We start from the raw sequence: 57,671 nt of genomic DNA, 5'->3' as shown, positions 1-57,671 counted from the left end.
AAGATTTACGTCGTGCTCGTGCAGCAGCTGAAAACATGATCCCAACATCTACTGGTGCTGCTAAAGCTGTAGCATTAGTATTACCAGAACTTAAAGGTAAATTAAACGGCGGCGCTGTACGTGTTCCAACTGCTAACGTTTCTCTTGTTGACTTAGTTGTTGAACTTGACAAAGAAGTAACAGTTGAAGATGTAAACGCAGCATTCAAAGCAGCTTCTGAAGGCGAATTAAAAGGTATCCTTGGATACAGCGAAGAGCCATTAGTATCTATCGACTATAACGGATGTACAGCTTCTTCTACAATCGATGCATTATCTACAATGGTAATGGAAGGTAACATGGTTAAAGTACTTTCTTGGTACGATAACGAAACTGGTTACTCTAACCGCGTAGTAGACCTAGCTGCATACATGACTTCTAAAGGTCTTTAATTCTTAAGTATATAAGCAATCAATGACAAAACGAGGGAGAGGGTTTGTTCCCTCTCTCTCTTCTTTCGTTTTAGAAGCAAATGTGTTAAGCTTTTGAATGGGTTTTGTCAATCCTAACTAGTAGTCGGAGGGAAATCCAATGAACAAAAAATCAATTCGTGACGTAGATTTAAAAGGTAAGCGTGTATTTTGCCGCGTTGATTTCAACGTACCTATGAAAGAAGGCAAAATTACAGATGAAACTCGTATCCGTGCAGCTCTTCCTACAATTCAATATTTAATAGAGCAAGGTGCGAAAGTAATTTTAGCAAGTCATTTAGGCCGTCCAAAAGGTCAAGCAGTAGAAGAATTACGTCTTACTCCAGTAGCAGCACGTTTAGGCGAGCTTCTTGGTAAAGATGTTAAAAAAGCGGACGAAGCATTCGGACCAGTTGCACAAGAAATGGTTGCAGCAATGAACGAAGGCGACGTATTAGTTCTTGAAAACGTACGTTTCTATGCGGGCGAAGAAAAGAACGATGCAGAACTTGCGAAAGAATTTGCAGCTCTTGCTGATATCTTCGTAAACGATGCATTCGGTGCAGCTCACCGTGCTCACGCTTCTACAGCAGGAATCGCAGACTACCTACCAGCAGTATCTGGTTTATTAATGGAAAAAGAGTTAGATGTATTAGGTAAAGCACTTTCTAACCCAGAACGTCCATTCACAGCTATCATCGGTGGTGCGAAAGTAAAAGATAAAATCGGTGTAATTCGTCATCTATTAGACAAAGTAGATAACTTAATCATCGGTGGCGGACTTGCTTACACATTCGTTAAAGCTTTAGGTCATGAAATTGGTCTATCTCTATGTGAAAACGACAAAATTGAACTAGCTAAAGAATTTATGCAACTTGCAAAAGAAAAAGGCGTAAACTTCTACATGCCAGTTGATGTTGTAATCACAGAGGAATTCTCTGAAACTGCAACAACTCAAATCGTTGGTATCGACTCTATCCCTTCTACATGGGAAGGCGTGGACATCGGTCCTAAAACACGTGAAATTTATGCAGATGTAATTAAAAACTCTAAGCTTGTTGTATGGAATGGACCAATGGGTGTATTCGAAATGACTCCATTCGCAGAAGGTACAAAAGCAGTAGGGCAAGCATTAGCAGATGCAGAAGATACATACTCTGTTATCGGCGGTGGTGACTCTGCAGCAGCTGTTGAAAAATTCGGTATGGCTGATAAAATGAGCCACATTTCTACTGGCGGCGGTGCGTCATTAGAATTCATGGAAGGTAAAGAACTTCCAGGTGTAGTTTGTCTTAACGACAAATAAGTAGCAGCCAAAGAAAAAGGACGGTGCAAAGCATGCGTAAACCAATTATCGCAGGTAACTGGAAAATGAATAAAACTCTATCTGAAGCAGTTAGCTTCGTAGAGGAAGTTAAAGGTCAAATCCCAGCAGCTTCAGCTGTTGATGCAGTAGTTTGCTCTCCAGCTCTATTCTTAGAGCGCTTAGTAGCGAATACTGAAGGAACTGACTTACAAGTAGGTGCACAAAACATGCACTTCGAAAAAAATGGTGCATTCACTGGTGAAATTAGCCCAGTAGCACTTAGCGACTTAAAAGTAGGCTACATAGTACTTGGCCACTCTGAGCGTCGTGAAATGTTTGCTGAAACAGACGAGTCAGTAAACAAAAAGACTCTTGCAGCATTTGAACATGGTTTAACACCAATCGTTTGTTGTGGTGAGACTTTAGAAGAGCGCGAAAGCGGAAAAACATTTGATCTAGTAGCAGGTCAAGTGACAAAAGCACTTGCAGGTTTAACAGAAGAGCAAGTTAAAGCAACTGTTATCGCTTATGAGCCAATCTGGGCTATCGGTACAGGTAAATCTTCTTCTTCTGCAGATGCAAATGAAGTATGTGCGCACATCCGTAAAGTTGTTGCAGAAGCTGTTTCTCCAGAAGCTGCAGAAGCTGTTCGTATTCAATACGGCGGTAGCGTAAAACCAGAAAACATTAAAGAGTATATGGCACAATCTGACATCGACGGCGCTTTAGTTGGCGGTGCTAGCTTAGAGCCTGCTTCGTTCTTAGGTCTTCTGGGGGCGGTAAAATGAGAAAGCCAACAGCTTTAATCATTCTTGATGGTTTCGGACTACGTGAAGAAACTTACGGGAATGCTGTAGCACAAGCTAAGAAACCTAATTTTGATGGTTACTGGAACAAATTCCCTCACACAACGCTTACAGCTTGTGGTGAGGAAGTAGGTCTTCCAGCAGGTCAAATGGGTAACTCTGAGGTTGGTCACTTAAATATCGGCGCAGGCCGCATAGTATATCAAAGCTTAACACGCGTAAACGTTGCAATTCGTGAAGGTGAGTTCGATCAGAACGAAACTTTCCAAAATGCAATTAAAAGCGTGAAAGAAAAAGGTACTGCTCTTCATTTATTCGGTTTACTTTCTGATGGTGGTGTGCACAGTCACATGAACCATATGTTTGCTCTTCTTCGCTTAGCAGCAAAAGAAGGTGTGGAGAAAGTTTATATCCATGCATTCTTAGACGGCCGCGATGTTGGACCACAAACAGCAAAAGGTTATATCGATGCAACAAATGCAGTAATTAAAGAAACAGGAGTAGGACAATTCGCGACTATCTCTGGTCGTTATTACTCCATGGACCGTGACAAGCGTTGGGATCGCGTAGAAAAATGTTACCGTGCTATGGTGAATGGTGAAGGCCCTACTTATAAATCGGCAGAAGAGTGTGTAGAAGACTCTTATGCAAATGGTATCTATGATGAATTCGTATTGCCGTCTGTAATTGTTAACGAAGATGACACGCCAGTTGCAACAATCAATGATGATGATGCAGTTATCTTCTATAACTTCCGTCCAGACCGTGCAATTCAAATTGCTCGTGTATTTACAAACGAAGACTTCCGTGAGTTCGATCGTGGTGAAAAAGTACCTCACATTCCTGAATTCGTTTGTATGACACATTTCAGTGAAACTGTAGATGGTTACGTGGCATTTAAGCCAATGAACCTTGATAACACATTAGGTGAAGTTGTTGCGCAAGCGGGATTAAAGCAACTTCGCATCGCGGAAACTGAAAAGTATCCGCACGTTACATTCTTCTTTAGCGGTGGTCGTGAGGCTGAATTCCCAGGAGAAGAGCGTATTTTAATTAACTCACCGAAGGTTGCAACGTATGACTTGAAACCTGAAATGAGCATTTATGAAGTAACGGACGCTTTAGTAAATGAAATCGAAAATGATAAACATGATGTTATCATTCTTAACTTTGCAAACTGTGATATGGTTGGCCATTCTGGGATGATGGAACCAACAATTAAAGCAGTAGAAGCAACTGACGAATGTTTAGGAAAAGTTGTAGAAGCGATTCTTGCAAAAGATGGTGTAGCACTTATTACTGCTGACCATGGTAATGCCGATCAGGAGTTAACTGCTGAAGGTGGCCCAATGACAGCTCATACAACTAACCCGGTTCCTTTCATCGTTACAAAAAATGATGTAGAGCTTCGTGAAGGTGGTATTTTAGGAGATATTGCCCCAACAATGCTTACACTTTTAAATGTGGAACAACCGAAAGAAATGACAGGTAAAACAATTATTAAATAATTTGCTTATATAAAAAGGAGAGAATTTATTATGTCAACAATTATTGATGTTTATGCTCGCGAAGTCCTTGACTCTCGTGGTAACCCAACTGTAGAAGTAGAAGTTTACACAGAAAGCGGCGCATTCGGACGCGCTATCGTACCAAGTGGTGCATCTACTGGTGAGCACGAAGCAGTAGAATTACGTGACGGTGACAAATCTCGTTACCTTGGTAAAGGTGTTCTTAACGCAGTAAACAACGTTAACGAAGCAATCGCTCCAGAAATCGTTGGTTTCGACGTAACTGACCAAGCTGGTATCGACCGTGCTATGATCGAATTAGATGGCACTCCAAACAAAGGTAAACTAGGCGCTAACGCTATCCTTGGTGTATCTATGGCAGTAGCTCACGCAGCAGCTGACTTCGTAGGTCTTCCATTATACCGTTACCTTGGTGGATTCAATGCAAAACAATTACCAACTCCAATGATGAACATCATCAACGGTGGTTCTCACGCTGATAACAACGTTGACTTCCAAGAGTTCATGATCTTACCAGTTGGTGCTCCAACATTCAAAGAATCAATCCGTATGGGTGCTGAAGTATTCCATGCACTTAAAGCTGTATTACATGACAAAGGTCTTAACACTGCAGTAGGTGACGAAGGTGGATTCGCTCCAAACCTTGGTTCTAACCGTGAAGCATTAGAAGTAATCATCGAAGCTATCGAAAAAGCTGGTTACAAAGCTGGCGAGAACGTATTCTTAGGAATGGACGTTGCTTCTTCTGAGTTCTACAACAAAGAAACTGGTAAATATGACCTTGCAGGCGAAGGCCGTACTGGCTTAACTTCTGCAGAAATGGTTGATTTCTACGAAGAGCTTTGCAAAGACTTCCCAATCATCTCTATTGAAGATGGTTTAGACGAAAACGACTGGGATGGTCACAAATTATTAACTGAGCGTATCGGTGATAAAGTACAATTAGTTGGTGACGATTTATTCGTAACTAACACTCAAAAACTTGCTGAAGGTATCGAAAAAGGTATCTCTAACTCAATCTTAATTAAAGTTAACCAAATCGGTACTTTAACTGAGACTTTCGAAGCAATCGAAATGGCTAAACGTGCTGGTTACACAGCAGTTGTATCTCACCGTTCTGGTGAAACTGAAGATGCTACAATCGCTGACATCGCAGTTGCAACTAACGCTGGCCAAATCAAAACTGGTTCTATGAGCCGTACTGACCGTATTGCTAAGTACAACCAATTATTACGTATCGAAGACGAGCTAGGCGAAATCGCTGTTTACGCTGGTTTACAATCTTTCTACAATATCAAACGATAATTGTAGAAAATAACGACAGACCGTGAGAAATCACGGTCTGTTTTTTTTTGCTAAAATTGTTCGTCCGTCATAAGTGACATGAAGTATTTAAAGAAGAGATTGTAATCAAAATCGATAGCAATTTGCTGTGAGGGCCGATTGACGAATGGGCTTGATCCTACTAAAGAGCGGAAATCACCGATGCTTACTCCTTGAGCGTAAGATTCGGTCATGACGGTAATTGGTGATTTGTAGTAGGTAAACATAGAATTATCAAGTAAAGCTAATATCGGTAGCGTGTCATGAAAAGGGCAGCCTTTTAATTGTGGTAAAATTTTTTCGTAATATCCATAGTAGTAATGATCGAATAGAGGTTTGACGAGAGAAGCCTTTCCTTTCGCCTCAATATATTCAGCCATGTCAGGTGTAACGATGGAATACTGCGTTACATTTAACGGGTATATGTACATGTTGGATGCGGATTGTAATACAATGTTAGCCGCGATTGGATCACCATAAAAATTGGCTTCTGATACGGGAGTTACATTACCTGGGTGCAAAAAGGAACCACCCATTACATAATAAGATTTAATTTGCTGCATTAAGTTTTTATATAAAATAAATAAAATAGCTAGGGAAGTGAGTCGCCCTAAACTTACAATGATTAGTTCGTCTTTATACTGCTCGATAAGAGGGATAACTTCAAAGAAATTCTCCATTTCTCCGTTTTGTAACTTTTCATTTGGGATGATTGGTCCTAATCCTTTTTTACCGTGAACATCGGTAAAAAAAGCAGGTGGACATCCATTGAGAGGACGTTCTGAACCACCAAATATTTTTATATCTCTATTTTTTGATTTTTGTTTAAGAAAATGAGCATTTTGTACGGCCATTTCTTTTGGAACATTGCCGTAATCAGCGACAATCCCAACGATGTCAATTTCATCGATAAAGAATGCGAGGAGGAGAGCTATCGTATCGTCGATTCCAGGGTCACAAAAAATGAGAACTTTTTTAGACATATGTTCACCACCTATCTTTATATATATGTGTGCTAGAGAGAAGGCAGAATGAAAATGGAGGAAGGGTTTTATCCCGGATTAACTGCCCGTAAAAGCCCGATTGGTGAAGGCTAATAATCAGAGGGGGGTGGACACCCCCCTCTGATTAAAGTTTCATTTTATTTTATCGAAATAATAATGATCAAAATTCAGAAAATATAAACTTTATATATTAGGTCAAGGTTTTTGACGTAAATTATATTCGAAAACGCAGTCATATCAAGGGTGTAAGCGTATAATATAGTGGATTTTCGTTGTCGATTTGATAAATTGCAGGTTTTTACAATTTATACTATGATAAGGATATTAACAGAAGATCGTATAAACATGAGGGATGATGAACATGAAACTTACAAAGATTCTTGTCCAAATTGCTGCTCTTTATGTATTTTATATGGTTGGAAATTGGGTGCAAGAAATGTTGAATATTCCGATTCCGGGAAGTTTGATTGGTATGTTCCTCCTACTTGTTTTACTTAGCCTAAAAGTACTTCCAGTGAAATGGTTTGATTTAGGAGCAGAAACACTCGTTGCTATTATGCCGTTTTTATTAATTCCGCCAACGCTTGGCTTAATGAATTACGGTGCTTTTTTTATGAGTAAAGGAATTTCTCTTTTCATTACAGTTGTAGCGAGTACGTTTTTAATTATTATTGTCGCAGGACATACAGGACAATATCTTGCGAATAGAAAGGAAAAAGAGACACAATGAGCCAAATATTAATCGGAATCGGTTGGGTTCTTTTTACGGTGCTATTATATCAATTATCTAAAAAAATCTACGGATTATTTCCAACGCCATTTACCATTCCAATGCTTGTTGCGACAGGATTAATGGCTTTCTTATTTATAGTGCTTGATATACCATATCAAAATTATATGGAAAGTGGTGGTGGCTGGATTGCGAAGCTACTCGGACCAGGTGTTGTAGCATTTGCAATCCCACTTTATAAACAACGTCATGTTCTGCAAAAATATGTTGTACCAATTGCTGGTGGTGTATTAGTAGGTACAACAGTTGCTATTGCAAGTGATTTTGCTATTGCCTCACTTATGGGAACAGATAAAAGCTTAATTTTATCTTCTTTACCAAAATCAGTGACAATGCCAGTTGCGATGAGTGTATCTGAACAAGTTGGTGGTGTCCCGTCCTTAACAGCAGCCTTCGTCGTTATCGCAGGTATTACTGGAACAATTACAGGACCAATTTTATTAAAATGGAGCCGAGTTACAAACTCAGTTGGTAAAGGTATTGGCTTTGGATGTGCTTCTCATATTATGGGTGTTATGAGAGCGATGAAGAATAATGAGCATGAAGGTGTTATTGGATCGGTAACAATGACATTAACAGCAATTTTGACATGTTTGCTCGGACCGTTATTCGCAATGGTGTTTATGTAATAGAAGAAAAGCGAGAGCGACACTATAGGCTCTCGCTTTTCTATAGGATTTATGCTAACATTTAAACTAACTGAATCTTTGTAGGAGGTACGCCAAGTGCATACGTTATTATCAGTTTTACTTATTATTGTATCGATTTTAATGATTGTTATGGTACTTATGCAGTCTAGTAATAGCTCAGGCCTTTCAGGCGCTATTTCAGGTGGTGCAGAGCAATTGTTTGGTAAGCAAAAGGCACGTGGAATTGAAGCGGTATTAAACCGTATTACAGTTGTTTTAGCTGTATTATTCTTCGTACTAACAATTGGTGTTACGTACTTAAATTTATAGAGTTAAAAAGAAGAAGCGTTAGCTGATTTGTGCTAATGGTTCTTCTTTTTTAATTTGTTATTCGAAAAAAGTTTCTAATTAGATTATAGAATTATAAATATGGTACACTAAGAATAGAAAGAATACGACTAGATTACAGAAGAGAAAGAGGAGAAATACATGATGAAATTAGCATCTCCAAAACCATTTACATTTGAAGGCGGAGACCGCGCTGTTTTATTATTACATGGATTTACAGGGAACTCAGCTGATGTACGTATGCTTGGACGTTTTTTAGAGAAGAAAGGCTATACTTGTCATGCACCAATTTATAAAGGACACGGTGTACCACCAGAAGAGCTTGTTCATACAGGTCCTGAAGACTGGTGGAAAGATGTAATGAATGCCTATCAGCATTTAAAAGATCAAGGTTACGAGAAAATAGCTGCGGTTGGATTATCATTAGGCGGAGTATTCTCATTAAAACTTGCTTATACATTACCGATTTTAGGTGTTGTACCAATGTGTGCACCGATGTACATTAAAAGTGAAGAAATTATGTACCAAGGTATATTGGCATATGCCCGCGAATATAAAAAGCGTGAGCAAAAATCACCAGAACGAATTGAGCAGGAAATGTTTGAATTTAAACAGACACCGATGAATACATTAAAAGCATTACAAGAGTTGATTCGTGATGTACGCAATAATGTTGATATGATTTATGCTCCAACATTTGTTGTGCAAGCACGCCATGATGAAATGATTAATACGGATAGTGCTAACATTATTTATAATGGTGTAGAATCTACGTTAAAAGACATTAAATGGTATGAAGACTCTACGCATGTCATTACACTTGATAAAGAACGTGATGTGCTACATGAGGATGTATATAACTTCTTGGAGCAACTAGATTGGTAAGATCTAGTTGCCTCTTTTTTTCATAAGGGAATTTATTAGCCCGATTGGTGTGGGCTAATAATCAGTGGAGATGGACAAAGCCCCTACTAATTAAAGTTTCACTTTATGAAAACTGTAAAAAATCATTGGGAGATGATTAAAGTTTCACTTTATACATCCCCCATCTTTCGGATACACTAAATAATATAAGGTTTTAAAGGAGGTATTTCTGCTTGGAAGAAATCATACAAGAAAATATTGATAAGTTGTTATTATTTATGAGAGAAGAAGCGTATAAACCGTTAACGATACAAGAATTAGAAGCGGCATTTGGAATCGAAGGCTCTGAGGGCTTTAAAGATTTCGTAAAGGCACTTGTAATGATGGAGGAAAAGGGGCTTGTTATCCGCACGCGTAGCAATCGCTACGGTCTTCCGGAAAAAATGAACTTAGTGCGCGGTAAATTAATTGGGCACGCACGTGGTTTTGCGTTCGTTGTTCCAGAAGAGAAGAAAACTGGAGATGATGACCTTTTCATTCCACCCACAGAATTAAATGGCGCACTTCATGGTGATACAGTATTAGCACGTGTTAGCGCACAATCAAGTGGATCACGCCCAGAAGGTACAATTGTTCGTATTTTAGAGCGTGGAACGAAAGAATTAGTTGGTACATATACAGAATCGAAGAACTTTGGGTTTGTTATACCTGATAATAAGCGTTGGACAAGTGATATTTTCATCTTGAAAAGCGCATCAATGGGCGCTGTAGAAGGCCATAAAGTAGTTGTGAAAATTACGAGTTATCCAGAGAATCGTTTAAGTGCGGAAGGTGAAGTTATTCAAATTCTAGGTCATAAAAATGACCCAGGGGTAGATATTTTATCTGTTATTCATAAACATCATTTACCTTTAGCGTTCCCTGAAGAGGTGATGGAGCATGCAAACAGTGTACCAGAAACGATTTCAGAAGAAGATATAAAAGATCGCCGTGACCTGCGTGATCAAATGATTGTTACAATTGACGGTGCAGATGCAAAAGACTTAGATGACGCTGTTACAGTAACGAAGCTTGAGAACGGTAACTATAAGCTCGGTGTTCATATTGCGGATGTAAGTCATTACGTTCAAGAAGGTTCTCCAATTGATGTTGAAGCAGCAGAGAGAGCGACGAGTGTATATCTTGTAGACCGTGTAATTCCGATGATTCCGCATCGTTTATCAAACGGTATTTGTTCATTAAATCCGAAAGTGGACCGTCTAACACTATCTTGTGAAATGGAAATCAACAATCTAGGTGATGTTGTAAAACACGAGATTTTCCAAAGTGTAATTAAAACGACAGAGCGTATGACATATGCTGACGTAAGAAGCATTTTAGAAGATGAAGACGAAGCGCTAATTGAACGCTACGAGCCGCTAGTGCTAATGTTTAAAGAAATGGGGCAGTTAGCACAAATTTTACGTGAAAAACGTATGCGCCGTGGTGCGATTGACTTTGACTTTAAAGAGGCAAAAGTACTAGTAGATGAAGAAGGAAAACCGACTGATGTTGTAATGCGTGATCGTTCTGTATCAGAGAAGTTAATTGAAGAGTTTATGCTTGTTGCGAACGAAACAGTAGCGGAGCATTTCCACTGGATGAACGTACCGTTTATGTACCGTGTCCATGAAGATCCGAAAGAAGATAAGCTTGAGCGTTTCTTCGAGTTTGTAACAAACTTCGGATATGCGGTAAAAGGACGTGCGAACGAAATACACCCTCGTGCATTGCAACAAATTCTTGAAATGGTTCAAGGGCAGCCGGAAGAAATAGTAATTTCAACAGTTATGCTTCGTTCTATGAAGCAAGCACGTTATGATTCGGAGAGCTTAGGACATTTCGGTTTATCAACTGAGTTCTACACGCATTTCACATCACCAATTCGTCGTTACCCAGATACGATTGTTCATAGGTTGATTCGTGAATACGTCATTAATGGTAAAGTAGACAACGAAACGCAAGCGAAATGGCGTGAAAACTTACCTGAGATTGCAGAGCACTCTTCTAATATGGAACGTCGTGCTGTTGAAGCAGAGCGTGAAACAGATGAAATGAAAAAAGCAGAGTATATGGTTGATAAGATTGGCGAAGAGTATGACGGTATGATTAGCTCTGTAACAAACTTCGGTTTATTCGTAGAGCTTCCAAATACAATTGAAGGTCTTGTACACGTTAGCTATTTAACAGATGATTACTATCGTTATGACGAGAAGCATTTTGCGATGATTGGAGAACGTACAGGTAACGTATTCCGCATCGGTGACGAAATTACAATTCGTGTTATTAACGTAAATAAAGACGAGCGCGCAATCGACTTTGAAATCGTTGGCATGAAAGGTACACCTCGTCGTAAATTCAAAGATCGTCCAGTTGTTATTGAGCAACCAAAAGGTGGCAGAAAGAAACGCGGTAGTCGTAGCGAGCGCAGTAATGAGCGCGGCGGTGAACGTGGCACGGGTAGAAAATTTGACCGTGATGGCAAAGGAAAAGGCAAAGGAAGAGGATCAGCATCAGGGGCTGCATCAGGATCAGCATCCGCTAGTCAGCCAGGGAAAAAAGATGGTAATGGCAAGAAGAAAAAAGGATTCTTCGAAAATGTACCAGGATTCAAGAAGAAAAAGAAAAAGCGTAAGTAAGAAAAGGGTGGCTTCGCTTCACATTCTGAGCGAGCCACTTTCGCTTTTTGTGTAATCCAGCTACAGTGGCTAGAATCTATTGGTCATTTCACTCCCTCGGACGAAGCAAAAAGCGCTTCTCTGTCAGGAGTTCCAATGTCCAAAGATTCTGAGCGAGCCACTTTCGCTTTTTGTTGGAATCCAGCTACAGTGGCTAGAATGTTCGGTGGCTTCGCTTCTTCCCAGGAGGCAAAGAACGCCTCAAGGTCAGAAGCTCCATCCACCTCACATTCTGAGCGAGCCACTTTCGCTTTTTAATAACATTTGTTACAATGGTAAAAATAGAGGAGGGACGTTATATGCCAAAAGGTACAGGTAAGGTTATTGCGCAAAATAAAAAAGCATTTCATGATTATTTTATCGAAGAAACATACGAAGCAGGGCTTGTCCTTCAAGGAACGGAAATTAAGTCGATTCGCGCTGGACGCGTGAACTTGAAAGATGCGTTTGCACGTATACATAATGGTGAAGTATGGGTTCATAATATGCATATTAATACATATGAACAAGGGAATCGTTTCAATCACGATCCACTTCGTACGAGAAAATTACTTCTTCATAAAAAAGAAATTGATAAGCTGGCAGGTTATGCAAAAGAAACAGGTTATGCATTAATTCCAGTTAGAATCTATTTGAAAAATGGATTTGCGAAAATGGCACTTGGTTTAGCAAAAGGTAAGAAGCAATATGATAAACGTCACGATTTAAAAGAGAAAGAAGCTAAACGTGAAATTGCACGCGTGTTTCGTGATCGTCAAAAGATGTAATACAGATATTTACATTTGTAAAACGGCACGCGTATGTTATAATAACTTATGTAAGATTGTTGCACATTGAAAAACAGCTCTTAGTAGCTATCACGATATTTCTTCGTATGCTCCATTTTTATCATGGGGACGTTACGGATTCGACAGGGATAGTTCGAGCTTAGGTTGCGAGTCGAGGGGATCGGCCTCGTTAAAACGTCAAAGCCTATAATTGGCAAACAAAACAATCTTTCTTTAGCTGCTTAATTGCACTAAAGGTTCCTCCCTCCATCGTCCATGTGGTAGGGTAAGGGACTCAAACTAAGTGGACTACGCCGGAGTTCGCCGTCTGAGGGCGAAGGAAGAGAACAATCAGACTAGCAACTTGGAAGCCTGTCGATAGGCCGAAGAGTTCGCGAAATGCTAATATATCGACTACACTCGTAGAAGCTTAAGTGCCGATATTTTTGGACGTGGGTTCGACTCCCACCGTCTCCACCAATACATATTTGGTGGTTTTTTTATTTTGTATGATATGAACCATAAGTTTGCCGCTCCGGCAAGCTTATGGTTCTTTTTGTTTGCGGCAAACTTATGCTTTCAGGATTTGAAGAATATTTTTAATGTCGCTTTTAAATAAAGTCACGGTGCTTATAAAAAAGATGCGATGTTTTGTCCCTTTGGATCTGTTTATCTAAAGGGATGTTTTTATAGTGAAAAGAAAATCTGAACTGAAAGGCGGATTAAGGAACTGTTGGGCGGTAATAAAGTTACTCCACTAAAGGGCCATTTAATGGAGCAAGTTTGTGGAACTAACGAAACATCATAAAGAAAATTGTGGGATTTTCAAAGGCAATAGGTACATAAAAAGAGAACATATTTATTAATGTTATTTGAATGACTGAAAGGAGAGAGTAGAATGAAAGATAAATTATTGAGGGTTGGAACTATTTATATTCCTGTTACCAATATAGAGCTTTCTTCAGAATGGTATGTAAACAAATTAGGTTCAGAGCTAAGTTATAAAGACGAAGACAAGGCTATTCTTAACTTCGCAAACCAAAGTTTTTTTCTGGTTAAATCCCAAATAAATCAAAGCTTAAATTTTTACGATTTTTGTGGTGAAGAGCGCTTCTCTTTAACATTTGAAGTTAATGGTTTAAATGCACTTGAATCAATCCATAATGATTTTATAAAAAAAGAAATAAAAGTTGGAGAGATCGAGAACAGAGGACACACTGGAAAGAACTTTGTTTTTTATGATTTAGATGGTAATAAATTTGATATTTGGAGTGAATTAAGTCCCATCTTCAAAGAAAAATATTTAATATCGCAATAAGAGAGTTTGATTATTCAATAAACAGTGGATTCTCAGGAATAAATATGGTGCCAACTAAATTAAATCATTATTCCGCAATCGGGCCATATTGTGGAACTGTTAAGGAAAAGCGAGTAATTGCGTGCGTTGTACAAGGGGGTGTTGGGGTGAATGTAATTGCGTGGTTGATCGTTGCTTGTGAAATAGGGTTTTGGGTTGTTATAACTTTAGGTCTGCTCACACGATATATCCTTAAGAAAAATAAATTAGGATTGTTTTTCCTAGCTTTAACACCTGTTATTGATTTAATTTTATTAGTTGTTACGGGTGTCGACTTGTATCGTGGTGCGACTGCTACCCAAGTGCATGCAATAGCTGCTGTTTATATTGGAATCTCAATCGCATTCGGTAGGAGTATGATTGAGTGGGCTGATATACGCTTTCAATATTATGTGATGAAACAAGGAGCGAAACCAGTTAAAAGATTTGGCATTGATTATGCGAAACACTACTTTAAAAGCTGGGGACAACATGTGCTTGCTTTTCTAATAGGTGCCGGAATTTTATTTGTCTTAATCTATTTAATTAACGATTCTTCTCGAACAGAAGTGTTGGCTGGCTTTCTAAAAGTATGGACACTTGTGTTGGGTATCGATCTTTTGATTGCCATAAGCAATTTTATTTGGCCGAAAAGGGAAAAAGGGTAACAATTTAATAATATCGCAATTGGGCGCGATTGTGGAGTAAACACAGGTAGAAAAATGATTAAACTTTTTATAAAAAATTATTCACTAGCAACAAATAACCCAAGCATTTTGATCAAACTTTTTTCAAAATGTTTGGGTTTCTTCTGTTGAAAAATCAATTTTTGTAGCATGCTTTTGATCAAACTTTATTACAAACCAACAGCATTCACGGCAAGCTTATGGGTTAATAATTTATCCACGGCAAAGATATGCTTCCTTTAGCGGCAACTTTATGGGTAAAGTCACATTTTGTATGATATGAACCATAACTTTGCCAGGTTGGCGAGGTTATGGTTCTTTTTGTTTGTGGCAAAGTTATGGTTCTAAAAATAGAGTGTATTTAATTCTTCGGTTCTTTCAATTCCATTCTCAATGCATCTTGTGTGTTATCCCTTAACGATCACAATTTTATCTAAAATAAACAACAACAAAATCACTTCTACACAAGTATTTATAAGTAGAAAAATAGAAAGAATACCGTTTTTTCATTTTGTGGTTTTATAAAATGCTTAAGTTGATGGGGAAGGGGCGGCACTCCTGAGACAGATGATGATAAGCAGGTAGATACTATAGCTGATCCTTAATGATTAAATAACATTTATTTAAATCTTCATATGTTTTGTGTTTTCATCCATATCTATTGTAAGATTATATAGAGTTCTCCTAATAAGCTGTTATAGTGGGGTTTTTTAGGAATTTAATATTTATAAATCTTAAATTATTTTTTTCAGGATAATTTTTTATTTAACTAAGTTATATTGAAGTAGAGGTGAACCATCGGTGAAGCAGGTGTTGGTAATTAAGAATGAACGGTCTTTAGCAAAGAAAATCGTAAGCGGTCTAACGCAAGAAGGCTATTTCATTTTAAAACTTCACAATGAAAACCAAGGTTTAAATATAATATATGAACAAGATTGGGATATTATCGTATTGGATTGGGATTCATTAAGTATATCGGGACCAGAAATTTGTAGACAAATACGATTAGTTAAAACGACACCGATAATTATTGTGACCGACAATATTTCTAGCAAGGATTGCGTAGCAGGGTTACAAGCAGGAGCAGATGATTATATAAGAAAACCATTTGCGAAAGAAGAATTAGTAGCAAGGGTTCAAGCTATTTTAAGGAGAAGTGACTGTATCCAGCAAAATGAGACAAACTTTTTTCAGTTTAAAGATCTCTTTGTTGATGCATCTAGCCATATTGTGAAAAAAGGTGGTAAAAATCTCTCGCTTACGAAGCGCGAGTATGATTTACTTGTATTTTTAATTAAGAATAAAAATACAATATTGAGCCGTGAAATGCTTTTGAATCAGGTTTGGGGATATAACGTAGTAGTCAATCCAAATGTAGTAGACTTATATATTGGGTATGTAAGAAAAAAGTTAAAGTGCGAGAAGAAAGACAGATATATTGAAACGATACATGGCAGAGGCTATTCAATGGTTGAATGATAAAAGTAGGATAATAGATAAGGTACGGTTTGTCATAATAGCAAAAACGAGTAAAACTATTTCATACAGTTTTACTCGTTTTTTTCTATTAAACCTGATAATCAAATAGTTTCTGTGAAATATTAAAAGACGGAAACTATAAAAAGAAGATTGCTACCAGGCAATAGATTATGAAAAAATTAGCTATTAATGGGCATTTTTTTTGCAATAGAAATCATGGTTTATAAGGTGCCCAATCTATTGATTAGTATGTGTGGAGGATGACTCTGGTGCGCATTAGATGAGACTGTATCTAATTTATGTTTAATTTTATTAACTCACACCATTCACAAGATTTTCACATAATTAATGACTATACTTATTAACAGGATATTCAAATGAAAATGATTATCAATAGCAATTTAGATGCATAAAGGTTACTATCTAATTTAATCTATGGGCGTTATCATTTTCGAACTAAATTACATTATAAGGAGTATACGTATGAAAAAAACTATGCTTTTAAAATTAGTAAGTATTCTAGCAATTTTCACTTTAATGTTAGTAGCTTGCTCAGATTCAAGTAAGGAAACTTCGAAAGCTAATAAAGGTGATAGTAGTGATAAGCCAAAAACGGTTGAAATCACTGATGCACATGGAACTGTTAAAGTCCCTGTAAATCCAAAGAATGTAGTTGCTTTAGATAATAGAACTTTTGAAACTTTAGCTGATTGGGGAATTAAATTAGCGGCTGCTCCAAAGGATGTAATGCCTGCAGATTCAGCATATGTAAAGGATAGTAAAGTTCAAAATATTGGAAATCACCGCGAACCAAATCTTGAAATTATTGCAGCGGCAAACCCTGAACTTGTAATCGTTGGTCAAAGATTTGCTGGCCATTACGAAGAGATCAAAAAATTAGTGCCAAATGCAGCTGTTATTGATCTTAATGTTGATGTTTCTGAGAAAGCTACTAAGCCTGGAGAAAACTTAGTAAAAGGACTTAAAGATTCTACAATTTCTTTAGGAAAAATCTTTGATAAAGATAAAGAAGCTAAAAAATTAGTAACTGATTTTGATAAATCTATTGAAAATGTAAAATCTGCTTATAATGGAAAAGATAAAGTTATGAGTGTTATCGTTACTGGTGGGAATATTGGTTTTGCTGCTCCTCACTCTGGTCGCGTTTGGGGACCAATGTATGAGATTTTCGGTTGGACTCCAGCGCTAGAAGTGTCTAATTCTACTGCAGGTCATAAAGGTGATGACGTTTCTGTTGAAGCGATTGCACAAACAAATCCTGATTGGCTTTTCGTATTAGATCGTGATGCTGCAACATCTGATGCTGCTACTTCAGCTCCTGCTCAGGATGTTATTTCTAAATCACCTGCTCTTCAAAACACAACTGCTGTTTCTAAAAAACAAATTGTTTATGCACCAGCAGATACTTACACAAATGAATCAATTGAGACTTATATAGAGTTGTTTGGAAATATTGCAAAAACTTTAGCTAAGTAGTGTAAAGGAGTACGAAACAGTGTCAAAAAATATGATTTCTAGGGTTGAGAATATTTCTCAACCCCAGTTTTATAATCACAATAAAATATGGACAAAATCTTTTATAATAGCGATTATGATTGTTATAATTTTAGGGATTATATCATTGTTTACTGGAGTTTATGATATACGTGGACAAGAGGACGGAATGGAGATGTTTTTCATAACTCGTGTTCCGAGAACAGTAGCATTAATGCTTACTGGAGCTGCAATGGCGATGGCAGGGCTCGTAATGCAACTCATTACACAGAATCGCTTTGTTGAACCTACTACAACGGGGACTATTGAATGGTCAGGCTTAGGCCTGCTTTTTGTATATTTATTATTTCCTGCCCCGACTTTAGTTCAAAGAATGACTGGTGCAATCATTTTTTCTTTTATAGGAACTATGATTTTCTTTCTATTTTTAAGAAGAGTTAAACTTCGTTCGTCTTTAATTGTCCCGATTATCGGATTGATGCTTGGAGCAGTTATTTCTGCAGTGTCTACTTTTTTGGGACTCCTTTTTCAAATGACGCAAAGTATTGAAACTTGGTTTGTAGGTTCATTTGCTAACATTCAGGTGGGAAGATATGAATATTTATGGCTGATTGTTATCATTACTTTGCTTATTTTTATGTATGCTAATAGATTGACTTTAGCTGGACTAGGAGAAGATGTCGCAACAAGCCTTGGAGTTAATTACAATAGAATTGTTCTTTTTGGGACTGGTCTTATCTCTGTTGCTGTTGGAATTGTTGCAGCTGTTATTGGAAACTTACCTTTCTTGGGATTAATTGTGCCAAATATTGTTTCAATGTTTAGAGGTGATGATCTTAGGAGTAATTTACCTTGGGTATGTGTGATCGGAATGGGGACAATAACTGCCTGTGACATCATTTCTCGAACAATTATAAAGCCGTTTGAAGTACCTGTTTCTTTAATACTTGCAACAGTGGGAGCAGTCGTGTTTATTACTATTTTATTGAGACAAAGAAAACCAAGGAGGCTACGATGATCACATTAGAATATAGAAATAAAGAAAATGTCGAAATCGATTCTAGCCTTCATAATGAAAGTAGATCAGCTAGTGCTTTTCGTTCTAAGAAGGAAGCAAGACGTTATTGGATTTTACTGATAACATTGATTGCTTTAGGCCTCCTTTCTTCATATGGACTTTTAGTTTATAACAATCCAGTTCCGATAGATTCACCTTCTTTTATCCCAGTTGTTAAGAGAAGGATAGTAGCTATTGTTGCTATGATTATTGCTGCAGTTTGTCATAGTTTGTCGACAGTTGCTTTCCAATCTATTACGAATAATAAAATTATTACTCCTTCGCTTTTAGGTTTCGAATCACTTTATTCAGCAATTCAAACGAGTACAATATTCTTCTTTGGTGCTAGTGCATTGATAAATTTTAGTGGAATTGGATCATTTTTATTTCAAGTTGTTGTTATGGTCTTCATGAGTTTGATACTTTATGGATGGTTACTTTCCGGTAAATACGGGAATTTACAACTTATGCTTTTAGTTGGAATTATTATTGGTACCGGGCTAAATTCTGTGTCAACTTTCATGAGAAAACTACTTGCGCCTTCAGAGTTTGATATTTTACAAGCAAGGTTATTTGGTTCTGTTAATCATGCAGATCCTGCATATTTTCCTATTGTAATTCCTATGGTCATAATTGTAGCAGTATTAATTTTGGCTCATTCTAAGAATTTGAATGTTTTGTCACTAGGAAAGGATGTTGCTACTTCTTTTGGGGTTAAATACCAACCTAGTGTAATTTATACGCTTGTATTAGTAGCTATTTTAATGTCCATCTCAACAGCTCTAATTGGGCCACTTACTTTCTACGGCTTTTTAGTAGCAACTTTGAGTTATCAGGCGGCGTCAACTTATGATCATAGATATATTTTTCCAATGGCTTTTGCTATAGGATTTTTAATAATGACGAGTGCATACTTTTTAATGTATCATGTATTCCATGCTCAAGGTGTAGTTTCAGTTATTATTGAATTATTTGGTGGGATCATATTCTTAACTATAGTTTTAAGGAAGAGGGCTTTATGATAAAAATTGATAATGTTAAAAAGTTCTATACTGATAAGGTAAAAATAGGACCTTTAGATATTGAAATACCAAAAGCGGGCTTTACTTCTTTAATTGGACCAAATGGCGCTGGAAAGTCAACGACACTTTTGATGATTGGCAGACTTTTAGATATGGATGAAGGTCAAATTCAGGTAGCGAATATGGATGTTTCTGAATCTAAATCAAAAGACTTAGCAAAAGTTTTGACTATATTGCGACAAGAAAATCATTTTGTAACTAGGCTTACTGTTAGACAATTAGTTGGATTTGGGCGCTTTCCTTATTCAAAGGGAAGATTAACTAAAGAGGATGAAGTTATCATTTCTAAATATATCGATTTTTTAGATTTAACTAATTTAGAGAATAGATATTTAGATGAGCTTTCTGGTGGTCAAAGACAAAGGGCATATGTAGCGATGGTATTGTGCCAAGAGACTGAATATGTACTTTTGGATGAGCCTCTGAACAACCTTGATGTTGCTCGTTCTGTTCAAATGATGGAGCATTTGAGACGTGCAGCTAATGAATTCGGAAGAACAATTCTGACTGTTATGCATGATATAAATTTTGCGGCTAAATATTCTGACAAAATTTGTGCTATGAAAGATGGACAAATTGCTGCTTTTGGAACAGTAGAAGAAGTTATGGACCCAGAAATTTTGACAGATATTTTTGAAACAAAAATAGAAATTATCAATGGTCCTTATGGTCCAATCGCTGTTTATTAGTTACAAAATGTAAAAAATGATTATGCAAAAAAAACTAATAGAAATCAAATTATATATTGTAGCTTGCGTAAATTATGCCAGCTACTCTAGTTGAAGTTGCTGTCTGTATTTTATAGGCAGCAGCTTTTTTTAATGCGATTGCCCATGATAACTCTTAATGTTTCTGGCTGCTTGTAACAGTCCTACAGGTATTTCATTACTTCCAGTTCTGCGACGCTTCCAACAATAAACTTGTAAATTACTCATAAAATGCAAAGGAATGCTTCACCTTTTCAAGTATCTACCAAATGAAAAATTTATCTCTGTATAACTTTTTATAAGAATTCAGCTTGTTTTTTTGTATGCAATATTGCATATAAGAGTGTATTGATAAAAGTGTAAGGGGTCACTATAATGAGGGCATAAAGATACATCACATTTTCGTAGCAATAAAAAAGGAGGAAATAATATGGAAATCGCAATGGCAGTTTTGAAATTTGTAGGTGGCGTAATCCCGTTAATTCAAGAACTTTTAAAAGCATTTATGTAGGTTTATTAGTTAGCTATCATTTATCAATCATTATCATATCTTACTAAAAAAGAACGGGGTGATTTTTCTGAATATTAAGAAAAACACTAAAAGAAGAAAGTTCCTTGCGTGTCTATTAGTTAGTCTATGCACTATTAATTATTCATCTATTTCCTTCGCAGAAACACAAGCAGGTAATACAACTGATGTAACCAAAAATGCTAGTGGCATTGATACTGGTATAGCAAATCTTAAATATAATAATCAAGAGGTTTTAGCTGTAAATGGTGATAAAGTAGAGAGTTTTGTTCCGAAAGAAAGTATCAATTCAAATGGTAAATTTGTAGTAGTGGAACGCGAGAAAAAATCACTTACAACTTCACCAGTCGATATTTCGATTATTGATTCTGTGGCGAATCGTACGTATCCAGGAGCGGTACAACTTGCAAATAAAGCTTTTGCAGACAATCAACCTAGTTTATTAGTGGCTAAGAGAAAGCCTTTGAATATTAGTATAGACTTACCTGGCATGAGAAAAGAAAATACAATTACTGTCCAAAATCCGACATATGGTAATGTGGCTGGAGCAGTAGATGATTTAGTATCTACTTGGAATGAAAAGTATTCTAAAACACATACGTTACCCGCAAGAATGCAGTATACAGAATCTATGGTTTATAGTAAATCACAAATCGCAAGTGCCCTTAACGTTAACGCCAAATATCTTGATAACAGTCTAAACATTGATTTTAATGCGGTTGCAAATGGAGAGAAAAAAGTGATGGTAGCGGCATATAAGCAAATATTTTATACCGTAAGTGCTGAACTATCTAACAATCCATCCGATCTTTTTGATAATAGTGTTACTTTTGGTGAGTTAACTCGTAAAGGTGTAAGTAATTCGGCTCCACCTGTTATGGTCTCAAATGTAGCTTATGGTAGAACTGTTTATGTAAAATTAGAAACAACATCTAAGAGCAAAGATGTACAAGCTGCTTTTAAAGCCTTACTTAAGAATAACAGCGTGGAAACGAGTGGACAGTACAAAGATATTTTTGAAGAAAGTACTTTTACTGCTGTAGTATTAGGCGGAGATGCGAAAGAGCATAACAAGGTTGTTACTAAAGATTTCAATGAAATCCGAAATATCATTAAAGATAATGCTGAATTAAGTCTTAAAAATCCTGCATACCCAATTTCATATACAAGTACTTTTTTAAAAGATAATGCAACTGCTGCTGTTCATAACAATACAGATTATATCGAGACGACAACTACAGAATATTCAAGTGCTAAAATGATACTGGATCATTACGGTGCTTACGTTGCGCAATTTGATGTATCTTGGGATGAATTCACATTTGATCAAAATGGTAAAGAAGTACTAACACATAAAACATGGGATGGTAGCGGCAAAGACAAAACGGCTCATTACTCTACAGTTATCCCTCTTCCACCAAATTCAAAAAATATAAAAATCGTAGCAAGAGAATGTACTGGTCTTGCATGGGAATGGTGGAGAACAATTATTAATGAACAAAATGTTCCATTAACAAATGAAATAAAAGTTTCAATTGGAGGAACAACATTATACCCAACTGCTAATATTAGTCATTAGGTATAAAAAGGCGCCCTGTAAGCAGGGCGCTTTTTTACTTAGTCACAAATTTTACTCCTTCCAAAACTGTTCCAATAGAATGACAAGCATAGTACCCACAAGTAATCCATTACTTAAAACATATTGTAAGGAAGAAGGAATTCCGCTAAATGCACTTTCTGGAAGAAACATTATTCCCAAACTGATTAATAATGAAATTCCTAATATAGTTAATCGGCGTTGATTTAATTCTTCACGTAAAATGGATTGAAATGAAATGCCTATTACTTGGACAAATGTTGCTAAAAGTGCGGCATTAGCAATAGGACCTGGTAGCAAGGATATAAAGTTTACAATTGAAGGAATAAAAGAAATTCCTACTAATATAAGACTTGCTATAAGGAACGACTTCATTTTTCTTTGTCCTGTTAGTTGAATAAATCCTGCTGATGCAGGTAATGGTACAATTCCAATTGTAGAGAACAACGACGAGATAATATGTGATATACCTCCGGCCCACACACCACGGTTCAATGTTTGCTTTTCATTTTCTTTAGATAACGGAGCCACTTGTTTTACAGCTGAAACAGCAGCAATCGTATTTGCAACTAAAAGAAATGTAAATAAAGTTGCAGTTAGAGTCATTCCAATATCGAATCTAGGCATGCCCCAAGCGAATATCTCTGGTAACTTAACTAACGGTGTGTGTGAAGGCATATGAGATGATTTTCCTAATACAGCATACAAAAGCCAACCAAATGAAATGCCAAGTAACACAGCGTAACTTTTCATCCATCCTTTCCCTTTAATTGATAAGAAGGTAATCATGGCAAAAACAAAGAGTGCAATAGTAGCTGTTGTATAATCAGGATGAGTTGCGGCCCCTTGTAATCCCATCATTCCTTTTAGTAACACACCACTAAGCTGAAGGGCTAAGATTAAAAGAAAAGTTCCTGTAACTAAAGGGGTGAATAAACGCAAGGTTCGATGTACAAGCCCTGTTATACCAAGCGTGAAGAGTAATATACCTGCAATAATTAACCCGCCTTCTAAAAGTTGCAACACGTCTTTTGCGCTTTGGCCCTGATGCATAGCTACTTGTCCCAGTATGACAAATATACTTACCCATGAACCGGCTGGACCATCCGCTATGGGATAGCGATGCCCAAACCATGCTTGTATAAATGAACTTACTCCCACGACTAAAAAAGTTCGCTGCATTAACGTTGAAATATCTTCTATTGATAAATGGAATATGCCACCAATAATGATAGGCAATGCAATTGCATTTGCTAATAGAAACACAAACCACTGTAGAATACTAAAGCTTGTATTAAAGTGTTTTTTATTCATATTAGTCTCCTTTGCCGAAAAAGAATCTCATAGTAAAAATCCACGCTTTCTATATAGTTAGATTAAAAAGGATGGATTTTGTAAATCTATAAAATTATTTTAGTTATATAGATAGATTTTTAATTAATTACCATGTACGGAACGGTAAGAATTTCCCGTTAAGTGTAATAACGATACGAGGATCGCCACCTTTTGGATCTTCTTGTGTATCCACACCTAGATTGAAGTTAATTGCACTCATTACACCTTCGCCAGCTTTTTCTAAGATTAATTCTCTAAGAGTTGGTGCGTATTGTAACATCATTTCATATAATCGATATAAGATTGGGTCAGTAGGAGGCATTTGCATTACTTGACCTCGAAGTGGAACTACTGTTAATGCCTGAACTACTTCTTCATCTAATTCTAATAGTTTACCAATTTTTTCTGCTTCCGGACGTGTCATTGTAGCTTGTCCTAATAATGCTGTTACAACCCAAGTCTCAGAGTTTTCACTTACTTTTGAAATTTCTTCCCATGTTAAACCTTTTGCGATTTTTGCTTCCATAATTTTTTGCGTAGCTTCTTGTCTATTCATATCTAATAACTTCCCTTCATTTAAGTAATAATTAATGTTCCATACCATTTAATTTTTTATATCCATCAACTACTAAATCTAATTTGCCTGTGTGAGGATCAATAACTAGACCATGTACAGGAACATCTTTTGGAATAAGTGGATGATTTCTTACTAAATCAACATTAGCTTGAGTTGAACCGTTGACATCATCGAATCCAAATAACCATTTTTCAAGGTCAACACCAGCATATTCAATTGCTGATAAAATTTCTGGTGAAGCTACTCCGCGATCTAATATTTTTTGAAGTGTTCCTTTTGGATTAGTTTGGCTTGCACCACATCTATGGTGTCCGATAAGAAATATTTCATCTGCATTTAGATCATATACTGATGCTACAACACTTTGCATAACACTATCGAAAGGAGAAGCAATTTTACCACCTGCATTTCTGATAACTTTTGCATCACCATCGTGTATATCTAAAGCTTTTGGAAGTAGCTCAATTAAACGAGCATCCATGCAAGAAACAACAACCATACGTTTTTTAGGTATTTTTGTCGCTTCACAAGGAGCGTATTCCTTATTTTCTACAAATTGTTCATTGAACGATAGGATTTCTTGTAATAACATATTTGTAACCTCCTTTAAATCTAGATGTATTTTTTTGTTGCGTCCTCTATGTTATAAGTGAATATAACTGATAAATAATGTGATGTAAGAGGATAAACTAAGTATAGTGAATTGTATCGATAAGCAGAATAAGCTGGCGAAACACTTTCTGGCTTTCTACTTTCACGGTGAAAGGATTGGTTTATATCATTGATCAAATAGATTTTGAGATACTAAAATTATTAGGAGAAAACTCAAGAATACAATGGAAAGAACTTGGTCAGAAAATACATATGACGGGGCAGGCTGTAGGAAATCGAATTCGAAGGTTAGAGGATTTAGGGATTATTGAGCAATACACAATCGCAATAAACCGAATCAAATTAGGACAAGTAGTGACTGCATTTGTTACTTTGTTTGTAACAACAGCTAACCATCAAGAGTTTATGAATTTCTTTCAAGGAGAAGAAGGGATTTCTGAAGTACACCGTATAAGTGGTGAGGGGTGTTATTTATTAAAAACACATTTCACTTCTAATGAAGAATTGGATAACTTTCTAGGACGACTATTAAAGTATGGGAATTACCGTGTTAACCTATCAATAGGGAAGCTAAAATAAACTTTCTGCAAGTTTATGGTTCTTTTTGCTAGTGGCTAAGACATAGTTCAACAAATAAAAGGAGTATCTCTTATTAAATAAGAGATACTCCTTTTATTTGTTTTTAATAATTATTGATTATTTTACATCTGATTTTTCTTTTTTCATTATTTGCTTTTGGCTAGTGAAGGGAACTTTTTTAACATCAAAACCCCTGCGCTGTATGCAACAGGGATTCTATTATTACTTATCTGACGGTATGATCCTATTTCATTTTATAGCTTATTTAGAAGAATCATGTACAGGTTTTGATTTAGTGTCCTCAGGCATTTCAAAGGTTTGATTATGGTTAGATTTCACATCTTCGTTAGGAATTGCTGGCACTGCGTCTTCAGGTGAATTGTGGATTGGCGAAGAAGTTGTTGTTCCATCTACACTTGTTGTAACTGACATTGGTTGATTTTGATCAATTTTTGTACCTTTGTCCATCTTTTTTGCGGATTCTTTTTCACTTTTATTTGTTTGTCTCCATTCTATTTTTTTATTCGATTCTAGTTTGTTCGTTTTCATATCTTCTGTATCTACTGCACCACCCGCTAATAATCCTGTACTTAAAAGTGTTCCTGCTAATAATGTTTTAAACATTTTCCATTACCTCCTTGTTTAAGATTACATTTAGCATAAAACAAGTATCTGGAGTTTATTTGGAGTTCATCTAGATTTTATGTAAGTTTTGCATGTAGGGGCACCATACGAAAAAAGAAAATTGTGCGTTTGGACAAAAAGTAGCCGATTCCCTGTATGTTAAGGAACCGGCTACTTTCTATACTACCTTTTTATGTTTATGAAATTAAAAATGATAGAGTAGAAATCATGTATGAAATAAATGTAAGTAACACAAGGAAGAATATAAGCAGGGTATTGGATACACATCGTTCTATTCTTTTTTTCATTTAAATTTACTTTATTTTTTCAATTTGGTAGGATCAATTTGAAGTTGACCTTTCCAAGAACCAGATAATTTTCCAATCCTGCTTATATTTACATCTAATGTAAGTGGTTGTTTGAAAGAATCTTTCCCTTCAGGACCTTCGATAAATGTAATGACACCTTCTGGTCTATCCTTAAAACGAATACCTATATGCTTTAATTCTTCACCGGATGCTTTTAGTTCTAATGGTCCACCACTTGCTCCTTGAATAAATGCTAATTGTCCGAAGTACCCATTTTCCTTATACTCTGGGTTTTTTTCTTGTTGACCATTTACTTTGCCATCATCTTTAAGTTGTAACCCCGTTGTATCAAATTCAAACGGTACTACATTTCCATTTTCTTTTTCAATTTTGTAATGAACGGATATACGTGCATCCGCTACATATAATTCTTTCAGATGTACTGTAACACCTTGATCTGTAATCTTTTCATCAAGAGGAATAAATTGCCCTTTTGTAACGTCTCTTCCTTCATCAATAATCGTATCATTTGAAATTGCATTGGAAAAATAAGAGGCAACATCTGTAGCTGCCACTCGAACTTGTGGAATCATGGCTGTTGAAAAAAGCCCTGCTACCGCTACTGCTATATACATGAAACGTTTTGATTTTTTATTCATATTTGTAAATAATCCCTTCTTCTGTTCAGGTTTTTGATTGATATAAGAAACATCTTCTAATTTTGCGCGATTTTCAAATGCTTTCCACGCTTGGTCTACATCAATTTTGAGTTCCTTTGATGAATGTACTATTTCTTCCTCTAACATGACATTTTCCCATTGATTTAATTTGCTAATTTCTAGTAATAAGTCTTGGCATGCGTTACACGTATCTAAATGTTTTGTGAATTCTTTTCTTGTCTCATAAGGTAATTCCCCATCCATATATGCTTGAATAAATCCCACATCATAACAATTCATTTATTACGCCTCCTCTAACTGTTTATAAATCTTACGAAACTTTTGTTTGGCTCGGACTAATAATGTTCCAATAGAAGATATGTCAATTTGAAGCACTTCTGCAATTTCCTTATATTGAAAGTCAGAAAACCTCATTAATAAAATGGTTCGATCCCGTTCATCCATGTTACTGAGTACCATTTGTACCTTTGTAATTTCTTCTTGTCTAATCCAGTCATCATCTAATGATGAAATATGTTGTACTTCATGATATTGTATGGTTTTATCTACTCTCGCCTGATGTCGTTTTTCAGATCGTAGATATTTATACGCTACATAAGTAGAAGATTTTATTAGCCATCCAGGTAAGTGTTCAATTCTCTTCCAATCGTTGCGATATAGCTGTAAAAAGACTTCTTGGGCTAATTCTTCAGCGATAGTCTGATTTTTGACAATCCATACGATCTGTTTCACAACGTAAACATAGTTTTGTTTAAACAAATCTTCAAATGTCACATCCGAAAAAGGCCTGTCTTCCTTTTTTATTTTTAACATGTCAGTTAAAACCTCACTCTCATTTGATGCCTGTATTATAGAGAACCCGGAATAACGAGTTTTGTGACAGTAATTTTTTATTTTTTTATTATGTACGAAAAAAATATTCATCTGTTAAGGTGAAAAAAGGATGGCAGTGTTCGAGTTGTAATAGTGTTTCTAACTATGCACATAAGTGTATTTTACAAGATTAAACACGTCTTATTGAAAAGGCGATTAATAATAGTGAGTTGGAAGAGCTTCTGAATGTGCAATTAAGCTCAATCGTGAAAAGGTTACTTCAAGTATTGGAAGTTCAATATACCGGTGAGAGTAAAGGGAGGAAGTATGATTTAACTTCTTTCCAATGATAATTTTGCTATAATAAATACGTACGTATACGAAGGGGAGTTTAAAGAGAAAATGAAATCATTTAATATCGATCATTATATAGCTAGCGTGTTACAGTGGATATTAAATATAGCTCTAATTATATTGTCCATTGTTTTATCTATCTTTTTAATTAATGAGACAATCACGTTTATTCAATACATATTTTCGGCGAAGAAGTATACATCTTATAAATTAGTTGAAAGTATCATTGTCTACTTCTTATACTTTGAGTTCATCGCATTAATCATTAAGTATTTTAAATCGAATTATCATTTTCCGTTACGCTATTTTATTTATATCGGAATTACGGCTTTAATTCGATTGATTATTGTATCTCATGAGGAACCGATGGAGACGTTATTATATGCAGGATCCATTCTTGTTTTAGTCATTGCTTTATACATATCAAATATGAGAGATTTGAGAAAAGAGTAGTAGTGCAGACATCAGTTTGCACTACTTTTTCATCTTGACCTTCAAGTTACTTGAAAGTTTACAATGTAAATAGGGCGTTTGAAATCGAAAAAAATTGAGAAATTAAGTGAAGAGGTTATTTTACTTGGAGGTTATAGAAATGAGTCAGGAATTAAAGTTACGTCCTTTAGAACGGGAAGATTTAAAGTTTGTACACGAACTTAATAATAACGCACATATTATGTCTTATTGGTTTGAAGAGCCGTATGAGGCATTTGTAGAACTACAGGATTTATATGATAAACATATACATGATCAAAGTGAACGCCGTTTTATCCTGGAGAAAGATAATGAGATGGTTGGATTAGTCGAGTTAGTGGAAATCGATTATATTCATCGAAGAACTGAATTCCAAATTATTATTGATCCGAATTATCAAGGACATGGTTATGCAGCGGAAGCGACGCGTTTAGCGATGGATTACGCTTTTTCTGTATTAAATATGCATAAACTTTATTTAGTTGTTGATAAAGAGAATGAAAAGGCTGTACATGTTTATAAAAAGGTTGGATTTATCGTGGAGGGTGAGTTACAAGACGAGTTTTTCGTTGATGGTAACTATCATAATGCGATAAGAATGTGTATGTTCCAGAAGCAATATTTTGAAAATAAGTAGTTGAATTATTTGGAAGTAATCTTGACGCTTCATAAAACCGTATGCTAAAATCCCTTTTAAGTATTAAGGAAGGTGCAGAACATGCTTTATATAAAATTTGTAAAACTCATTAGAAAACTTTGCTCCGCACAAATGTATACGGTGAAGCGTTGTACGGAGCTTAATCAAGGGGTATAAATCCCCGGTATTCATCGGCTGAATAACTTTTCTAAAAAAGTATAGTTTATCTATGCTTATTTGGTTTTGGTTTTTAGCTGATGTATAAAATAGATTAAGGGGCCATAGACAATGCTTTGTCTATGGCCCTTTGTGTATATTATTCCGATGAGTTTTTACAATAAATTGGAGTAGTATAGGAAAAAACCACGAAGCAGAGGGCTAGTGTCGAATGACGCTATCTCTCTGCTTTTTTTAATTTCAGGAAAAGAGGAATACGAATGAGTTTACTTAAAGTTGAAAGTTTATCACATAGTTTTATAGATAAAGTCTTATATGAAAATGCTTCTTTTGATTTGCATAAAGGAGAACATATGGGGATTGTTGGACAGAATGGTGCGGGGAAAAGTACGTTAATGAAAATATTGATTGAAGAAATAATTCCTGATAAGGGAGACATAAAGTGGCAGCCTAATATTCAAATTGGGCATCTTGATCAATATGCAGAAATTGATGGAATTTATACCATTTCACAATATTTAAAGAGAGCTTTTCATGATTTGTTTGAAATGGAAGTTAGAATGAACAAATTGTATGAAGAAAGTGCTATGACAGGTGATCCTGACAAATTGTTAAAAGCGGCCGCATATCAAGAACAACTTGAGGCTTGTGATTTTTATTCGGTAGATAGCACAATTAATAAAACTGCAGTTGGCTTAGGTATTGATGCTATTGGCATGAATCGTATAATCGCTGAACTAAGCGGGGGACAACGTGCAAAAGTAATTTTAGCGAAGCTTTTATTAGAAGAGCCTAATATTTTATTACTAGATGAACCGACGAACTTCCTTGATAAAGAGCATGTGGAGTGGCTTGCTAATTATTTAATGAATTTTGAAGGGGCTTTTATTGTAGTGTCACATGATTTTGATTTTCTGGAAAAAGTGACTTCTTGCATCTGTGATGTAGAGTTTGGAACGGTGAAGAAGTATTACGGAAAATACTCAGATTTTGTAAGACAAAAGGAGCATTTGCGAAAAGATTATATTCGCCAATATCATGCACAACAAAAGAAAATTGAAAAAACGGAAGAGTATATTCGTAGAAATATTGCTGGAGTGAATTCAAAAATAGCGCAAGGACGTAGAAAGCAGTTGCAACGTATGGAAAGAATTGCGCCACCAAGTTTTACTCATAAACCATCTATTCATTTTCGTGAGCTTTCAATTTCAGCACAGACGGTTTTGACAGTAAATGACCTTGAGGTTGGATATGAGTTTGCTTTATTACCAAAGTTGAATTTCTCGGTAGTAGGAGGACAAAAATTTGTTATTACAGGATTTAATGGAGTAGGGAAATCCACCTTATTAAAAACAATCGTTGGAAATATTTCTAGTATTTCTGGAGAATTTCACTTCTCAGAGCAAATAAAAATTGGATATTATGAACAAGATTTAAATTGGAGCAATGATTCTTTAACGCCGCTTCAAATTATTTCAGAACAGTTTCCTAAACTGAATATGAAGGAAATACGTCATCATTTAGCTGCGTGTTGTGTGAAGGATACTCATGTTTCGCAAGAAATTCATACGTTAAGTGGTGGTGAACAATCGAAGGTGAAACTGTGCGGATTATTATTATCACCGTGTAATTTTTTAATCTTAGATGAGCCGACGAATCATTTAGATGCAGAAGCGAAAGAATCTTTGCAAAAGGCATTAATTCAGTTTAAGGGTAGCATCATACTCGTATCTCACGAAGCACGTCTGTATCATGATTGGGCAGATAGTATTTTCAACATAGAGAGCGGTTTAATTGAGGAGAGTAAAAAAGATGATAAATGATAATGATTGGAAAGTGAAAATAATAATGTTTTTGACCGCTCAAACGATTTCGTTGTTCGGTTCATCTCTCGTACAGTACGCGATCATATGGTATATCACCCTTACAACATCATCAGGAGTGATGTTGACCATTTCAACTGTTTGCGGTTTTCTACCACAAATTGCGATATCTTTATTTGCTGGTGTGTGGATTGATCGTTATGACCGTAAAAAGATGATTATGTTATCGGATGGGATTATAGCGATTGCTACGTTAGTTTTGGCAATTTTATTTTTAACAGGATATAAAAGTATTTGGATGTTTTTTATAGTATTACTCATTCGCTCAGCTGGTACAGGGGTACAAACACCGGCTGTGAATGCGTTAATCCCACAAATTGTTCCGAAAGATTATCTTATGAAAGTAAATGGGATAAATAGCAGTATTACATCTATAATTATGTTTCTTTCTCCAGCAGTAAGTGCTGCAATTCTTTCTATTGCCAGCATTGAAACGACATTTTTTATTGATGTTATTACGGCTATAATCGGAATTAGTATTATGTTTATCATTCAAGTTGAAGGACATGTGAATGTAGAGAGTAAGCAAAAATCTAATCTACAAGGGATAAAAGAGGAATTTGCTTATTTAAAAGAAAATGTATTTATTAAAAGGCTACTCGTTTTATTAATCATTGTCATGATTTTAATAAGTCCAGCTGCCTTTTTAACACCTTTAATGGTAACTCGTTCCTTCGGAGCAGAAATGTGGAGACTTACTGCTAGTGAGATGACCTTTAGTGCTGGTGCAGCGGCGGGTGGAGTACTAATTGCAGCGTGGGGTGGCTTCCGTAACCGCATGCAGACAACAGCACTAGCTTGTGCATTGTATGGACTGCTTATGGTTGGACTCGGGAGTGCACCAATATTTATTATGTATTTAACATTTAATTTTTTAATTGGCATAACAATGCCCTGCTTTAATACACCAGTTAACGTGCTATTGCAGGAGAAAGTAGAGCCTTCTATGCATGGGCGGATGTTTAGCCTTGTACAAATTGCAAATTCATGTGCTTTGCCTTTGGGGATGATTATATTTGGTCCTTTGGCTGATGCGTTTAGTGTAGAAATTTTGTTAATTTATGCGGGGATATTCGTACTATTGTGCGCAATTTATGTTGTATTAAGTAGGAGATTTGAAGTGTAAATATTCATGATTTAAAAGGTTTGTGTGGCAATTTAAGATGCTTCGTAGACCTTTTTTATTTCACTCAAGTCAACAATTATTTATTGTTAAACGATAAATAATTGTTGACTTGTAATGTAGTTGAATTTATTATGATGGTAGTAAGAATAGTGAAAAGGAATACAGAAAATTAATTATGAAATTGAAGGAGAATATATTATGAAAAACAAATATTTATTAGCGGCTAGTCCGATGTTTTTAGGAGTGTTATGTATAATTATGTTTAATATAATTGGTTCGGAAGTGAAGCCGGATGGAACTTTAGTGGAACCATTTTTCTTAATTCCATTAGCTTATTTATTTGTTTTTACTGGAATTATTGCGATTTTGTTCATGGCTATTTTCTCGATGCTTCAAAAAAAGAAAGCATGCTAAAGTGAAAAGACCGTATATTTACGGTCTTTTCGCTTTAGTATGGAGTAGGAAGCGGGGATCCTGGTGGTCTCCACCAAGATTCAACGGTTTTCCAAGCGGTGTTATAATCGTAACCTCTTCCAAGTAAGTAGCCGATAGCGACAGCTTCGGTTAATGCGTGTTGATAGCCGAGATGAGCAGCTTCACGTAATCCGTGAGAAACAGCAGGACCAATTATAGCGATTGTTTGGTGTTTTAGTGGATTTTGGGGATGCCAATGTTGATCTCGATAATAGTTATCTTGAGTAAAAGGCTGTTGTTCGTAGAAACTCATATTCTCACTCCTTTTCATATATTTGTGGGCATTTATATACTCTATGAAGGTGTTTGATGTATGGGTTGGGCTAAAAACATGTTTTATGTAAATTTAAAACACTTGCATTGTATGTGAACATAACATGTAAAAGGAATTCATTCTGTATAAAAAGTGAGCTGAAAAATGATGAACCATCATTTTTACACTGGAAGACAAGTAGGTCCGGCTATTACACTGGCCAGGGCACAGGGGACAATTCAGGCAGTGCATCAGGCTATTCAGATGCAACAACAAGCACAGGTAGAGCAAATGATGCAGAGTCAGTATATACCGTATACACAGCCTCCGATGCAAATCGTACATTATAATGTGTATCCAGCTGGTTTATTTTCAATTCCGTATGGCGGGGCATACTTTTTATGAAAGAAAGCGACTGATAAGAGTCGCTTTCTTTTTTATATTCCGCCTAACTTCATCCCAAGGAATGCGAATGTGATACCGATTATATAAGTAGTGCTTAAATATAGGAGTAGTACGCGATAGTTTTTACGGTTGAAAAGCTGAATGGATTCTAATTTAAACGTTGAGAATGTAGTAAAGGCACCCATGAATCCAGTACCTAATAATAGTTGCCAACTTGTAGTTATCCCTTTGCCAATTATATATCCGAGTAAAAATGCACCAGTTATATTAATGAGGAATGTAGCAATTGGAAAGGAAGTTTTATTTCTTTTTTTAAACCAATTGCTAATTGCAAATCGTGTAATGGCACCGAAAAACCCTCCTGTTGCGACTAATAAAGCTCCCATCATGAGTAATCACCTTCCGTAAGATGTTTCTTAATTAAGAAATCACCAAGTGTATAGCCAAGTCCAGACATAATGAGGCCGCCAAGTATGCTACATGCTACATATAAGAAGGCCACGCTCCATTCAGAATGATTGATTAATTGCACAGTTTCTACACTGAATGTTGAAAACGTCGTAAAGGAACCGATGAAACCAGTTCCGATGCCTGTGATAACCTCCGAAGGTAAGATGTTTAGCCGAGCAATATACGTAGTCAGCCAAGCTAATAAGAAACAGCCGATTAAGTTAATGAATAATGTAGCTAATGGAAATGAATGATGCCAAAATACATGAATAGTAAGACCTAAATAATAACGGGAAAGAGCTCCTAATATACCGGCTATGCCAACGATAATATAAATCAAATTCCTCACCTCTTTAAATAGCTTGCTCAAAAAAATAGACTCCTACCAGTAGTTATACTGGTAGGAGTCATTAGCTAAGCAGCAGTTATGGCGAACTCCATCGCCTATAATTATTACATATAGTGTACTAAAAATTGCGTTTGATTTCCAGTGGAGAAGTTGGTGTATTTTGTATTTCTCTAATAGTTTAAGATAGGGAATTCTTGCTTATAAACTAAATATAGTGATATAAGGTTTTCAGTGTGATAAAATGTTTCGTAGGTCTGTCATTTTTTTATTTAACTGAAAATAAAGAAAAGTTAAATCGTATGTTTTAGAAAAGGAGTCGTTTGTTTGAAAAAATTATTAAAAATAGTACTTATATGTATTTTAGTAGGGGTGGGAGTTGTAGGTGGATTTTTAGCGTATATGACACTCACAAAAGAACAGCCAGCGAATGTTTTAGAGGTAAAGGTTGAAAATAATAAAGAGCGTGTATTACAACAAGGAAATGAATTTAAAGTTACAACATTTAATATTGGATATGCTGGACTAGATAAGGATCAAGACTTCTTTATGGATGGGGGAAAAGGGTCTGGTTCAAGTAGTAAAGAACAAACGGAAACTAACTTAAAGAATATGCTTTCGTTTTTACAAAATGAGAATAGTGATTTTGCACTATTACAAGAAACAGATATAAAATCAATGCGATCATTTGATGTAAATGGGCATGAATTTTTGAAAAAAGGATTACCTGATTATGCTTCGTCATTCGGAAAGAACTACGATACGAAATGGGTTCCGGTGCCAATAACAAATCCGATGGGATATGCTGAAGCTGGATTAAGTACATTTTCTAAATATACGGTTCAAACAGCGAAGAGATTTCAGCTTCCTGGAATGGAGCCGTGGCCAAAGCGTTTATTTGATTTAGACCGAGCGATTGTTGAACATAAAATACCTGTTAATAATGGGAAATTTGTTAGACTCGTAAATTTACATTTGTCTGCTTATGATGAAGGCGGGAAAATTAGAAAACAGCAAGTAGAATATTTAAAAAAATATATGAACAAGCATTATGAAAATGGTGATTATGTCATAATGGGCGGAGACTGGAATCAATTACTTTCTAACGTTCAGTTAAGCGATCCTAAGTTTGTGAAAGAGCGTCCTGAGTGGTTAGTAGAATTACCGAAGGACTTTACTGATGGTGGCTTTAAGTGGGCTGTAGATCCGTCTGTTATGACTGTGAGAGATGATGTAAAGAAATACGTGGAAGGTGAAAACTTTGTCACGATTATTGATGGCTTTATCGTTTCACCGAATGTTGAAATTGTAAATGTACAAGGGAAAGATTTGAAGTTTGAAAATAGCGATCATAACCCAGTGAGTGCGGTATTCAAGCTGAAGTAATCGATACGTATGAGTAGAAGGTGGGGCTTCATATATGGAGTGGTTAAAGAGAACTTGTTTTTCTAACCTCGAGAAGGAATCGCAGAAAAATCATTTATTGCTATTTATCACGATTTGTAGTTTCTTCCTTGGGATAATCGCGATTGGGTATTACGGATATATTTTTACAGAGAGAGCAATAGCATTTTGGATGTGTGGTATTTCTATCGTAGTATTTGGAACGCTGCTTACTTTTATAGAAAGTATGGAAGCAATGTATAAATACATCATGACATTTATGTTACTTATTATGTCTTTCATTATGGTACAAGCTTTTAATGAAAGCCCAGCTGTATTTCAAATGATCTATTTTACATTAGCGGTTTCACTTATTTATTTGAGTGAACGTCTTATTTTAATCCTTGGCGGGGTAGCAGTTGTTGTTACATTTATACTTTGTAGTTATTGGCCAAATCAATTTTTTGCTTATACAGCGTCATCTGAAGCTGCAAATTTCGCAAGCTTGTTAGCGATTGTAACGATCGCAATGTGGGGTGTCACAAAGATTGGTTCTAATCTATTGGCTCGTTTAAGTGATGAGAAGCAAGCAGTGATGAAGAAAGCTCAGGAGTTAGAAGAAACGCAAAGGCTTATTGAGGAAACTGTTGTGAAGTTAGATAGTAATTTCAATCATTTAAGGCAGAATATGAACACGTCGATGGAGTCGATGAGTGAAATTAATTTTGCTTTTGAAGAAGTAGCAGTTGGCACCCAATCACAATCAGAGATGATGTCACGTTCAGTAGAAGTATTGAATGATATGGAGGGAAATATTAACAAAATCATCTCTCAAGTAAGGAATGCTTCGATTCGCGTTGATAAAAGTTTGGAAATCTCAAAGGGTAGTGTAAACACTTTAAGAAATTTTGAAGCTAACATGAGAAGTTTAAATGATGTTGTTTCACAATCAGGAACTATATTTAGAGAATTGATGACACAATCGAAACAAATTAATGAAATTGTAGATGTAATAACGAATATTTCAAGTCAGACGAGTTTGCTAGCTTTAAATGCAAATATTGAAGCTGCAAGGGCAGGAGAACATGGAAAAGGTTTTGCTATTGTAGCGAATGAAGTGTTAAAGCTTGCTGAAGAATCGAATCATTCTGCGGGGAGAATTCAAGGGATTTTGAAGGAGTTTAGTAATCAAGCAAGTAAAGTAGAAGTGCAGGTAGGGAAGTCAGAAAGAGTACAAGAAGAGTGTAACGAAATGTTAGCAAGTGTTTTAACGAATGTAACGGATTTAGGGAAGTTTATTGATACGATTAATGATGTAATGAGGGAGATTGTTGATCATCAAGAAAGTTTCCAAGCAAAAACGACGAATATCGTAAAGGATGTTACACATGCTTCTAACGTAATTCAGCAAACTTCTGCAGCTACGGAAGAAGTGTTAGCAAGTATTGAAGAAGAAAAGAATCGAAATGATACGTCGGTGAAGACGCTACATACTGTTAGCGAGCAAGTGAAGTTGCTAGAAGATATTTTAGAAAAATAATATCAATGAAAAAGAGCACAAATGATGTGCTCTTTTTCATTTGAACGAATACTTGATAGGAATTTAATTGCTTTTCTCCGCGTTTTCTGCCAAGCTTAAGGAGAAAAATACTTCAAAGAAAGAAATATATAGGTGAAGCATATGATTGAAGTTAAGACTTCTGAACTTAGTGATGGAGAATTTAATAGAGGTGTATTTGCAACTCGTGATATTAAAAAGGGTGAGTTGATACACTCAGCACCCGTTATCTCTTATCCGAATGAACAGCATGAACACATTGAGAAAACGTTACTTGCTGATTACGCATTTGAGTATGGGGTAAATCATACGGCATTCCTTTTAGGATACGGCATGTTATTTAATCATTCATATAAGCCGAATGCAACGTATGATATTGTCTTTGAGAATCATACGTTTAACTTCTTTGCTTACAAAGATATAAAAGCTGGAGAAGAGATTCTAATCAATTATAATGGTGAAGTTGATGACGAAGAGCTATTATGGTTTGATAAGGAAAAAGAAGAGAACGAAAAATAATTTAAAGAGTATAGAAAGGGCGCATTCTGTGGGATGTGCTCTTTTTTTAATGATGAAAATAAAGTAAAGATTACAAAAAATACCACTTTTCTTTCGTATGGTATAGTAAGATACTGAAGGGTATTGCTTTGAAAAACCTATATATTTTACAAATTGTTGTCTATATGGTTACATGTCAAGTTTAGTAGCCCATTTGGGTTGCTTTATTATGCGATATATATTTTAATATGAGTGGAACCTCTTATAATTTAAGAGGTTTATAGGTGTGTTTTATGTACACTTTATCTACCACTTGTGCTTTTTATTTGTAGCGCATTGTTATGTGGGGATATTATGGGCCCGTGGACAGCGGGATAAAAAGATTATAGAAATAGAGGAATCGTAAAATGAATATGCAAGAGGCTTATAAATATTTAAGTACAGTATTGCCTGAAGGTCATGTGAAGCAAGATGAAATGTTAAAAAATCATACGCATATTAAAGTGGGCGGGAAAGCGGATGTGTTCGTTGCTCCTACGAATTATGATGAAATTCAAGAAGTTATAAAGTATGCGAATCAACACAATATTCCAGTTACGTTTTTAGGAAACGGATCTAATGTTATTATTAAAGACGGTGGTCTTCGCGGGATTACAGTAAGTTTAATTCATATTACAGGTGTTACTGTAACAGGGACAACGATTGTTGCGGGGTGTGGTGCAGCAATTATTGATGTGTCACGAATTGCATTGGATCACTGCCTAACAGGACTTGAATTTGCTTGTGGTATCCCAGGTTCAGTTGGTGGAGCGTTATATATGAATGCAGGTGCATATGGTGGTGAAGTGGCGTTTGTATTAACAGAAGCTGTCGTAATGACAGGTGATGGAGATTTACGTACTTTAACGACAGATGAGTTTGAATTTGGATATCGTAAGAGTGTGTTTTCTAATAATCATTACATTATTCTTGAGGCAAAATTTGAGCTTCAAGAAGGTGTGCGTGAAGAGATTAAGGAAAAGATGGATGATTTAACGTTTAAACGTGAATCAAAACAACCTTTAGAGTATCCTTCATGTGGTAGTGTATTTAAGCGCCCACCAAATAATTTTGCGGGTAAGCTTATTCAAGAATCAGGACTGCAAGGTAAGCGAATTGGCGGAGTGGAAGTTTCTTTAAAACACGCTGGATTTATGGTGAATGTTGATAACGGAACAGCGCAAGATTATATCGACTTAATTCATTTCGTACAAAAAACTGTTGAAGAAAAATTCGGTGTGAAATTAGAGCGAGAAGTAAGGATTATTGGAGAAGATCTACAGTAATCTTTGAATAAAAAACGTATAAAAGTATGAATTATTTCGGAATAACATTTGGGTATTGTTGACAATTTGATTTTGATTCAATATAATGGCTAATAATTTAACAAATAAAATATACGTTGAAAGAGCCCAGTAGCAGTTTGTCACTGTTATCAAAGAGAGCTAGGGATTGCTGGAACCTAGCACAAACAAACCTGTGAATTACACTCTGGAGTATCTTAGGTAACGCTAAGCGGACTAGCAATCGATATTATTGCTAAGAGTGGTATGAATAGCTATGCTATTTATGCAAACTGGGTGGTAACACGGTGAATAATCGTCCCTATGTCTATTGTAGACATAGGGGCTTTTTTGTTTTCAAAAAAATAAAGGGGATGACAAAAGATGAATATTATTGATGAATTAGAATGGCGCGGTGCTGTGAATCAACAGACAGATGAAGAAGGTTTACGTAAGTTAGTTGAAGAAAAAAAGATTTCACTATACTGCGGAGTGGATCCGACTGGTGATAGTATGCATATTGGACATTTAATTCCGTTCATGATGATGAAAAGATTTCAATTAGCTGGCCATCATCCGGTTATTTTAATCGGAGGGGCAACAGGAACAATTGGTGATCCAAGTGGGCGTCAATCAGAGCGTCAATTGCAAACTTTAGAAGTAGTCCAGCATAATGTAGATGCTTTAACAGCGCAAATGAAAAAGCTATTTGATTTTGGCGGAAATAGCGAAGTGGAGATGGTAAATAACTATGACTGGACGCATGAAATAAACATTATCGAGTTTTTACGTGATTACGGGAAAAACTTTAGCATCAATAGCATGTTAGCGAAAGATATTGTAGCAAGCCGTTTAGATACAGGCATTTCTTTCACAGAATTTACGTACCAAATTTTGCAGGCGATGGATTTCCATCATTTATACACGAAAGAAGATGTTCAACTGCAAATCGGTGGTAGTGATCAATGGGGAAATATTACGAGTGGTTTAGATTTAATTCGTAAGTTAGAAGGTCATGAGGCGAAAGTATTCGGACTAACAATTCCGTTATTATTAAAATCGGATGGTACGAAATTTGGTAAATCAGCAGGTGGTGCTATTTGGCTTGATCCTGAAAAAACAACACCGTTTGAATTTTACCAGTTCTGGGTGAATACAGATGACCGTGATGTAATTAAATACTTGAAATACTTTACGTTCTTAACGAAAGAGCGTATTGATGAATTAGCAGTAAAAGTAGAAACAGAGCCACATAAACGTGAGGCGCAAAAAGTATTAGCGGAAGAAATGACGAAATTCGTTCATGGAGAAGAAGCATTATTGCAAGCTGTGAAAATTACATCGGCATTATTTAGCGGAGATATTAAATCGTTAACAGCTGATGAAATTGAACAAGGATTTAAAGAGATGCCAACATTCCAGTCTTCAAAAGAGACGAAAAATATTGTAGAGTGGCTAGTTGATTTAGGGATTGAACCATCTAGAAGACAAGCACGTGAAGACATTAATAATGGAGCTATATCTATGAATGGTGAAAAAGTAACGGATGTAGCTACGGATGTTACTGTAGAAAATTCATTTGATGGACGATTTATTATTATTCGTAAAGGGAAGAAGAACTACAGCTTAGTGAAATTAGGAGAATAGTTCTTGTGAAAGAGTGGAAGTAGGTAAGATATCTACTTCCGCTCTTTTCGTATACACAATTTCGACATAAAAGAGTCAGTATATTTTGATAATTAAAGAGGATTATATTATTCTTCTGCCGAATAAATAAGTTAGAGAGAATTACGGATAAAAATAGCCCGAACCATGCAGGGCATGATTCGGGCTTATATTCAGATTAGTAAGCTAAGCTGAATAGACCTTTAATGTGTGATAAGTAACGAACGTTACTTGCTTCTTTCATTAATGATGCTGGTAAACCTTTAAGCGGAGTATTGCTTGCTCCGATTGTAGCAACAGCATCTTTACGTCCTAGACTAGCAAGTGTTCCAGAGTTTATAGGTGCGAACTCTTCGAATGCTTTGCCTTCTAGTGCTGCGTATAAGTTATATCCAATTAACTCACCCATTTGCCAAGCAATTTGTGCAGTTGGTGGGTATGGACGACCGTCTTCAGCAAAGACAACAGCGCTGTCTCCAGCAACGAATACGTCTTTGTGAGAAGTAGATTGTAGGTGTGCATCAACAGTTGCACGTCCACGGTTTACTTCAAGACCTGATTCACCAATTAATGGGTTACCTTGTACGCCACCTGTCCAAACGAATGTGTTAGCAACAAGTTTTTGACCGTCTTTTAAGTCGATTTCATTGCCAGCAACGTTTGTTACAGGAAGACCAGTTAAGAATGTAACGCCGCGTGCTTCTAAGCTAGTAGTTGCACGTTCGATTAAATGGTCTGGTAATACTGGAAGGATTTTTGGACCTGCTTCAACAAGAAGAAGTTTAACTTCTTTTGGATTTACGCCGTGGCTTTTTGCAAGTTTAGGCATAATGTCAGCAAGCTCACCAACTAGCTCAACGCCAGTTAATCCGCCACCACCGATTACGATTGTAGCATCAGCTTCGTTTTTCGTTTTAGCGTATTCACGAATACGGTCTTCAACGTGTTTGTAGATTTTGTTTGCATCAGCAGCAGATTTTAATACCATGCTGTTTTCTTCTAGTCCTGGAATACCGAAGTAAGCAGTTTTACTTCCTAAAGCAACTACAAGTGCATCGTAAGATAAAGTAGTGCCACCAGCTAGTTTGATTTCTTTGCTATCAACTGAGAATGACTCAACTGTTGCGATTTTAAGATCGATATCTTTACCTTTGAAAAGCTTTGTAAGTGGCATTGCAATTGCTTGCTCAGCAACGTTACCAGCTGCAAGGCGGTGTAGTTCAGTGATGATTTGGTGTGTTGGGTATTGGTTAATCACTGTAACTTGTGCTTCTGATTTGCTGTAATATTTACGTACGTTTAAAGCGGCAAGAAGACCGCCATAACCAGCGCCTAAGATGACAATTTGTTTTGACATAGTATGATATCCCCCGTCTTTACTAATTGTTGTTATAAGTTAAATTATTTATTATTACGTTCTGCGCTAACTTGAAGATATGCGTTAACAAAGCGGAACATTTTTTGTGCTTGTGGGTCTTTTAGTAATTTTAACAGACCGAACAGGCCGATAACTTCGCTGCTTTCATCAGCACGATCTTTCGCTTCGATTGCAGTTGCAGCCATGCTTTTCACTGTATCTTTTACAGGTTCTACAAGCTCTGTAATTGCGCTAACAGTGTCGCTTTTTAATACTTCGTCAGTAGCAACAGTTTGAGCGAAGTCATAAGATTTAGTTAAAATGTTAACAAGCTCAGTTAATTTTGGAAGCTGTTCCACTAGTGTTGTTAATGATTCTTGTACCTCAGGTTTTAACAACTGATCAAGTACATCAAGTTGTCCTTGGCTAGCAGAAATTTGTACAGTTTCTTGTTCTGGCTTTGTTTGAGTCATAGTTTCTGGCATCTCCAATTCTCCTTTACGATAGCAATACTCTTATTTTTGATAGGTAAGCTAAACGCTTGCGAAACTTTATACAAAGTTTCACAAAGCACAATAAAATGCCTTTAAATTTATGATAGCAAGTAAGCTGAAATCATAAATCCAAAACCATAATGTCCTACCTATTATTTATGAACTGTCCGATACATGGCTTGTCCGCATAATGGAAAGTTCCTTTATCGGAAAGTGTATATAATATATATCCTATATTATATACTATATACACCTATGTTAACATAAAAATGATTCCTAATTATTTGATATTGAGCGTATAACCTAGTACTGACAAGGCATGAAAGCGCATAAATTATTTTGTTTAAGTTAGAAATGTACATATATATATAGAAAAAAAGGAAAAAACGGACAAATATTTGTTCATTTTTTCCTTTTTCTTATTGTTCACCCTCTGTAATTAGCATCGATGTGTTACCGCTTTTTTCAAGATGGCATTCGCCCCAAGTACAAAGAGAATCGAGAATTGATTCTAAAGACCATCCGTAGTCAGTAAGAGAATATTCTACTTTTGGTGGTACTTGATTGTATACTTTTCTTTGAATAACCCCGTCTACTTCTAACTCGCGTAATTGCTGGGTTAACATCTTTTGTGTAATACCAGGCATTAAACGTTTTAATTCGCTTGTTCTCTTAGTCCCTTTCTGTAAGTGGCAAAGAATAACGACCTTCCATTTTCCGCCGATTACTTCTAAAGTCGCCTCTACAGGAATATTGTATTTTTTCATATAAAAATCTCCTTTGATGAATGTAGATTTCAGTTTTTCAACGAAAGAAGCTAAATAACTTAAATGTTACTTTTTAGTGCCTATAGCACTTTAAAGTACGTACTTTTTATCGTGTTGAATATGTTTCATAATAGCATATGTAAGAGGGAAATGAGTAGTACGGTACTAAAAAGTGCCTATGTTACTTTTTGGTACCTATCGTACTTTAAAGTGCGTTCTTCAAAAAAAGAATGAAACCATTCATAATAGCATTTGTAAGCAATAAAGTTATTTTTGTAGAAGATAAAAAGGCCTTTTTATCATACTATTATGATTGGATTTCTTGCATTAAGGAGGAGTTCAATTGAATTCATATACAGTATCTTCTTCGGCTGTTCAGACAAATCGAAGAAGTATGTTTGCTTTATTAGCACTAGCAATTAGTGCGTTTGGAATTGGTACAACCGAATTTATTAGTGTAGGTTTATTACCATCTATTTCGGAGGATTTACATGTTTCTGTTACAACAGCGGGCTTAACCGTATCTTTATATGCGTTAGGAGTAGCGTTTGGTGCTCCCGTTTTAACTTCGTTAACGGCTAGTATGTCGCGAAAGACTTTATTAATGTGGATTATGATTGTCTTTATTATCGGTAATGGAATTGCGGCGGTAGCAACGAGTTTTACTGTTTTGCTTATCGCGAGAGTTGTCTCTGCATTTGCACATGGTGTTTTTATGTCGATTGGTTCAACAATTGCAGCTGCACTTGTACCAGAGAATAAACGTGCTAGCGCAATTGCTTTTATGTTTACTGGTTTAACGGTTGCGACGATTACAGGTGTCCCAATTGGAACATTTATTGGTCAACAATTTGGCTGGAGAGCATCGTTTATGGTGATTGTGGTAATTGGAATCGTTGCTTTAATCGCAAACAGTATGTTAATTCCATCTAATTTAAAAAAGGGTACGCCTGTATCATTTCGTGATCAATTCAAACTTATTACGAATGGAAGACTATTACTCGTCTTCATCATTACCGCATTAGGATACGGGGGAACGTTTGTAACATTTACGTATTTATCTCCGCTATTACAAGAAGTAACAGGATTTAAAGCAAGTACCGTTACAATCATTTTGTTAGTGTACGGGATTGCAATTGCGATTGGGAATATGATCGGTGGAAAATTATCAAATCATAATCCGATTCGAGCGTTATTTTACATGTTCTTTATTCAAGCAATTGTATTATTTGTTTTAACATTTACAGCACCATTTAAAGTTGCTGGGATAATCACAATTATTTTCATGGGGCTATTTGCATTTATGAATGTTCCAGGACTACAAGTGTATGTCGTTATATTGGCTGAGAGATTTGTTCCGAGTGCTGTCGATGTTGCATCAGCAATGAATATTGCAGCATTTAACGCAGGAATCGCTCTTGGGGCTTATTTAGGTGGTATTGTAACGAATTCGTTAGGATTAATTCATACAGCTTGGGTAGGCGGCATTATGGTAGTAGGTGCTGTTATTTTAGCAGCGTGGAGTATGACATTAGAAAAAAGAGATCAAGTGAAATAAAGGAGAGAAAAAATAATGAAAAATTTACAAAGTACAACAACATTGCATAACGGTGTAGAAATGCCTTGGTTCGGTTTAGGTGTATTTAAAGTAGAAGAAGGACCAGAACTTGTAGAGGCTGTAAAGGCGGCGATTAAAGCTGGATACCGCAGCATCGATACAGCTGCGATTTATGGAAATGAAAAAGCAGTAGGTGAAGGAATCCGTGCTGGAATCGAAGCGACTGGGATTTCAAGAGAAGAATTATTTATCACTTCAAAAGTGTGGAATGCGGATCAAGGATATGAAACAACAATTGCTGCATATGAAGAGAGCTTAAAAAAATTAGAACTAGATTATTTAGATTTATATCTTGTTCACTGGCCTGTAGAAGGGAAATATAAAGATTCGTGGAGAGCGTTAGAAACACTTTATAAGGAAGGGCGCGCGCGTGCAATTGGTGTAAGTAACTTCCAAATCCATCACCTGAAGGATGTAATGGAAGGTGCAGAAATTAAACCGATGATTAACCAAGTGGAATATCATCCGCGTTTAACACAAAAAGAACTACAAGCTTTCTGTAAAGAACAAGGTATTCAAATGGAAGCATGGTCACCGCTTATGCAAGGTCAACTATTAGATAACGAAACATTACAAGAAATTGCTGATAAACACGGCAAAACAACAGCGCAAGTTATCTTACGTTGGGACTTACAAAATGGAGTGATTACAATTCCAAAGTCAACGAAAGAGCACCGCATTATTGCAAACGCTGATGTATTTAACTTTGAATTAACAAAAGAAGATATGGAAAAAATCGATGCATTAAACCAAAATCACCGCGTTGGTCCAGATCCTGATAACTTCGATTTCTAAGCTTAAAGTAGAAAGAAAGAGTGCAAACAGTTTGCACTCTTTTTTTGTTGCGTTTATGTATAAAAAAAAATTCTAACTAAATAATAAACAGGAGTAAATTTGTTATTTAATAAGGGGTTGTAGACATGAATATAAAAAGATCGTTCAAGCTAATGGCCGCTTTTTTGAGTGTTTTATTTGTATTTGCGAACTTATTATTTCCACTTCAAAAGGCATCCGCAGAAGTTATGGATCATACAAAGTATGAAATGGATTGGAGTTATAGTAAGTCAAAGAAAAAGCCGATTCGAACAGAACTTATTAAAACAGCAGACGGAAAAATTGCCTTTTGCCTAAATGTAGATTTGAAATCTCCAAGCGGTCAAGATTTACCGGAAATGGGGAAAGTGGATATTAACGTATATCGTGTACTATTAAACGGGTATCCACAAAAGAGTCCACAAGAATTAGGTGTTTCCGATTGGAGAGAGGCACATTACGCAACGCAGCTTGCGGTGTGGAATGCTTTAAAACAAATTGATATTAACGATTTAGATTTCCGCAATAAAAATGTAGAGAAAGTAACGAAAGATATCGTTGCAAAAGCAAGCGCTAGTGAAGATTTACAAGAAATTACGATGAGTGTAACTCCTACAGAAGAACAAGAAGCAGTATTAAAAAATGATTTCTTTGAAACAGGTCTATATACAGTAGAAACAAACGCGAAAAGTGGAACGTATAAAGTACAAGCAACAGGTGCACCACAAGGCGCGAAGTTTGTAAATGAAAAAGGCGAAGCAAAAACTGAATTTAATGTAGGAGAAAAATTCCGCATTTTAATTCCGAAACAAACACCATCGGGTGGATTTAGCTTTAAAGTATCAGGGAATTTAACGAAATTACAAGGAATTGCACATAAAGGTACACCGACTATTCAAAATGCGGTTGTATTATTAGAGCGTAGTGAAGAGAAAACGAGTCCGGAGTTAGCGGTAAGTTGGAAAAAGGCTGAAGGCCCGCATAAACCAAATAAACCATATACTCCAAATGAACCACATAAGCCGAATCAAATTAAAAGATAGTAGAAAAAGCATTGGCATTTGCCGATGCTTTTTTCTTGGCCTAAATTTTGGGTGCGGAAATTACTATAGTAACCCTTTTTTATAAGTACGAAAAAGGGTTAGAATTAGGCTGTTTTGGCTTCTTTACACCACCGTAAGGTATAATGAAAATGAGAAATTAGAAAGAGAGAGGGAATTATGACTCTTCATATTTGTAAAATAACGAATGAAAATTGAAATGAAATTGCTAATTTAAAAGTAACCGGCGAACAGCTTAAATTTATTGAAAGTACGGTTTTAGATTGTTTAGTCGATGCTGATACAAAATATAAAGGTGATGCTGCTTCGGTAGGGTTTTATGACGGTGACACGCCAATCGGATACGCGATGTATGGTTGGTTTGAAGAAAAAGAGAAGGCTGTATATTTAAATCAATTTATGATTGATAGTAAATGCCAAGGTAAAGGTTATGCAAAACCATTATTACGTTTGCTAATAGAGTATTTACAAAAGGAATATAATAGAAAAGTTATATATTTAAGCATACATCCAGAAAATAAACTTGCCCAAAAACTATATGAATCAATTGGATTTCATTTAACTGGTGAAATTGAGGGTGAATGGGTAAGTGGAAAAGGATTTATAATGAAACGAATGCTGGATTAATAAAAACCTGCCGGAAAGAATAGTATCTTTCCGGCAGGTTTTTATTTTAAAATAACATTAAAAGTTAGAAATCTAAACATTACGATTTTTGGATTAAATTCATAAAATTGTAATATTAATCTAATCGAAAAGGCTATCTAGCGAGAAAGAAATCATGTACAATTCATTTTGGAAAAACTGTCCATAGATGGATGCCTATGAATGAATTGTAAAAAACGATATTTTTATACACATTTTTCATGTATAGACAACAATACTTGATAAAACCATCTCTCATCATTATTTTGACATGAAAAAGAGAACTCATCACGAAATATAGAGAAAGGTGAGGAGGAACTTTCGCTTCAAAAAATTTGTCACATAAGAAAGCAGATACATTTAAAGTGAACAATGGTAAGAGGTGTAGGGGCGCGAGGTTGAGTTGTATATATTAAATGATTGTATGAAGATAATTTGATTTTACAGTAAATAAATATATCTATGATGGTTTGCATTACAAAAAGAATAGGGGACACAGATTATGTCAAAGAAGAAAAAGAGTAGGGTATTAGTAGCTGGTGTTTGTTTAGCTGCATTATTAGCACCATATGGTCTTGAAGTGCCTAAAGCGTATGCAGAGATGACGATTGAAGGTAAGGAGAAACACCAAGAAGAGCGAGTGTATAAATTGCTGCCAAAAGGTGATGTAGATGAGATGCGTGAGTTGCATCAGCGTCGAATGAGTTTTTCTCCCTATGAACCAACTGGTATTTATGTAAAGCCAGGTGAAGAAGTAGTTATTCAAGTAGACGGGAATCAAAAGATTAAAGCTTATATTGGCACATATTCTTATGAAAAAGAAGAACCTAAACAATTCAATTTAAATCCTGGTGAAAATAAAATTTCTTCTCCGAATGGAGGGCTATTATACTTTTATAATTATCACAACACAGGAGAAGTAGTTGCTAAAGTAAAAAAAGGTGGTATACCAAATCCTTTATTTATTTTAGGTAAACATACGACAGAAGATTGGAAACGTATGTTGAAGGAATCACCGAATCCATATGCAATCGAAATGAAAGGGGAAAATAGTTTACTAACTATGCATCCTGAGACTGTGGCGGAACATTTGAAGCAAGAAAATCCAGCTGCGTTATTAAAGAAACATGATGAAATAATTAATATAGAGCATAAGATATCGGGTTTATCAAAAGATGGTGTGGGTGTTGCGAATCAAGGCAAACATTCCATTCATTATGTTGAAGACTGGTATACGGACAATTATATGTATGCGACTTATTATCGAACAGCTTATAGTAAAGGGAATTTAGAGTCAGTACTAAATCTAGAAGAGTTAACTGCTGATGGATGGGGACCTTGGCATGAAGTGGGGCATCAACATCAACAGGACACTTGGTTATGGGAGGGGCTTGGAGAAGTAACCGTTAACATTTATTCTTTAGCAGTTCAAACTGCATTTGGACATAAAACAAGGTTAGAGCAAGAAAATCGTTATGAAGCCGCATTTGCTTATCTAGGTAAACCAGATGCGCAAGAGAAGATGGATGTATTTGAGAAATTAGTTATGTTTTGGCAGTTGCATTTAGCTTATGGAGACCAGTTCTATCCGAAATTACATCAAATGTATCGTATGTTACATGATACAGAAATGCCTAAATCTGATGAAGAGAAAAAACAGATGTTTATTTATATGACGTCAAAAGTAGCTGGACAAAATTTAATTCCTTTCTTTGAAAAATGGGGATTAAGTACAAATGATGCTACTAGAGAGAAGATAGGAAAATTAAGTTTATCTAACTTAGAAAAAGAAATATGGCTATCTACAGATAGTAATCCAATTCGTGAAAAACAAACTGAGTTATATGAAGTTCCATATGGCGAGCCGAATAATACAAAAATACAAAATGTAGTAGTTGGTACTACATTTGATGAGAAAAAAGCAAACGAACTTGTATAGAATTTAGGAGAAGGTGTAAAAACGACAGGTGTGATTATGCATGATAAGCCTGAACTTGGAGAAAAAACTGTAAAAGTAGAAATTATAGATGAAAAAGGGAATAAAAATTTAATTCCTGTTGTAGTAAATGTTGGTTATGGTGATAGCTTAGTATTCAAAGGGCTCAATTATAGTACTGATATTAAATCGATTGTAACACTGCAACACGATCAGAAAAAGTTTAGTGCGACAGCTGATTCTAATCAAGTGCATTATTATTTTAAAGAAGATGCGTATTTTGAATTCACATTACTAGATCCAAATGGAAATGAGAAAAAGAAAGCAACTGTAAAAGGTGTTGAAAATGCGGAAGAATTCGCAAAATCGATTAATGGGTTAGAGTTCGAGTATGGTGACGTTGTAAAAGTGTATCACGCAGAATCAAATCGTTTTAATTGGTATCAAAATAATAACTTTATCGGCCAAGGTAGGGCGAAGGTAGAGGAAGAGTTATTATTTAAAGTAACAGAAAAGGGCTTTGAGAGAATGGAAGCTCAACAAGAAGTAACAGTAGTACCGCAAAAAGTAGTAATCGGAACAGATGCTGAAAGATTAGAAGCAAAAGATTTTGTTCAAGTGAAAGATGGAGAAGTAATCGGATTTGTAGAAAAACCGAATACAACAAAAATCGGTGAACAAAAAGTAAAAGTAGAAACGAAAGATCGTTTTGGAAATAAGAAAGTGACAGAAGTGCCATTGGAAGTAATGTATGGCGATAGTTTAGTCTTCCAAGGTGATGGTAATAAAACGCGTTCTGTTGTAACTGCGGATCATAATACGAAAAAGCTACAGGCAACATTTACGGATTCTAAAGTTCATTATCGTTTTGAGAATGAAAAATATATGGGAATCACGCTATATGATCAAAATGGAAATGAAAAGAAAGTTATTTCGGTAGAAGGGCAAGAGACTTCTGAAAGTTTTGCAGAACAGTTGAATGGTGTAGACTTCGCATATGGTGATGTTATTAAGGTATATCATGCAGAATCAAATCGATTAAAGTGGTATCAAAAGAATGAGTTTGTAGGTAACGGTAAAGGGAACGTGGAACAAGAGTTGTACTTTAAAATAACGGAAAAAGGTTTTGAAAAACTGGAAAGCTTACAAGAAGTAACAGCAGTACCACAAAAAGTGACAATCGGAACAGACGCTGAAAAATTAGATGCAAAAAACTTTGTTCAAGTAAAAGGTGGAGAAGTAGTTGGTTTTGTGGAAAAACCTAGTACAACAAAAATCGGTGAACAAAAAGTAAAAGTAGAAACGAAAGATCGTTTCGGAAATAAGAAAGTGACAGAAGTTCCTGTAGAAGTAACATATGGGGATAGCATAGTATATCAAGGTGTGTCCAATGTTACACGTTCTATTGTTACGTTAAATCATGACGAAAAGAAATTACATGCAACATTTACGAATGATGTGATTCATTATCGTTTTGTGAACGAACAGTATTTAGGTTTTGCGATTTATGATCAAAATGGAAATGAGAAAAAGCATATATCAGCAGATGGTCAAGAAACCTCAAAGAATTTTGCAGAACAAGTAAATGGTACTCCATTTGAGTATGGGGATGTTGTAAAAGTGTATCATGCAGAACCAAGTCGTCTGAAATGGTATAAAAAGAATGAGTTAGCAGAACAAGTAGCTTCAACAGAAGTTGTATTTAAAATCACTCAAAGTGGATTAGAACAAGTAAAGGAAACATTATAATAAAAAACGCGCATAGATATTGTATCTATGCGCGTTTTTTATTATTCAGCTTCAGAAACTACTGTGAAGCGTTCGTTTACGTGTTTTGGAGCTTCGATTTCATCAAGTGCTGCAACTGCAAAGTCTTCGTAACTTACGTAGCTATCGCCTTTTGAGTTAACAAGAAGATTGTCTTTGCCAGCTGTATAAGAACCAGTACGTTTTCCTAATGCGAATAGTGCAGAAGGGCTAATGAATGTCCAAGTGATATCATTTGTTTGTTGTAGGATTTCTAAGTTTTTACCTTGGTTTTGGGCTGTTGCAAGGTATTCGTTAGGGAAACCTGGTGTATCAAATACACGTGTTGTTTTTTCTTCGTCTACAAATAAGCTTCCAGCTCCACCAACAACAAGTAATTTTGTATTAGGTGCACCTTTCACAGCTTCAATAAGTACGTTTCCAGCATCTACATGAAGATGTTCTTGTCCTGCTGGAGCGCCGAATGCATTTACCACTACATCAAATGCTTGTAGGTCATTAGATGTAAGAGAGAATACATCTTTTTCTAAAACTTTTACGTTTTGGTCTGTAATTTTTGCAGCATCTCTTACGATTGCAGTTACTTCATGTCCGCGATCTAATGCTTCTTTTAAAATACGACTTCCCGCTTTACCACTTGCTCCGATAATTCCGATTTTCATAATGAATCCCTCCAAAGTGTTTTGTTAAAGTGTATATGTGAAAATGAATGAATTTGGTGTAATTAGGTTTGTTACAACCTGATGTAACCATTATAGTTACAGATTTGTGTTTTTGTCAATGGTGTTGTTTATGAAATTATTTTTTGTTTTAGTATGCACAGCTAGTGGAAGTAAAGTCACAAAAGAACAGGGTATTTATATTGTGAAACCTAATATTTGGAAGGTGTAAGTTGTCGAAAAATGTTGATTTTTGAATATTTTTTAAATATAATTCGATTTATGGAGAAAAGGAGGGGTTAATTGTATGAATATTTTAGAACAGTTCGTTTCATCGACGAATACGATTCTTTGGTCATATATTCTTATTGCAATGTTAATTGGTTTAGGGCTTTATTTTTCTATTAAATTGAAGTTCGTACAACTTACTCATTTAGGGGAAATGATTCGATTAATGAGTGATGGATTAACTGGAAAGACACGTAAAAAAGGCAGTGTATCATCATTCCAAGCTTTCTGTATGAGTTCAGCAGCTCGTATTGGTATCGGAAACTTAGCTGGTGTAGCGTTAGCTATTTCTATGGGCGGACCTGGAGCAGTATTTTGGATGTGGGTTATCGCAATTATCGGAGCGTCTTCAAGTTTCGTAGAAAGTACGCTTGCGCAAATTTATAAAATAAAAGATGGCAGTGGCTTCCGTGGTGGTCCTGCTTATTATATGGAAAAAGGTTTAAATAAACGTTGGATGGGGATCTGGTTCTCTATTCTAATTACAATTAGTTACGGTTTAATTTTCAACTCAGTACAAGCAAATACAGTGACATTAGCATTTAAAAATGCATTTGGTATTGAGCGTTATGTTGTAGGGATTGTACTTGCGGTATTAGTTGCGATTATTATTTTTGGCGGTGTGAAAAGTATTGCGCGTATGTCAGAAATGATTGTGCCACCGATGGCGATTATTTATATTGCAGTAGCTATTTTCGTTGTTATTAAAAACTATTATTTAATACCGGATATGTTTACAGAAATCTTTAAAGGTGCATTCGGTTTAGATTCAGCTGTAGGTGGCGGTATTGGTGCTGCAATGAAGTTTGGTATTCAGCGCGGATTATTTGCGAATGAAGCCGGTATGGGTAGTGCGCCAAATGCGGCTGCAACAGCTGATGTAACGCATCCAGCTAAACAAGGATTTATTCAAACAATTGGAGTATTAGTGGATACATTCTTAGTATGTACATCAACAGCGTTTATTGTACTATGTTCTGGTGCATATAAGGCAACAAATTTAGAGGGTATTGAATTAACGCAAGTGGCGTTAAGTTCACAAATCGGTTCGTGGGCAAGCAGCTTCTTAGCGATTATTATTTTCTTATTTGCATTTAGTTCACTTCTAGGAAACTACTATTATGGTGAAACGAATATTGAGTTCATTAAACAAAGTAAAACTTGGTTAACAATTTACCGTATTGCGGTAGTGGGAATGGTGTTATTCGGTTCTGTTGCGACGCTTCAAGTTGTATGGAATATGGCAGATTTATTTATGGGTCTAATGGTAATCACAAACTTAATTGCGATTACACTTCTTGGCCGATTTGCGTATGCGGCATTAGCAGACTATGTGAAACAAAAGAAACAAGGAAAAGATCCAGTCTTCAGTGCAGATTCTATTCCTGGTTTAACGAATACAGAGTGTTGGGATAAGCCAGCGGTAACGGATAAAGAAAAAGCTGTATAATAAAAAGGCGAGCATCGAGATGAATTCGATGCTCGTTTTTTATTGTAATAATGATGTGAAGGATAAAAGATGAGCGTTAATGTAAGAAAATAGTTTTTTACAATGTGTGTAAATTGCATTATCTGGAAATTATTAGTTTCACAAAAGTGGGTAAGTATACGCTAGCTACTGTTTTATGGTGTAGAAAAACAACGGTGTTATGAGTTATAACATGTTCGTGTTATAAAACCTGACATCTTTTGTCGAAAATTCTTGATTACTAAAAGTTTTTAGAATATAATTTTCTTATTGTTAGGAAGAGGGGGCAATACAAGTATGGATTTTTTAACTAATGTAATTGGGGATATAAATAATGTCCTTTGGTCATATATCATTATTGCGATGTTAATTGGATTAGGACTTTACTTTTCGTTTCGTGTGAAGTTTGTCCAAATTCGTTACTTCGGAGAAATGATTCGCCTACTTGGGGACGGGGCGAGTTCAAAGACAAGAAAAGCACAAAAAGAAAAAAGTGGTGTATCATCGTTCCAAGCATTTTGTATGAGTACAGCTTCTCGTGTAGGTACTGGTAACTTAGCTGGTGTAGCGATTGCAATTTCAGCAGGTGGTCCAGGAGCTGTGTTTTGGATGTGGTTAATCGCGGTAATTGGGGGTGCTTCTGCATTTGTAGAGAGCACATTAGCGCAAATTTATAAAGTAAAAGATGGGAATGCATTCCGTGGTGGCCCAGCGTATTATATGGAAAAAGGCTTGAAGAAACGCTGGCTAGGGGTTGTCTTCTCTGTTCTAATAACAGTTAGTTTCGGATTAATTTTCAACGCCGTGCAGTCAAACACAGTAGCGGCAGCTTTTGATGGCGCATTTAAAATGGATAGTAGACTTGTAGGTCTTGTTATGGCTGGTTTACTTGCAATCATTATTTTCGGCGGAGTGAAACGAATTGCTCGTGCAGTTGAAATGATTGTTCCAGTAATGGCAATTATATATGTAGCAGTTGCATTATTTGTTGTTGTAACAAACATTACGGCAATTCCGTATGTATTTAAAGAAATCTTCCTACATGCTTTCGGAATTAAAGAAGTAGTGGGCGGGGGATTAGGAGCTGCGATTTTACTAGGGGTAAAACGTGGATTATTTTCAAATGAAGCAGGTATGGGTAGTGCGCCGAACGCAGCTGCGACTGCAAACGTAACACATCCAGTTAAACAAGGTTTCATTCAAACTTTAGGGGTATTTACAGATACATTATTAATTTGTAGTTGTACAGCATTTATCATTCTTTTATCAGATGTACCGGGTGCAGCTGATCTAAATGGAATTCAATTAACGCAGCAGGCGTTAATTCAGCATATCGGGCCATGGGCATCTATATTTGTAGCAGTTGCAATTTTCTTGTTTGCATTCAGTTCATTAGTAGGTAACTATTACTATGGTGAAACAAATATTGAGTTTTTAAATGGAAGTAAAGTTTTATTAAATGTTTATCGAATTGCGGTACTTGGTATGGTTATGCTAGGTTCTGTAGCAACAATTCAAATTGTTTGGGATTTAGCAGATTTATTCATGGGTATTATGGCTGTTATTAACTTAATTGCGATTGTATTCCTTTCTAAGTATGCTTTCGCGGCATTATCAGATTACGTAAAACAAAAGAAACAAGGGAAAGATCCAGTCTTTTATGCGGAGTCTATTCCAGGTTTAAATAATACAGAGTGCTGGGACAAGCCAGCAGTAGTAGATAAAGAAAAAGCTGTATAATAAAAAAGGAACGAGCATCAGTGAAATTTGATGCTCGTTTTTTTTTGTGTAGTAATAAACTAGGGGAGAGAGGTAAAAGACGAACATTAATGAGAGTTTTATAATAAAATGTATTTTTTTTGAGAAAAATGCAGATGTGAGTTGTAATTTATGTTAGAATGATTAATGGCTTTGGAATAAGAGATTAGACGGATTTTTATATTCATTTTTATATTTTTAGTGATAAAGGGAAAGTTCGGATTATTTCTCATTTCTAATGGTCAGACGTTCAACATTAAAGAAGAGTTAAATGGAGGATTTTATTAATGAAGTTTGTTATGTTTCTGGTAGGATTACTCGTTGTATTCGTACTCGGTTTTCTTATAAGTGCCGATCGAAAGAAGATTAAGTATAAACCAATTATGGTTATGCTTGTTATTCAGTTGGTATTATCATATTTCTTATTAAATACGCAAGTTGGTTATATTTTAGTAAAAGGAATTTCTGATGGATTTGGAGCGCTTCTTGGATATGCGGAAGCTGGAATCGTTTTCGTATTTGGAGGCCTTGTTAATAAAGGAGAAGTTTCATTCTTCTTAACGGCATTATTGCCAATCGTATTCTTTGCGGTATTAATCGGAATTCTGCAGCATTTTAAAATTTTACCGATATTTATTCGTGCTATTGGTACTTTGTTAAGTAAGGTAAATGGTTTAGGGAAATTAGAATCTTATAATGCGGTAGCAGCTGCGATTGTTGGGCAAGCAGAAGTATTCATTACAGTAAAAGATCAATTAAGTAAAATCCCAAAACATCGTTTATATACACTATGTGCATCTTCAATGTCGACAGTATCGATGTCAATCGTTGGTTCTTATATGAAAATGATTGAGCCAAAATATGTAGTAACAGCACTTGTATTAAATTTATTTAGTGGTTTCATTATTATTCATCTTATTAATCCGTATGATATTACGGAAGAAGAAGATACATTGCAGTTAGAAAATAAGAAAAAGCAGTCATTCTTTGAAATGTTAAGCGAATATATTATGCTTGGTTTCACGATTGCGATTACAGTAGCAGCGATGTTACTTGGTTTCGTAGCATTAATTACAGCAATCAATAGCTTGTTTGATTCAGTGTTCGGTATTACATTCCAAGCTATTTTAGGATATATCTTCTCACCATTAGCATTCGTAATGGGTATCCCGCAATCAGAGATGGTAACAGCGGGACAAATTATGGCAACGAAATTAGTATCGAACGAATTTGTTGCGATGCTTGATCTTGGGAAAGTAGCTGGTGAGTTATCAGCTCGTACAGTCGGTATTCTTTCTGTATTCCTTGTATCATTTGCGAACTTCTCATCTATCGGAATTATCGCAGGTGCAACGAAAGGAATCGATGAAAACCAATCAAACGTTGTTTCATCATTCGGATTACGACTTGTATACGGTGCGACATTAGTAAGTCTTTTATCGGCGATTATCGTTGGTGTTATGTTATAAAGTGAAACTTTAATCAGTGGGGGCTTTATCCCCCGCTGATTATTAGCCTTCACCAATCGGGCTTTTACGGGCAGTTAATCACCCACCTAACTTCTTTGTTTTCGCTGAATTTTGAGGTGGGGGTCTTACTGCCCGTTAAAGCGGGGTAAAAAAGATGGCCCTAGCTCATAGCTAGGGCTATTTTTTTATGGTAAATTTACATGAAAAAACCAATTATTTAGGAATATATTAACATATAAAAATATTTTAAAATTTATATTGCATTTCAATTAGTTAACGCTTACAATTTGATTTGTAGGTGGTATCAATTTCAGACTTTCAAGTATGGTAGGAGAGAAGAGACTACCTTTTATAAATTGCAATTTATGTAAACGCTTACTGATTTTAGATAACAGTTGAATAATATTTAGGGGTTTTAAATTTTTTAACATCAATGGTCAGACGTCATTCGTTATACGTTATACGACCAATAACTCGTAGGAGAAGTGGAGGATTCACATATGAAACTAGTAATGTTTCTA

General features: G+C 35.9%; 53 protein-coding genes, 1 other RNA gene, 1 pseudogene, 1 riboswitch and 1 other annotated feature (2 of these 57 running past the window's edge). Of the genes and pseudogenes, 41 read left to right on the top strand and 14 right to left on the bottom strand.

Annotation, left to right across the window (positions count from 1 at the left end):
* The 5 genes from gap to eno form a co-directional block, all read left to right on the top strand.
* Window positions 1-431: the end of a type I glyceraldehyde-3-phosphate dehydrogenase gene (gap, locus tag KPL75_RS12270; protein WP_002016071.1), read on the top strand. 574 nt of this gene lie to the left of the window's left edge; 431 of the gene's 1,005 nt are visible here — the last part of the coding sequence; its start codon lies beyond the left edge, outside the window; its stop codon occupies window positions 429-431.
* A gap of 139 nt (window positions 432-570) precedes the next feature.
* On the top strand, window positions 571-1,755 hold the full coding sequence (locus KPL75_RS12265; RefSeq protein WP_002016070.1) for a phosphoglycerate kinase: 1,185 nt from the start codon (window positions 571-573) through the stop codon (window positions 1,753-1,755).
* 32 nt (window positions 1,756-1,787) lie between these two features.
* On the top strand, window positions 1,788-2,543 hold the full coding sequence (gene tpiA, locus KPL75_RS12260) for a triose-phosphate isomerase (RefSeq protein ID WP_219920821.1): 756 nt from the start codon (window positions 1,788-1,790) through the stop codon (window positions 2,541-2,543).
* Entirely contained in the window at window positions 2,540-4,069 is a 1,530-nt protein-coding gene (gpmI, locus tag KPL75_RS12255; RefSeq protein ID WP_219920820.1) for a 2,3-bisphosphoglycerate-independent phosphoglycerate mutase, read from the top strand. The genes tpiA and gpmI overlap by 4 nt, the downstream gene beginning before the upstream one ends.
* 30 nt (window positions 4,070-4,099) lie before the next feature.
* On the top strand, window positions 4,100-5,395 hold the full coding sequence (gene eno / locus KPL75_RS12250) for a phosphopyruvate hydratase (protein ID WP_002034740.1): 1,296 nt from the start codon (window positions 4,100-4,102) through the stop codon (window positions 5,393-5,395).
* A 50-nt stretch (window positions 5,396-5,445) separates the two neighbouring features.
* On the opposite strand, the gene KPL75_RS12245 is transcribed toward eno, so the two are convergent.
* The gene (locus KPL75_RS12245) at window positions 5,446-6,396 is read right to left on the bottom strand and encodes a nucleoside hydrolase (protein WP_219920819.1); all 951 of its coding nucleotides are present in this window, start codon (window positions 6,394-6,396) and stop codon (window positions 5,446-5,448) included.
* 373 nt (window positions 6,397-6,769) lie between these two features.
* Here KPL75_RS12245 and KPL75_RS12240 point away from each other — a divergent pair, with 373 nt between their 5' ends.
* The 15 genes from KPL75_RS12240 (at window position 6,770) to alo (ending at window position 22,502) form a co-directional block, all read left to right on the top strand.
* Window positions 6,770-7,147 (top strand): CidA/LrgA family holin-like protein, encoded by a 378-nt coding sequence (locus KPL75_RS12240; RefSeq protein ID WP_199674426.1) that lies wholly within the window; start codon window positions 6,770-6,772, stop codon window positions 7,145-7,147.
* Window positions 7,144-7,836 carry an LrgB family protein gene (locus KPL75_RS12235; RefSeq protein WP_219920818.1) on the top strand — a complete coding sequence of 231 codons (693 nt, stop codon included), beginning with the start codon at window positions 7,144-7,146 and terminating at the stop codon, window positions 7,834-7,836. The genes KPL75_RS12240 and KPL75_RS12235 overlap by 4 nt, the downstream gene beginning before the upstream one ends.
* Window positions 7,837-7,932: 96 nt before the next feature.
* A complete protein-coding gene (secG, locus tag KPL75_RS12230) occupies window positions 7,933-8,166 on the top strand; it encodes a preprotein translocase subunit SecG (protein ID WP_002144925.1) in 234 nt (77 codons plus the stop codon).
* Window positions 8,167-8,328: 162 nt separating this feature from the next.
* Window positions 8,329-9,069 (top strand): alpha/beta hydrolase, encoded by a 741-nt coding sequence (locus KPL75_RS12225; RefSeq protein WP_162836430.1) that lies wholly within the window; start codon window positions 8,329-8,331, stop codon window positions 9,067-9,069.
* A gap of 257 nt (window positions 9,070-9,326) precedes the next feature.
* A complete protein-coding gene (gene rnr / locus KPL75_RS12220; RefSeq protein ID WP_375141028.1) occupies window positions 9,327-11,726 on the top strand; it encodes a ribonuclease R in 2,400 nt (799 codons plus the stop codon).
* 338 nt (window positions 11,727-12,064) lie between these two features.
* Entirely contained in the window at window positions 12,065-12,532 is a 468-nt protein-coding gene (smpB, locus tag KPL75_RS12215; protein WP_002089531.1) for an SsrA-binding protein, read from the top strand.
* A gap of 125 nt (window positions 12,533-12,657) precedes the next feature.
* Window positions 12,658-13,012: a transfer-messenger RNA gene (ssrA, locus tag KPL75_RS12210) on the top strand.
* Between the two features lie 418 nt (window positions 13,013-13,430).
* Window positions 13,431-13,850 (top strand): VOC family protein, encoded by a 420-nt coding sequence (locus KPL75_RS12205; protein ID WP_002144927.1) that lies wholly within the window; start codon window positions 13,431-13,433, stop codon window positions 13,848-13,850.
* Between the two features lie 146 nt (window positions 13,851-13,996).
* Window positions 13,997-14,536: a hypothetical protein gene (locus KPL75_RS12200; protein ID WP_033718065.1), complete on the top strand. Its 540-nt coding sequence runs from the start codon at window positions 13,997-13,999 to the stop codon at window positions 14,534-14,536.
* A gap of 819 nt (window positions 14,537-15,355) precedes the next feature.
* Window positions 15,356-16,033 carry a response regulator transcription factor gene (locus KPL75_RS12195; RefSeq protein WP_219920816.1) on the top strand — a complete coding sequence of 226 codons (678 nt, stop codon included), beginning with the start codon at window positions 15,356-15,358 and terminating at the stop codon, window positions 16,031-16,033.
* A gap of 483 nt (window positions 16,034-16,516) precedes the next feature.
* Window positions 16,517-17,530, top strand: a complete 1,014-nt coding sequence (locus tag KPL75_RS12190; protein WP_219920815.1) for a siderophore ABC transporter substrate-binding protein — start codon at window positions 16,517-16,519, stop codon at window positions 17,528-17,530.
* Window positions 17,531-17,549: 19 nt separating this feature from the next.
* Window positions 17,550-18,566, top strand: a complete 1,017-nt coding sequence (locus KPL75_RS12185) for an ABC transporter permease (protein WP_219920814.1) — start codon at window positions 17,550-17,552, stop codon at window positions 18,564-18,566.
* Window positions 18,563-19,627, top strand: a complete 1,065-nt coding sequence (locus KPL75_RS12180) for an iron chelate uptake ABC transporter family permease subunit (protein WP_002144933.1) — start codon at window positions 18,563-18,565, stop codon at window positions 19,625-19,627. The genes KPL75_RS12185 and KPL75_RS12180 overlap by 4 nt, the downstream gene beginning before the upstream one ends.
* A complete protein-coding gene (locus tag KPL75_RS12175) occupies window positions 19,624-20,376 on the top strand; it encodes an iron ABC transporter ATP-binding protein (protein ID WP_002192292.1) in 753 nt (250 codons plus the stop codon). The genes KPL75_RS12180 and KPL75_RS12175 overlap by 4 nt, the downstream gene beginning before the upstream one ends.
* A 587-nt stretch (window positions 20,377-20,963) precedes the next feature.
* Window positions 20,964-22,502, top strand: a complete 1,539-nt coding sequence (gene alo / locus KPL75_RS12170) for an anthrolysin O/cereolysin O family cholesterol-dependent cytolysin Alo (RefSeq protein WP_219920813.1) — start codon at window positions 20,964-20,966, stop codon at window positions 22,500-22,502.
* Between the two features lie 51 nt (window positions 22,503-22,553).
* Here the strand turns inward: alo and KPL75_RS12165 are convergent, their stop codons facing one another.
* From KPL75_RS12165 to KPL75_RS12155, 3 genes are all read right to left on the bottom strand, one after another.
* A complete protein-coding gene (locus KPL75_RS12165) occupies window positions 22,554-23,834 on the bottom strand; it encodes a purine/pyrimidine permease (RefSeq protein ID WP_219920811.1) in 1,281 nt (426 codons plus the stop codon).
* Between the two features lie 127 nt (window positions 23,835-23,961).
* The gene (gene cynS, locus KPL75_RS12160) at window positions 23,962-24,411 is read right to left on the bottom strand and encodes a cyanase (protein ID WP_001081567.1); all 450 of its coding nucleotides are present in this window, start codon (window positions 24,409-24,411) and stop codon (window positions 23,962-23,964) included.
* Between the two features lie 31 nt (window positions 24,412-24,442).
* Window positions 24,443-25,024: a beta-class carbonic anhydrase gene (locus KPL75_RS12155; protein ID WP_219920810.1), complete on the bottom strand. Its 582-nt coding sequence runs from the start codon at window positions 25,022-25,024 to the stop codon at window positions 24,443-24,445.
* A gap of 167 nt (window positions 25,025-25,191) precedes the next feature.
* Here KPL75_RS12155 and KPL75_RS12150 point away from each other — a divergent pair, with 167 nt between their 5' ends.
* Window positions 25,192-25,623, top strand: coding sequence for an Lrp/AsnC family transcriptional regulator (locus KPL75_RS12150; protein ID WP_219920809.1), 432 nt, complete (start codon window positions 25,192-25,194; stop codon window positions 25,621-25,623).
* Between the two features lie 261 nt (window positions 25,624-25,884).
* Here the strand turns inward: KPL75_RS12150 and KPL75_RS12145 are convergent, their stop codons facing one another.
* From KPL75_RS12145 to KPL75_RS12135, 3 genes are all read right to left on the bottom strand, one after another.
* Window positions 25,885-26,247 carry a hypothetical protein gene (locus KPL75_RS12145; protein ID WP_219920808.1) on the bottom strand — a complete coding sequence of 121 codons (363 nt, stop codon included), beginning with the start codon at window positions 26,245-26,247 and terminating at the stop codon, window positions 25,885-25,887.
* Between the two features lie 319 nt (window positions 26,248-26,566).
* A complete protein-coding gene (locus KPL75_RS12140) occupies window positions 26,567-27,514 on the bottom strand; it encodes a DUF4179 domain-containing protein (RefSeq protein WP_219920807.1) in 948 nt (315 codons plus the stop codon).
* 3 nt (window positions 27,515-27,517) lie between these two features.
* Window positions 27,518-28,048 carry an RNA polymerase sigma factor SigX gene (locus KPL75_RS12135; RefSeq protein WP_002068217.1) on the bottom strand — a complete coding sequence of 177 codons (531 nt, stop codon included), beginning with the start codon at window positions 28,046-28,048 and terminating at the stop codon, window positions 27,518-27,520.
* Window positions 28,049-28,450: 402 nt separating this feature from the next.
* Here KPL75_RS12135 and psiE point away from each other — a divergent pair, with 402 nt between their 5' ends.
* The 5 genes from psiE to KPL75_RS12110 all read left to right on the top strand — a co-directional run bounded on the left by psiE (window position 28,451) and on the right by KPL75_RS12110 (window position 33,110).
* Window positions 28,451-28,855: a phosphate-starvation-inducible protein PsiE gene (gene psiE, locus KPL75_RS12130; protein WP_002129862.1), complete on the top strand. Its 405-nt coding sequence runs from the start codon at window positions 28,451-28,453 to the stop codon at window positions 28,853-28,855.
* Window positions 28,856-28,994: 139 nt separating this feature from the next.
* Entirely contained in the window at window positions 28,995-29,510 is a 516-nt protein-coding gene (gene speG / locus KPL75_RS12125) for a spermidine N1-acetyltransferase (protein ID WP_016096564.1), read from the top strand.
* A gap of 437 nt (window positions 29,511-29,947) precedes the next feature.
* Window positions 29,948-31,510 (top strand): ABC-F family ATP-binding cassette domain-containing protein, encoded by a 1,563-nt coding sequence (locus KPL75_RS12120; RefSeq protein WP_219920806.1) that lies wholly within the window; start codon window positions 29,948-29,950, stop codon window positions 31,508-31,510.
* On the top strand, window positions 31,503-32,696 hold the full coding sequence (locus tag KPL75_RS12115; RefSeq protein WP_219921105.1) for an MFS transporter: 1,194 nt from the start codon (window positions 31,503-31,505) through the stop codon (window positions 32,694-32,696). Before KPL75_RS12120 ends, KPL75_RS12115 begins: the two co-directional genes overlap by 8 nt.
* 198 nt (window positions 32,697-32,894) lie before the next feature.
* Window positions 32,895-33,110, top strand: coding sequence for a DUF3955 domain-containing protein (locus KPL75_RS12110; protein WP_078175877.1), 216 nt, complete (start codon window positions 32,895-32,897; stop codon window positions 33,108-33,110).
* Between the two features lie 34 nt (window positions 33,111-33,144).
* On the opposite strand, the gene KPL75_RS12105 is transcribed toward KPL75_RS12110, so the two are convergent.
* The gene (locus KPL75_RS12105) at window positions 33,145-33,423 is read right to left on the bottom strand and encodes a hypothetical protein (RefSeq protein WP_002144954.1); all 279 of its coding nucleotides are present in this window, start codon (window positions 33,421-33,423) and stop codon (window positions 33,145-33,147) included.
* Window positions 33,424-33,588: 165 nt separating this feature from the next.
* Here KPL75_RS12105 and KPL75_RS12100 point away from each other — a divergent pair, with 165 nt between their 5' ends.
* Entirely contained in the window at window positions 33,589-33,828 is a 240-nt protein-coding gene (locus tag KPL75_RS12100) for a DUF3947 family protein (RefSeq protein ID WP_219920805.1), read from the top strand.
* Between the two features lie 32 nt (window positions 33,829-33,860).
* Here KPL75_RS12100 and crcB (KPL75_RS12095) read toward each other — a convergent pair whose 3' ends face one another.
* Both crcB (KPL75_RS12095) and crcB (KPL75_RS12090) read right to left on the bottom strand, forming a co-directional pair.
* Window positions 33,861-34,217 (bottom strand): fluoride efflux transporter CrcB, encoded by a 357-nt coding sequence (gene crcB, locus KPL75_RS12095; protein ID WP_219920804.1) that lies wholly within the window; start codon window positions 34,215-34,217, stop codon window positions 33,861-33,863.
* Window positions 34,214-34,618, bottom strand: coding sequence for a fluoride efflux transporter CrcB (gene crcB / locus KPL75_RS12090; RefSeq protein ID WP_002068234.1), 405 nt, complete (start codon window positions 34,616-34,618; stop codon window positions 34,214-34,216). The genes crcB (KPL75_RS12095) and crcB (KPL75_RS12090) overlap by 4 nt, the downstream gene beginning before the upstream one ends.
* A gap of 54 nt (window positions 34,619-34,672) precedes the next feature.
* Window positions 34,673-34,732: riboswitch (Fluoride riboswitch) on the bottom strand.
* Window positions 34,733-34,951: 219 nt separating this feature from the next.
* On the opposite strand from crcB (KPL75_RS12090), the gene KPL75_RS12085 reads away from it, so the two are divergent.
* The 5 genes from KPL75_RS12085 (at window position 34,952) to tyrS (ending at window position 41,032) form a co-directional block, all read left to right on the top strand.
* The gene (locus KPL75_RS12085; protein ID WP_219920803.1) at window positions 34,952-36,010 is read left to right on the top strand and encodes an endonuclease/exonuclease/phosphatase family protein; all 1,059 of its coding nucleotides are present in this window, start codon (window positions 34,952-34,954) and stop codon (window positions 36,008-36,010) included.
* Between the two features lie 34 nt (window positions 36,011-36,044).
* Entirely contained in the window at window positions 36,045-37,547 is a 1,503-nt protein-coding gene (locus KPL75_RS12080; protein WP_219920802.1) for a DUF4077 domain-containing protein, read from the top strand.
* 141 nt (window positions 37,548-37,688) lie between these two features.
* Window positions 37,689-38,084: an SET domain-containing protein gene (locus KPL75_RS12075; RefSeq protein ID WP_002144963.1), complete on the top strand. Its 396-nt coding sequence runs from the start codon at window positions 37,689-37,691 to the stop codon at window positions 38,082-38,084.
* A gap of 386 nt (window positions 38,085-38,470) precedes the next feature.
* A complete protein-coding gene (gene murB, locus KPL75_RS12070; protein WP_219920801.1) occupies window positions 38,471-39,388 on the top strand; it encodes a UDP-N-acetylmuramate dehydrogenase in 918 nt (305 codons plus the stop codon).
* Between the two features lie 107 nt (window positions 39,389-39,495).
* Window positions 39,496-39,712, top strand: a binding site (T-box leader).
* Between the two features lie 57 nt (window positions 39,713-39,769).
* Entirely contained in the window at window positions 39,770-41,032 is a 1,263-nt protein-coding gene (gene tyrS / locus KPL75_RS12065; protein ID WP_219920800.1) for a tyrosine--tRNA ligase, read from the top strand.
* A gap of 196 nt (window positions 41,033-41,228) precedes the next feature.
* Here the strand turns inward: tyrS and KPL75_RS12060 are convergent, their stop codons facing one another.
* The 3 genes from KPL75_RS12060 to KPL75_RS12050 all read right to left on the bottom strand — a co-directional run bounded on the left by KPL75_RS12060 (window position 41,229) and on the right by KPL75_RS12050 (window position 43,668).
* Window positions 41,229-42,407 carry an NAD(P)/FAD-dependent oxidoreductase gene (locus tag KPL75_RS12060; protein ID WP_002144970.1) on the bottom strand — a complete coding sequence of 393 codons (1,179 nt, stop codon included), beginning with the start codon at window positions 42,405-42,407 and terminating at the stop codon, window positions 41,229-41,231.
* A gap of 44 nt (window positions 42,408-42,451) precedes the next feature.
* Complete coding sequence (locus KPL75_RS12055; RefSeq protein WP_002144971.1) at window positions 42,452-42,892, bottom strand: DUF1641 domain-containing protein; 441 nt, start codon at window positions 42,890-42,892, stop codon at window positions 42,452-42,454.
* Window positions 42,893-43,320: 428 nt separating this feature from the next.
* Window positions 43,321-43,668 (bottom strand): winged helix-turn-helix transcriptional regulator, encoded by a 348-nt coding sequence (locus KPL75_RS12050; protein ID WP_219920799.1) that lies wholly within the window; start codon window positions 43,666-43,668, stop codon window positions 43,321-43,323.
* A 394-nt stretch (window positions 43,669-44,062) separates the two neighbouring features.
* Here KPL75_RS12050 and KPL75_RS12045 point away from each other — a divergent pair, with 394 nt between their 5' ends.
* The 5 genes and pseudogenes from KPL75_RS12045 to KPL75_RS12025 all read left to right on the top strand — a co-directional run bounded on the left by KPL75_RS12045 (window position 44,063) and on the right by KPL75_RS12025 (window position 51,490).
* Entirely contained in the window at window positions 44,063-45,226 is a 1,164-nt protein-coding gene (locus tag KPL75_RS12045; RefSeq protein ID WP_219921103.1) for an MFS transporter, read from the top strand.
* Between the two features lie 15 nt (window positions 45,227-45,241).
* Window positions 45,242-46,081, top strand: a complete 840-nt coding sequence (locus KPL75_RS12040; RefSeq protein ID WP_375141021.1) for an aldo/keto reductase — start codon at window positions 45,242-45,244, stop codon at window positions 46,079-46,081.
* Between the two features lie 125 nt (window positions 46,082-46,206).
* Window positions 46,207-47,142, top strand: coding sequence for a thioester domain-containing protein (locus KPL75_RS12035; RefSeq protein ID WP_219920798.1), 936 nt, complete (start codon window positions 46,207-46,209; stop codon window positions 47,140-47,142).
* Between the two features lie 222 nt (window positions 47,143-47,364).
* Complete coding sequence (locus KPL75_RS12030; RefSeq protein ID WP_258237042.1) at window positions 47,365-47,787, top strand: GNAT family N-acetyltransferase; 423 nt, start codon at window positions 47,365-47,367, stop codon at window positions 47,785-47,787.
* Between the two features lie 520 nt (window positions 47,788-48,307).
* Window positions 48,308-51,490, top strand: a pseudogene (locus KPL75_RS12025) (putative mucin/carbohydrate-binding domain-containing protein).
* 41 nt (window positions 51,491-51,531) lie between these two features.
* On the opposite strand, the gene KPL75_RS12020 reads toward KPL75_RS12025, so the two are convergent.
* Complete coding sequence (locus KPL75_RS12020) at window positions 51,532-52,170, bottom strand: NAD(P)-dependent oxidoreductase (protein WP_219920797.1); 639 nt, start codon at window positions 52,168-52,170, stop codon at window positions 51,532-51,534.
* 304 nt (window positions 52,171-52,474) lie between these two features.
* On the opposite strand from KPL75_RS12020, the gene KPL75_RS12015 reads away from it, so the two are divergent.
* The 4 genes from KPL75_RS12015 to KPL75_RS12000 all read left to right on the top strand — a co-directional run.
* A complete protein-coding gene (locus tag KPL75_RS12015) occupies window positions 52,475-53,905 on the top strand; it encodes an alanine/glycine:cation symporter family protein (RefSeq protein ID WP_002144981.1) in 1,431 nt (476 codons plus the stop codon).
* A 315-nt stretch (window positions 53,906-54,220) separates the two neighbouring features.
* A complete protein-coding gene (locus KPL75_RS12010) occupies window positions 54,221-55,663 on the top strand; it encodes an alanine/glycine:cation symporter family protein (RefSeq protein WP_219920796.1) in 1,443 nt (480 codons plus the stop codon).
* Window positions 55,664-55,968: 305 nt separating this feature from the next.
* Window positions 55,969-57,150, top strand: coding sequence for a NupC/NupG family nucleoside CNT transporter (locus KPL75_RS12005; RefSeq protein ID WP_219920795.1), 1,182 nt, complete (start codon window positions 55,969-55,971; stop codon window positions 57,148-57,150).
* A 500-nt stretch (window positions 57,151-57,650) separates the two neighbouring features.
* Window positions 57,651-57,671, top strand: the start of a protein-coding gene (locus KPL75_RS12000) for a NupC/NupG family nucleoside CNT transporter (RefSeq protein WP_219920794.1). The gene runs 1,161 nt beyond the window's last position; the window shows 21 of its 1,182 coding nt (coding positions 1-21); the start codon lies at window positions 57,651-57,653; the stop codon falls past the right edge of the window.

Origin of the sequence: Bacillus sp. NP247 (assembly GCF_018966865.1) — a bacterium.
Lineage (GTDB): Bacteria > Bacillota > Bacilli > Bacillales > Bacillaceae_G > Bacillus_A.
Note: the sequence above shows the minus strand (reverse complement) of the source record. Positions and strands in the feature narration are given on the sequence as shown.

What these genes read in the sequence shown, in the direction of transcription:
- KPL75_RS12265 (WP_002016070.1), top strand. Translation starts at nt 571, where the DNA reads ATGAACAAAAAATCAATTCGTGACGTAGATTTAAAAGGTAAGCGTGTA.
- tpiA (WP_219920821.1), top strand. Translation starts at nt 1,788, where the DNA reads ATGCGTAAACCAATTATCGCAGGTAACTGGAAAATGAATAAAACTCTA.
- gpmI (WP_219920820.1), top strand. Translation starts at nt 2,540, where the DNA reads ATGAGAAAGCCAACAGCTTTAATCATTCTTGATGGTTTCGGACTACGT.
- eno (WP_002034740.1), top strand. Translation starts at nt 4,100, where the DNA reads ATGTCAACAATTATTGATGTTTATGCTCGCGAAGTCCTTGACTCTCGT.
- KPL75_RS12245 (WP_219920819.1), bottom strand. Translation starts at nt 6,396, where the DNA reads ATGTCTAAAAAAGTTCTCATTTTTTGTGACCCTGGAATCGACGATACG.
- KPL75_RS12240 (WP_199674426.1), top strand. Translation starts at nt 6,770, where the DNA reads ATGATGAACATGAAACTTACAAAGATTCTTGTCCAAATTGCTGCTCTT.
- KPL75_RS12235 (WP_219920818.1), top strand. Translation starts at nt 7,144, where the DNA reads ATGAGCCAAATATTAATCGGAATCGGTTGGGTTCTTTTTACGGTGCTA.
- KPL75_RS12225 (WP_162836430.1), top strand. Translation starts at nt 8,329, where the DNA reads ATGAAATTAGCATCTCCAAAACCATTTACATTTGAAGGCGGAGACCGC.
- rnr (WP_375141028.1), top strand. Translation starts at nt 9,327, where the DNA reads ATGAGAGAAGAAGCGTATAAACCGTTAACGATACAAGAATTAGAAGCG.
- smpB (WP_002089531.1), top strand. Translation starts at nt 12,065, where the DNA reads ATGCCAAAAGGTACAGGTAAGGTTATTGCGCAAAATAAAAAAGCATTT.
- KPL75_RS12205 (WP_002144927.1), top strand. Translation starts at nt 13,431, where the DNA reads ATGAAAGATAAATTATTGAGGGTTGGAACTATTTATATTCCTGTTACC.
- KPL75_RS12190 (WP_219920815.1), top strand. Translation starts at nt 16,517, where the DNA reads ATGAAAAAAACTATGCTTTTAAAATTAGTAAGTATTCTAGCAATTTTC.
- KPL75_RS12180 (WP_002144933.1), top strand. Translation starts at nt 18,563, where the DNA reads ATGATCACATTAGAATATAGAAATAAAGAAAATGTCGAAATCGATTCT.
- KPL75_RS12175 (WP_002192292.1), top strand. Translation starts at nt 19,624, where the DNA reads ATGATAAAAATTGATAATGTTAAAAAGTTCTATACTGATAAGGTAAAA.
- KPL75_RS12165 (WP_219920811.1), bottom strand. Translation starts at nt 23,834, where the DNA reads ATGAATAAAAAACACTTTAATACAAGCTTTAGTATTCTACAGTGGTTT.
- cynS (WP_001081567.1), bottom strand. Translation starts at nt 24,411, where the DNA reads ATGAATAGACAAGAAGCTACGCAAAAAATTATGGAAGCAAAAATCGCA.
- KPL75_RS12155 (WP_219920810.1), bottom strand. Translation starts at nt 25,024, where the DNA reads ATGTTATTACAAGAAATCCTATCGTTCAATGAACAATTTGTAGAAAAT.
- KPL75_RS12145 (WP_219920808.1), bottom strand. Translation starts at nt 26,247, where the DNA reads ATGTTTAAAACATTATTAGCAGGAACACTTTTAAGTACAGGATTATTA.
- KPL75_RS12140 (WP_219920807.1), bottom strand. Translation starts at nt 27,514, where the DNA reads ATGAATTGTTATGATGTGGGATTTATTCAAGCATATATGGATGGGGAA.
- KPL75_RS12135 (WP_002068217.1), bottom strand. Translation starts at nt 28,048, where the DNA reads ATGTTAAAAATAAAAAAGGAAGACAGGCCTTTTTCGGATGTGACATTT.
- psiE (WP_002129862.1), top strand. Translation starts at nt 28,451, where the DNA reads ATGAAATCATTTAATATCGATCATTATATAGCTAGCGTGTTACAGTGG.
- speG (WP_016096564.1), top strand. Translation starts at nt 28,995, where the DNA reads ATGAGTCAGGAATTAAAGTTACGTCCTTTAGAACGGGAAGATTTAAAG.
- KPL75_RS12120 (WP_219920806.1), top strand. Translation starts at nt 29,948, where the DNA reads ATGAGTTTACTTAAAGTTGAAAGTTTATCACATAGTTTTATAGATAAA.
- KPL75_RS12110 (WP_078175877.1), top strand. Translation starts at nt 32,895, where the DNA reads ATGAAAAACAAATATTTATTAGCGGCTAGTCCGATGTTTTTAGGAGTG.
- KPL75_RS12105 (WP_002144954.1), bottom strand. Translation starts at nt 33,423, where the DNA reads ATGAGTTTCTACGAACAACAGCCTTTTACTCAAGATAACTATTATCGA.
- KPL75_RS12100 (WP_219920805.1), top strand. Translation starts at nt 33,589, where the DNA reads ATGATGAACCATCATTTTTACACTGGAAGACAAGTAGGTCCGGCTATT.
- crcB (WP_219920804.1), bottom strand. Translation starts at nt 34,217, where the DNA reads ATGATGGGAGCTTTATTAGTCGCAACAGGAGGGTTTTTCGGTGCCATT.
- KPL75_RS12080 (WP_219920802.1), top strand. Translation starts at nt 36,045, where the DNA reads ATGGAGTGGTTAAAGAGAACTTGTTTTTCTAACCTCGAGAAGGAATCG.
- KPL75_RS12075 (WP_002144963.1), top strand. Translation starts at nt 37,689, where the DNA reads ATGATTGAAGTTAAGACTTCTGAACTTAGTGATGGAGAATTTAATAGA.
- murB (WP_219920801.1), top strand. Translation starts at nt 38,471, where the DNA reads ATGAATATGCAAGAGGCTTATAAATATTTAAGTACAGTATTGCCTGAA.
- tyrS (WP_219920800.1), top strand. Translation starts at nt 39,770, where the DNA reads ATGAATATTATTGATGAATTAGAATGGCGCGGTGCTGTGAATCAACAG.
- KPL75_RS12060 (WP_002144970.1), bottom strand. Translation starts at nt 42,407, where the DNA reads ATGTCAAAACAAATTGTCATCTTAGGCGCTGGTTATGGCGGTCTTCTT.
- KPL75_RS12055 (WP_002144971.1), bottom strand. Translation starts at nt 42,892, where the DNA reads ATGCCAGAAACTATGACTCAAACAAAGCCAGAACAAGAAACTGTACAA.
- KPL75_RS12050 (WP_219920799.1), bottom strand. Translation starts at nt 43,668, where the DNA reads ATGAAAAAATACAATATTCCTGTAGAGGCGACTTTAGAAGTAATCGGC.
- KPL75_RS12045 (WP_219921103.1), top strand. Translation starts at nt 44,063, where the DNA reads ATGTTTGCTTTATTAGCACTAGCAATTAGTGCGTTTGGAATTGGTACA.
- KPL75_RS12040 (WP_375141021.1), top strand. Translation starts at nt 45,242, where the DNA reads ATGAAAAATTTACAAAGTACAACAACATTGCATAACGGTGTAGAAATG.
- KPL75_RS12035 (WP_219920798.1), top strand. Translation starts at nt 46,207, where the DNA reads ATGAATATAAAAAGATCGTTCAAGCTAATGGCCGCTTTTTTGAGTGTT.
- KPL75_RS12020 (WP_219920797.1), bottom strand. Translation starts at nt 52,170, where the DNA reads ATGAAAATCGGAATTATCGGAGCAAGTGGTAAAGCGGGAAGTCGTATT.
- KPL75_RS12015 (WP_002144981.1), top strand. Translation starts at nt 52,475, where the DNA reads ATGAATATTTTAGAACAGTTCGTTTCATCGACGAATACGATTCTTTGG.
- KPL75_RS12010 (WP_219920796.1), top strand. Translation starts at nt 54,221, where the DNA reads ATGGATTTTTTAACTAATGTAATTGGGGATATAAATAATGTCCTTTGG.
- KPL75_RS12005 (WP_219920795.1), top strand. Translation starts at nt 55,969, where the DNA reads ATGAAGTTTGTTATGTTTCTGGTAGGATTACTCGTTGTATTCGTACTC.